This window comes from Pseudomonas phoenicis, assembly GCF_047302395.1.
Taxonomy (GTDB): domain Bacteria; phylum Pseudomonadota; class Gammaproteobacteria; order Pseudomonadales; family Pseudomonadaceae; genus Aquipseudomonas.
On record NZ_CP154852.1, the window covers coordinates 3490825 to 3548495 of the forward strand.

General features: G+C 58.8%; 46 protein-coding genes, 7 tRNA genes and 3 pseudogenes (2 of these 56 only partly in view). 39 read left to right on the forward strand and 17 right to left on the reverse strand.

Annotated features, from left to right (window positions below; translation table 11 throughout):
* The 3 genes and pseudogenes from AA0Z93_RS15690 to AA0Z93_RS15700 form a co-directional block, all read right to left on the reverse strand.
* Window positions 1–1285, reverse strand: the 5' portion of a protein-coding gene (locus AA0Z93_RS15690) for an aldehyde dehydrogenase (RefSeq protein WP_413048001.1). It extends 200 nt beyond the left edge of the window; the window shows 1285 of its 1485 coding nt (coding positions 1–1285); its start codon is at window positions 1283–1285; the stop codon falls past the left edge of the window.
* A gap of 131 nt (window positions 1286–1416) precedes the next feature.
* Window positions 1417–2172, reverse strand: a complete 756-nt coding sequence (locus AA0Z93_RS15695; RefSeq protein WP_413048420.1) for a methyl-accepting chemotaxis protein — start codon at window positions 2170–2172, stop codon at window positions 1417–1419.
* Between the two features lie 102 nt (window positions 2173–2274).
* Window positions 2275–3387, reverse strand: a pseudogene (locus AA0Z93_RS15700) (HAMP domain-containing protein); the annotation flags it as partial.
* Between the two features lie 711 nt (window positions 3388–4098).
* On the opposite strand from AA0Z93_RS15700, the gene AA0Z93_RS15705 reads away from it, so the two are divergent.
* The 5 genes from AA0Z93_RS15705 (at window position 4099) to AA0Z93_RS15725 (ending at window position 9933) form a co-directional block, all read left to right on the forward strand.
* On the forward strand, window positions 4099–5112 hold the full coding sequence (locus AA0Z93_RS15705; protein WP_413048000.1) for an AraC family transcriptional regulator: 1014 nt from the start codon (window positions 4099–4101) through the stop codon (window positions 5110–5112).
* A 116-nt stretch (window positions 5113–5228) separates the two neighbouring features.
* A complete protein-coding gene (locus tag AA0Z93_RS15710; RefSeq protein ID WP_413047999.1) occupies window positions 5229–6272 on the forward strand; it encodes a histone deacetylase family protein in 1044 nt (347 codons plus the stop codon).
* Window positions 6273–6418: 146 nt separating this feature from the next.
* Window positions 6419–7591 (forward strand): MFS transporter, encoded by a 1173-nt coding sequence (locus AA0Z93_RS15715; protein WP_413047998.1) that lies wholly within the window; start codon window positions 6419–6421, stop codon window positions 7589–7591.
* A gap of 81 nt (window positions 7592–7672) precedes the next feature.
* The gene (locus AA0Z93_RS15720) at window positions 7673–9103 is read left to right on the forward strand and encodes an aldehyde dehydrogenase family protein (protein WP_413047997.1); all 1431 of its coding nucleotides are present in this window, start codon (window positions 7673–7675) and stop codon (window positions 9101–9103) included.
* Between the two features lie 101 nt (window positions 9104–9204).
* Complete coding sequence (locus tag AA0Z93_RS15725) at window positions 9205–9933, forward strand: TorF family putative porin (RefSeq protein ID WP_413047996.1); 729 nt, start codon at window positions 9205–9207, stop codon at window positions 9931–9933.
* A 42-nt stretch (window positions 9934–9975) separates the two neighbouring features.
* Here AA0Z93_RS15725 and AA0Z93_RS15730 read toward each other — a convergent pair.
* Window positions 9976–10185, reverse strand: a pseudogene (locus tag AA0Z93_RS15730) (LysR substrate-binding domain-containing protein); the annotation flags it as partial.
* Between the two features lie 126 nt (window positions 10186–10311).
* Between AA0Z93_RS15730 and AA0Z93_RS15735 the strand changes: the two are divergent.
* On the forward strand, window positions 10312–11508 hold the full coding sequence (locus tag AA0Z93_RS15735) for an IS256 family transposase (RefSeq protein ID WP_413047995.1): 1197 nt from the start codon (window positions 10312–10314) through the stop codon (window positions 11506–11508).
* Here AA0Z93_RS15735 and AA0Z93_RS15740 read toward each other — a convergent pair.
* The 3 genes from AA0Z93_RS15740 to AA0Z93_RS15750 form a co-directional block, all read right to left on the reverse strand.
* Window positions 11501–11932, reverse strand: a complete 432-nt coding sequence (locus AA0Z93_RS15740; RefSeq protein WP_413047994.1) for a LysR substrate-binding domain-containing protein — start codon at window positions 11930–11932, stop codon at window positions 11501–11503. The two genes, AA0Z93_RS15735 and AA0Z93_RS15740, sit on opposite strands and share 8 nt — an antisense overlap.
* A 20-nt stretch (window positions 11933–11952) precedes the next feature.
* A complete protein-coding gene (locus AA0Z93_RS15745) occupies window positions 11953–12225 on the reverse strand; it encodes a LysR family transcriptional regulator (protein ID WP_413047993.1) in 273 nt (90 codons plus the stop codon).
* A 61-nt stretch (window positions 12226–12286) separates the two neighbouring features.
* A complete protein-coding gene (locus AA0Z93_RS15750; protein WP_413047992.1) occupies window positions 12287–12556 on the reverse strand; it encodes a chlorhexidine efflux transporter in 270 nt (89 codons plus the stop codon).
* 396 nt (window positions 12557–12952) lie between these two features.
* Between AA0Z93_RS15750 and AA0Z93_RS15755 the strand changes: the two genes are divergently transcribed.
* Window positions 12953–13267 carry a cupin domain-containing protein gene (locus AA0Z93_RS15755; protein ID WP_413398534.1) on the forward strand — a complete coding sequence of 105 codons (315 nt, stop codon included), beginning with the start codon at window positions 12953–12955 and terminating at the stop codon, window positions 13265–13267.
* A 210-nt stretch (window positions 13268–13477) separates the two neighbouring features.
* Here AA0Z93_RS15755 and AA0Z93_RS15760 read toward each other — a convergent pair whose 3' ends face one another.
* The 6 genes from AA0Z93_RS15760 to AA0Z93_RS15785 all read right to left on the reverse strand — a co-directional run bounded on the left by AA0Z93_RS15760 (window position 13478) and on the right by AA0Z93_RS15785 (window position 22942).
* A complete protein-coding gene (locus tag AA0Z93_RS15760) occupies window positions 13478–14728 on the reverse strand; it encodes a serine hydrolase domain-containing protein (RefSeq protein WP_413047990.1) in 1251 nt (416 codons plus the stop codon).
* 743 nt (window positions 14729–15471) lie between these two features.
* Window positions 15472–16797, reverse strand: a complete 1326-nt coding sequence (locus AA0Z93_RS15765; protein WP_413047989.1) for a site-specific integrase — start codon at window positions 16795–16797, stop codon at window positions 15472–15474.
* The gene (locus AA0Z93_RS15770; protein WP_413047988.1) at window positions 16797–17786 is read right to left on the reverse strand and encodes a hypothetical protein; all 990 of its coding nucleotides are present in this window, start codon (window positions 17784–17786) and stop codon (window positions 16797–16799) included. The genes AA0Z93_RS15765 and AA0Z93_RS15770 overlap by 1 nt, the downstream gene beginning before the upstream one ends.
* The gene (locus tag AA0Z93_RS15775; protein ID WP_413047987.1) at window positions 17783–19855 is read right to left on the reverse strand and encodes a tyrosine-type recombinase/integrase; all 2073 of its coding nucleotides are present in this window, start codon (window positions 19853–19855) and stop codon (window positions 17783–17785) included. The genes AA0Z93_RS15770 and AA0Z93_RS15775 overlap by 4 nt, the downstream gene beginning before the upstream one ends.
* Window positions 19848–22061, reverse strand: coding sequence for a hypothetical protein (locus tag AA0Z93_RS15780; protein WP_413047986.1), 2214 nt, complete (start codon window positions 22059–22061; stop codon window positions 19848–19850). Before AA0Z93_RS15780 ends, AA0Z93_RS15775 begins: the two co-directional genes overlap by 8 nt.
* A gap of 2 nt (window positions 22062–22063) precedes the next feature.
* Complete coding sequence (locus AA0Z93_RS15785) at window positions 22064–22942, reverse strand: deoxynucleotide monophosphate kinase (RefSeq protein WP_413047985.1); 879 nt, start codon at window positions 22940–22942, stop codon at window positions 22064–22066.
* A 114-nt stretch (window positions 22943–23056) separates the two neighbouring features.
* On the opposite strand from AA0Z93_RS15785, the pseudogene AA0Z93_RS15790 reads away from it, so the two are divergent.
* The 6 genes and pseudogenes from AA0Z93_RS15790 to AA0Z93_RS15815 all read left to right on the forward strand — a co-directional run.
* Window positions 23057–23395 (forward strand): annotated as a pseudogene (locus AA0Z93_RS15790) (dTMP kinase); the annotation flags it as partial.
* Complete coding sequence (locus tag AA0Z93_RS15795) at window positions 23388–24374, forward strand: DNA polymerase III subunit delta' (RefSeq protein ID WP_413047984.1); 987 nt, start codon at window positions 23388–23390, stop codon at window positions 24372–24374. The pseudogene AA0Z93_RS15790 and the gene AA0Z93_RS15795, both read left to right, overlap by 8 nt.
* A gap of 30 nt (window positions 24375–24404) precedes the next feature.
* Window positions 24405–25187, forward strand: coding sequence for a TatD family hydrolase (locus AA0Z93_RS15800; protein WP_413047983.1), 783 nt, complete (start codon window positions 24405–24407; stop codon window positions 25185–25187).
* A 352-nt stretch (window positions 25188–25539) separates the two neighbouring features.
* Entirely contained in the window at window positions 25540–26175 is a 636-nt protein-coding gene (locus AA0Z93_RS15805; RefSeq protein WP_313740034.1) for a TetR/AcrR family transcriptional regulator, read from the forward strand.
* Window positions 26176–26260: 85 nt separating this feature from the next.
* Window positions 26261–26866 carry a DUF4823 domain-containing protein gene (locus tag AA0Z93_RS15810; protein WP_413047982.1) on the forward strand — a complete coding sequence of 202 codons (606 nt, stop codon included), beginning with the start codon at window positions 26261–26263 and terminating at the stop codon, window positions 26864–26866.
* A 7-nt stretch (window positions 26867–26873) separates the two neighbouring features.
* A complete protein-coding gene (locus AA0Z93_RS15815) occupies window positions 26874–27434 on the forward strand; it encodes a DUF1285 domain-containing protein (protein ID WP_413047981.1) in 561 nt (186 codons plus the stop codon).
* 70 nt (window positions 27435–27504) lie between these two features.
* On the opposite strand, the gene AA0Z93_RS15820 is transcribed toward AA0Z93_RS15815, so the two are convergent.
* Both AA0Z93_RS15820 and AA0Z93_RS15825 read right to left on the reverse strand, forming a co-directional pair.
* Window positions 27505–27580 (reverse strand) — tRNA-Asn (locus tag AA0Z93_RS15820).
* 60 nt (window positions 27581–27640) lie between these two features.
* Entirely contained in the window at window positions 27641–28837 is a 1197-nt protein-coding gene (locus AA0Z93_RS15825) for an amino acid aminotransferase (protein ID WP_413047980.1), read from the reverse strand.
* A 278-nt stretch (window positions 28838–29115) separates the two neighbouring features.
* Here AA0Z93_RS15825 and uvrB point away from each other — a divergent pair, with 278 nt between their 5' ends.
* From uvrB to AA0Z93_RS15880, 11 genes are all read left to right on the forward strand, one after another.
* Window positions 29116–31131 (forward strand): excinuclease ABC subunit UvrB, encoded by a 2016-nt coding sequence (gene uvrB, locus AA0Z93_RS15830; RefSeq protein WP_413047979.1) that lies wholly within the window; start codon window positions 29116–29118, stop codon window positions 31129–31131.
* Between the two features lie 150 nt (window positions 31132–31281).
* Entirely contained in the window at window positions 31282–32763 is a 1482-nt protein-coding gene (gene gltX / locus AA0Z93_RS15835; protein WP_413047978.1) for a glutamate--tRNA ligase, read from the forward strand.
* 243 nt (window positions 32764–33006) lie between these two features.
* Window positions 33007–33082, forward strand: a tRNA-Ala gene (locus tag AA0Z93_RS15840).
* Window positions 33083–33153: 71 nt separating this feature from the next.
* A tRNA-Glu gene (locus tag AA0Z93_RS15845) sits at window positions 33154–33229 on the forward strand.
* A gap of 52 nt (window positions 33230–33281) precedes the next feature.
* Window positions 33282–33357 (forward strand) — tRNA-Ala (locus AA0Z93_RS15850).
* 44 nt (window positions 33358–33401) lie between these two features.
* A tRNA-Glu gene (locus AA0Z93_RS15855) sits at window positions 33402–33477 on the forward strand.
* 65 nt (window positions 33478–33542) lie between these two features.
* A tRNA-Ala gene (locus AA0Z93_RS15860) sits at window positions 33543–33618 on the forward strand.
* A 44-nt stretch (window positions 33619–33662) separates the two neighbouring features.
* Window positions 33663–33738 (forward strand) — tRNA-Glu (locus AA0Z93_RS15865).
* Window positions 33739–33900: 162 nt separating this feature from the next.
* Complete coding sequence (locus AA0Z93_RS15870; protein ID WP_413047977.1) at window positions 33901–34335, forward strand: acyl-CoA thioesterase; 435 nt, start codon at window positions 33901–33903, stop codon at window positions 34333–34335.
* 41 nt (window positions 34336–34376) lie between these two features.
* Window positions 34377–35357, forward strand: coding sequence for a tRNA dihydrouridine synthase (locus AA0Z93_RS15875; protein WP_413047976.1), 981 nt, complete (start codon window positions 34377–34379; stop codon window positions 35355–35357).
* Between the two features lie 127 nt (window positions 35358–35484).
* The gene (locus AA0Z93_RS15880) at window positions 35485–35928 is read left to right on the forward strand and encodes an Hsp20 family protein (RefSeq protein ID WP_413047975.1); all 444 of its coding nucleotides are present in this window, start codon (window positions 35485–35487) and stop codon (window positions 35926–35928) included.
* Window positions 35929–35996: 68 nt separating this feature from the next.
* Here AA0Z93_RS15880 and AA0Z93_RS15885 read toward each other — a convergent pair whose 3' ends face one another.
* Window positions 35997–39287: an EAL domain-containing protein gene (locus tag AA0Z93_RS15885; protein WP_413047974.1), complete on the reverse strand. Its 3291-nt coding sequence runs from the start codon at window positions 39285–39287 to the stop codon at window positions 35997–35999.
* 59 nt (window positions 39288–39346) lie between these two features.
* Window positions 39347–40225, reverse strand: a complete 879-nt coding sequence (locus AA0Z93_RS15890; RefSeq protein WP_413047973.1) for a LysR family transcriptional regulator — start codon at window positions 40223–40225, stop codon at window positions 39347–39349.
* 129 nt (window positions 40226–40354) lie between these two features.
* Between AA0Z93_RS15890 and leuC the strand changes: the two genes are divergently transcribed.
* The 15 genes from leuC to AA0Z93_RS15965 all read left to right on the forward strand — a co-directional run.
* Window positions 40355–41788, forward strand: a complete 1434-nt coding sequence (gene leuC, locus AA0Z93_RS15895) for a 3-isopropylmalate dehydratase large subunit (protein WP_413047972.1) — start codon at window positions 40355–40357, stop codon at window positions 41786–41788.
* Window positions 41785–42429, forward strand: coding sequence for a 3-isopropylmalate dehydratase small subunit (gene leuD / locus AA0Z93_RS15900; RefSeq protein ID WP_413047971.1), 645 nt, complete (start codon window positions 41785–41787; stop codon window positions 42427–42429). Before leuC ends, leuD begins: the two co-directional genes overlap by 4 nt.
* 222 nt (window positions 42430–42651) lie before the next feature.
* The gene (gene leuB, locus AA0Z93_RS15905; RefSeq protein WP_413047970.1) at window positions 42652–43734 is read left to right on the forward strand and encodes a 3-isopropylmalate dehydrogenase; all 1083 of its coding nucleotides are present in this window, start codon (window positions 42652–42654) and stop codon (window positions 43732–43734) included.
* A 64-nt stretch (window positions 43735–43798) separates the two neighbouring features.
* Window positions 43799–44911, forward strand: coding sequence for an aspartate-semialdehyde dehydrogenase (gene asd / locus AA0Z93_RS15910; RefSeq protein WP_413047969.1), 1113 nt, complete (start codon window positions 43799–43801; stop codon window positions 44909–44911).
* 167 nt (window positions 44912–45078) lie between these two features.
* Window positions 45079–46083, forward strand: a complete 1005-nt coding sequence (locus AA0Z93_RS15915; protein WP_413047968.1) for an aspartate-semialdehyde dehydrogenase — start codon at window positions 45079–45081, stop codon at window positions 46081–46083.
* Between the two features lie 69 nt (window positions 46084–46152).
* Window positions 46153–48759, forward strand: a complete 2607-nt coding sequence (locus AA0Z93_RS15920) for a FimV/HubP family polar landmark protein (RefSeq protein ID WP_413047967.1) — start codon at window positions 46153–46155, stop codon at window positions 48757–48759.
* A gap of 130 nt (window positions 48760–48889) precedes the next feature.
* The gene (truA, locus tag AA0Z93_RS15925) at window positions 48890–49744 is read left to right on the forward strand and encodes a tRNA pseudouridine(38-40) synthase TruA (RefSeq protein WP_413047965.1); all 855 of its coding nucleotides are present in this window, start codon (window positions 48890–48892) and stop codon (window positions 49742–49744) included.
* A gap of 57 nt (window positions 49745–49801) precedes the next feature.
* Window positions 49802–50422, forward strand: coding sequence for a phosphoribosylanthranilate isomerase (locus tag AA0Z93_RS15930; protein ID WP_413047963.1), 621 nt, complete (start codon window positions 49802–49804; stop codon window positions 50420–50422).
* Window positions 50423–50645: 223 nt separating this feature from the next.
* Window positions 50646–51539 carry an acetyl-CoA carboxylase, carboxyltransferase subunit beta gene (gene accD, locus AA0Z93_RS15935; protein ID WP_413047962.1) on the forward strand — a complete coding sequence of 298 codons (894 nt, stop codon included), beginning with the start codon at window positions 50646–50648 and terminating at the stop codon, window positions 51537–51539.
* Window positions 51539–52828 (forward strand): bifunctional tetrahydrofolate synthase/dihydrofolate synthase, encoded by a 1290-nt coding sequence (folC, locus tag AA0Z93_RS15940; protein WP_413047961.1) that lies wholly within the window; start codon window positions 51539–51541, stop codon window positions 52826–52828. The genes accD and folC overlap by 1 nt, the downstream gene beginning before the upstream one ends.
* Window positions 52829–53476, forward strand: coding sequence for an SPOR domain-containing protein (locus AA0Z93_RS15945; RefSeq protein WP_413047960.1), 648 nt, complete (start codon window positions 52829–52831; stop codon window positions 53474–53476).
* A gap of 136 nt (window positions 53477–53612) precedes the next feature.
* The gene (locus AA0Z93_RS15950; protein WP_413047959.1) at window positions 53613–54167 is read left to right on the forward strand and encodes a CvpA family protein; all 555 of its coding nucleotides are present in this window, start codon (window positions 53613–53615) and stop codon (window positions 54165–54167) included.
* A 42-nt stretch (window positions 54168–54209) separates the two neighbouring features.
* Window positions 54210–55715 carry an amidophosphoribosyltransferase gene (purF, locus tag AA0Z93_RS15955; protein WP_413047958.1) on the forward strand — a complete coding sequence of 502 codons (1506 nt, stop codon included), beginning with the start codon at window positions 54210–54212 and terminating at the stop codon, window positions 55713–55715.
* A gap of 15 nt (window positions 55716–55730) precedes the next feature.
* Window positions 55731–56942 carry an O-succinylhomoserine sulfhydrylase gene (locus tag AA0Z93_RS15960; RefSeq protein WP_413047957.1) on the forward strand — a complete coding sequence of 404 codons (1212 nt, stop codon included), beginning with the start codon at window positions 55731–55733 and terminating at the stop codon, window positions 56940–56942.
* Window positions 56942–57671, forward strand: partial view of an SDR family oxidoreductase gene (locus AA0Z93_RS15965; RefSeq protein ID WP_413047956.1) — the 5' portion only. The gene runs 41 nt beyond the window's last position; the window shows 730 of its 771 coding nt (coding positions 1–730); the start codon lies at window positions 56942–56944; its stop codon lies off the right edge, out of view. Before AA0Z93_RS15960 ends, AA0Z93_RS15965 begins: the two co-directional genes overlap by 1 nt.

Consider the following 57671-nt stretch of genomic DNA (forward strand, 5'->3'; position numbering starts at 1 on the left):
ATGCCATCAGCCCGTAGATCGAGTTGTTTGCGATCTCGATGGCTTCAGCCTCGGTTTTGAATTTGATGACGCTCAGGACAGGGCCGAAGATCTCTTCCTTGGCAATCCGCATCTCATTGGTCACGTCAGTGAAGATGGTCGGTCGGATGAAGTTCTTGCTGCCATTGATCTCAATGCGTTCGCCACCGTATGCAAGCGTGGCCTCTTGTTTGCCAAGCTCAATGTATTGGTGGACGCGCGCGGTGTGACCATCTTCCACCAGGGCGCCCATCAGGCTGCTCGGGTCTAGAGGGTCTTTTGGCTCGTACTGCTCTGCATGCTTGATGAGTTTGGCGACGAATTCATCGTGGATGCCTTCTTCCACCAGAAGACGCGAAGGGGAGGAGCAGACTTCGCCCTGATTGTAGAAAATCCGCGCGGCCATTTCAGCTGCGTAATCGAGATTCTCAGTATCTGCAAATACGATGTTGGGGCTCTTGCCACCGCATTCCAGCCAAACCAACTTCATGTTGGATTCTGCGGAATAGCGGAGGAAGTATTTACCCACCTCGGTAGAACCAGTGAACGCAAGACAAGCGACATCCATGTGAAGTCCGAGGCCGGCGCCCACGGTTTCGCCGAAACCGGTCACAACGTTGAACACACCGTCCGGTACTCCGGCAGCCTTGACGAGCTCGGCAAGCTTGATCGCTGTCAGCGACGATTGCTCGGCAGGTTTGAGTACGACGGAATTGCCCATGGCCAGGGCTGGGACACATTTCCAGATGGCCATGTCGAGCGGGAAGTTCCAGGGGACGACGCACGCAACCACACCGAGCGCCTCGCGGCGGATCAATGCCAGATCGCCAGGTGCTGTTGGTGCGACTTCGTCATAGAGCTTGTCGACAGCTTCAGCTACCCATTGAACGTAGCTTGCGACCTCGGGCATCTCGTAGGCATACGACACCTCAACCGGCTTACCCATGTCGATGGACTCAAGCAGAGCCAGCTCTTCCATGTTTTCATGGATCAGCTTTGCTAGCTGCAGCAGTACATTCTTGCGATCAGTAGGGGAGCGCTTCGACCACACTCCGCTCTCGAAACGTTGCTTAGCGATCGCAACTGCCAGGTTAACGTCCTCCCGATCGCACTCTGCAATTTGGGCAACAACCTGGTTGGTGGCAGGGTTCAGGCAGGTGAAGGTCTTGCCGGAGATAGAATCGACGTACTTGCCATCGATGAAGGCCCGACCTTCAGGCACCAGGCCATTACTCTTCGCTTGCCAGTATTGCAGTGAGCGACTCATCGATCCTTACCTCCACATGTTGTAAGCGTCCCCTGACCGTTTGCCATTGATGGCCAGCAGGGTCTGACATTTTTGATCTTTATAGCACGACAGTTGTGTTAAAAAAAGAATTCTCGACCAAGCGTGTACCCTCAGGCCTTGAACCCTTGCATGAGGGACTGCTGCTGGTCAGCCAGCGCGTTTAGCGCTTGGCTCACCTTCGCCGACTCAGCCGACTGGGCTGTCAGCGCCTCGGTTACTACCTTCACGTTTGAGACGTTACGGCTCACCTCTTCGGCTACCGCGCTTTGTTCTTCAGCTGCGGTCGCGATCTGCAGATTCATATCGTTGATCACCCGCACTGCGGAATTGATCTGCTCCAGGGCTGATAGGGCGCTGGCAGCATGCTCAGCCATGCCGTGGGCTCGTTCGTGGCTCTGGCTCATTGAGCCGACCACATCACGGGTACCGGTCTGCAGCTTCTCGATAACCCCTCTGATCTGCGCCACAGATTCTTGAGTCTTGCGCGCCAGGTGGCGCACTTCGTCGGCTACCACGGCAAAGCCTCGGCCTGCTTCACCAGCCCTGGCGGCCTCAATAGCGGCATTCAACGCCAGGAGGTTTGTTTGGTCAGCGATGGCCCTGATGACCTCAAGGACTGAGCCTATTTGCTCACTGCTGTCGGCCAGCGCCTGGACGTCAGTCATGGCCTCGGTCATTTCGCTTGCGAGATCGGTAATGCGGGTTGCTGTGGTGTTGATCACCTGGAGACCATGAGTGGCCGCCGCTTCTGCATCCCCAGCGGCATGCGCCGCTTGAGCCGCGTTGCGAGCGACGTCCTGAGCGGTTGCACTCATCTCCTGGGAGGCAGCGGCAACTTGGTCGATCTCACGGTACTGCTCATCCATGCCGGCGCTGGTGCGAGAAGCTATCTGAGAAGAGCGGTGGGCGGTGTCTCGGGCTTCTGCAGTCGTCGCTTTGACCTGAGCGATGACAGGCTGGAGCTTGTCCAGGAAGAAGTTGAACCAAGACGTCAGCTGGCCAAGCTCGTCTTCGGAGCGATGCTTCAAACGCTGGGTCAAATCACCTTCACCCGTCGCAATATTGCGAAGCATTTCAGAGACCACGGAAAGTGGAGCGACGGCACGGCGAGCGGTCAGCCATATCAATACGAGACCCACCAGGCCTGCCCCAAGACCCAGATACAGGTTTCCCAGGCGTGCTGCTTCAGCTTGATGATCCAGTTCGCCCTCCAGTGCTTTGGAGGGCTCAAAAAGCAGGGAAGTGGGAACCCTCATCATGACGAGCCAGGGTTTGGATCCGGGGATGGGCGAGAAGCGTTTGATGAGGTGCAGTTGCTCACCTGACTGGAAGATGACGGGCTCTTCCGATTCAAAAGCTGTAGTGATGGAGGGAGATATCCCGCCAAAGATTTGATTCACGGGTTGCGTCAGTTTGTCCTGGCAGTTACTGCAGGCGGCAATCAACCCTCCAGAGCTGATGATGGTGATGTCAGCCTTGCCGCCGAAGAGCGACTTCGCACCTGTATCGGCAAGTTGCTGAAGCTCTGCCAGATCGATATCCATCCCGAAAACCGCCTCGGTTTTACCGTTTTCGATGACGGGGAAGGTGATGGAAGTAATGAAATTTCTGGATGCCCCGGGCTCTTCAAGATAAGGATTGAGAATGCAGGGCTTGAGAGTCTGCGACGGGCAGGTGTACCAGGAGTTGAAGGGGGTGCCGTCCTGCATTGGGCTTGCATTGGCCAGCATTTCTTCAGTCACGGCCAGGGTTGAGACTTCGCCGTTCTTGTTTGACCAATAGCTAGCGAAACGCCCTTTATCTGTGCTGCCAATGTCAGCTCGACCTGTGAAGCTATTGTCACTCGCGTCCAGCGCATCGCGCTCATATACCGCATAAAGCGCAAGTAACCATGGGTGAGAAGAAATCGATTTTCTCACTTGCTCATGGAGATTGGCTCTGAGTCGTTCGTTATCATTGGAAAGCTGTGAATGTGTTTTCTTCTGCTCGGCAATGTTAGAGGCCACACCCTGGCCGTACAGGAAGGTGCGAAGGAAGTATGACTGTATCTTAAGGGTTTGACCTTCAACTTGAGCTTGCATTGTCTCGGTGGTAGTACTTTCGATCAGTTTAATGGTCTTTTCTTTAATAAAACTTATAGTGGACTTGGACTGGAAAAACGAGTTTCCGAGAAGTGTAAGTACAACTGAGAGTAAGCAGAAGCCTGCGAGTACGACGATCTTATTTTTAATGGAGAGTTGCACGGTAGCACCTATTGTTCTGATGTGGCAGTGTGCTGGTCAGGCTGAAAGCGTTGCCATGATTCTCCCTCAACCGCAGCGCGACCAATATGTCCCAAAAGGTCAAAGGCGTGCCTGAGTGGCCAATCGAGTGGCCATCCCTTGAGGGGGTGCTGCACGTAATGAGAAGCTTCACATAGCCTAGGTGGAGCTCAAACATGATAAAAACAATAAGTGTTATCAACTCATTCTGGAATTCTGTCACTCGCCAATATAATGAATTAAGCAATACTCCCGATCATCGTAAATATGTGTTGCCTTATTTAATTGCTCGCTGAAAGGTCGCTATTCGACATTCTCCTTGTGATGCTCTCTTGGCGGGGGGGGGGGGGCGGCATACCGCTGCTCAAAATCCTACGTGTGCGCACGCCCAAGAACGCGAGGCGCTGTCGAATATGGTGTCCGTGGAGGGCTCGGGCCGCCAGAGCGACGGGGGGAGGTTTGACGTGGGTGCTGATCTGGGGGGAGGATAGGGGAAGCTTGCAAAGGCGGCAAATCTGATGAGTAACTATAATGACAATCAATAGCAAGAAATACGCCTCGCTTACTCCATTGCACTTGAGCGACTGTATTGCTAAGCATTTGGTGCACAAGGGCCTACCGATTGATGATGTGTTGGCGGGTAGTGGCCTTCGGGCTGATGATTTCAAAATCGCGTCCAGAATGTTGGATATCCAGCAAGAACAGCAGATTATTAGAAATGCTTTAAAGCTAGGAGGTGATCCCTATCTCGGATTAGATCTTGGTCGGTCGGCTCGAATTTCCGCTTATGGCCTTCTTGGATATGCCATGCTCACAGCATCTACGTTGCGTGAGGGACTGGAAATACCCATCAGATTGCCGGCGTTGCTGGGAACATATTTCCAGTTGAAAATCACTGCTAATAGTGGTGTCGTTCAAATTCTGGCAGAAAACTGCCGTGCTCCAGTTGATCTTGAACCTATATTGACCGAATTGTGCTTGTCATCGTTTAAAACTCTTATTGAAGACATGCTTCTTAAGCCTGTTGCCCTTGAGGAGGTGTCGCTGAGATATATGGCGACTGATGATCCGGCTATTTATGAAGAGATGTTTGGTTGCCCAGTTGCATTCAGTGCCAGTGTGTCCTCTATTGCCGTAGACGCCTCGCTTTTGGATAAAGTACTGCCGCTTTCAAATATTCTTTGTCATCAAAAAGTTGTTGAGCTCTGCCAAATACAAAATCGTGAACTGGTATCGAATCGAGAATGGTTGGAGAAATTGCGCAACATCTTGTCCGAGAATCTGCTTGATCCTCCAGACCTGGAGTCATTGGCTGAAAAGATGCACTGCTCCCCTAGGACGCTCAGGCGGCAATTGCAGGATCAGAACACCAGCTATCGACATTTACTCGATGAGTTGAGGTTCGCGCGAGCGAAAAGTCTGTTGGCATCTCACTCAGGCACTGTAGACCAAATTGCAGAAGAGCTTGGATTCAGTGATGGTGCAGGCTTGCGTCGCGCGTTTCGGCGCTGGTGCGGCATGTCCCCCAACGCATTCCGAACCTGACGGGCCAAAAGATTGGCCATTTAAGCCCTGTCTTGTCCTTCGGCGCCCTACAGCCTGGCGCCGTTGAGGCGCAGAATCGCTTCAAGATACGCGTTACCCTGCAGCAGAGGCTTTTCATGATAACAATATACAGCGAAGCTCATGGTGAGCACTTCGGTAAGTCTGAGCTCATCGATGGAGTATTCCATCCAAGCTTCGAGTGCCCTGAGCGTGCGAACCAAATCGTCACCAGCCTGCGTGACCGTGCTTTCGGCCCCATCATCGCTCCCGATGACTTCGGCCTAGCACCATTGGCTAGCTTGCATGACCCCAAATACGTCGAATTCTTCCAGGGCGCTTGGGAGCGCTGGGTTGCTGAGGGCAACACTTTCGACATGCTGTCGATGGTTACCTCCATCGAAGTCGGACGCTCTCACCCGCCCCGGTCTGACAATATCTTCGCGCAGATGGGTTACTACAGCATCGACATGGTAACGCCGATCACCGCTGGCACCTGGAATGCCGCGTACGGCGCCGCTCAAGCTGCACTCACCGCGCAAAATCGCATGACTGCCGGGGCGCGTTCGTCGTACGCCCTCTGTCGTCCGCCAGGGCATCACGCCGGCGCAAGCTACATGGCGGGCTTCTGTTACTTCAATAATGCCGGTCTGGCTGCTCAAGCGTTCCTGCGCGACGGCGCTGCACGGGTGAGTATCTTGGATGTCGATTACCACCACGGTAACGGTACTCAGGGCATCTTCTACGATCGCTCCGATGTTCAGTTCCTATCCGTGCACGCTGACCCGGCGTTCGACTACCCCTTTTACGTCGGCTTCGCTGACGAGCGGGGCGCCGGGAGCGGCGAGGGGCTCAACTTCAATTATCCGCTGCCTGAAAACACTGCTTGGTCACCCTGGAGTGAAGCGCTCCAAGCAGCCCTCCAGGAGATCAAGAACTACTCGCCGGATGTCCTCATTGTCTCCTTAGGCGTGGATACGTTCAAAGGCGATCCGATGACCAAGTTCTTGCTCGAAAATGATGACTTCAGCCGCATGGGTGAACTCATCGGTTCTCTGTCCGTACCTACCTTGTTCGTTCAAGAGGGTGGCTATGACACTCAAAACATCGGTATCAACGTGTCGAATGTTTTGGCTGGCTATTTGAGTACTTCGAAGCTGTAGTTCTCAATATTGAAGCTCATGGAAGATTAGTTTTCCTGAGCCTCTAGATTAATTTTAAAAATAATAGCACTCCTGAAATGACAGGGGGCGTGTGCGCGTGCGTTTTGTTGCTGCCGTTCCTACAAAAATATATATAGGCTGATGCAATGAAAGAAAATAATGATGGTCTCGTTGAGGCGAACTTTATGCAGAAGACTTCTGCATTAATTCTCCCTTGTTTGGCAAGTCTACCAATCATGGTCATGCCATTCATTTTTGGCGCAGTTATCGACGCACTGAGCGTCGACCCAGCGAGCGCAACGTTTGCCACCAGTGCTGAAATCTCAATGATTGCACTTGCGTCGCTCCTCGTTTCCCTAGTGCTGAAGTACCTTCCTCCCCGATTGACCTCCCTTGTCGGCTTGCTCATCGCTTCTGCCGGTCACCTGATTTCGATCAGCAGCGTCAGCCTGGATGCCATGTTCTTTGCGCGAGGCCTGGCGGGGTTTGGTGAAGGCCTCTGTATGGGGATCGGGTTTGCGACCCTTGCTCAAATCAGAGGCGGGACAAAGCTCCTTGCTTACACCTCAGGCGTCGTAGCCGCTTTGTCGCTTTGCTCGTTCCAGCTCGTTCCGGTTTTGCAGCCCTCGTTGGGGGCGGTTGCGGTGTTCTGGTTCATGCTCGCAGTTACCGTGCTGTGCATCCCGCTTGTCATCTGGATGCCACGAAACAAGCTTCGGCAGACTCAAGCGTCCACTGGGCTGGGATCGTTGCTGAACGTCCGCAGTCTTGCGTTGTTCACCATCGCATTTCTAGTGAGTGCAGGCTCCAACACGCTCTGGTTGTACTTTGAGCAGGCAGGCAGCTCCGTCGGGTATTCGCTGAAAGAAATTGGTCAGCTCGGATCGGTCATTCTTGTGCCGACATTACTCGTGCCCTTCGTTGTGAACTTCATTTTCAACCGCACCAAGACCATCGCTCCCATTCTAATCGCCTGCTTGCTATCGGGTGTGTCGGCGTTCTACTACGCGAAGTTCGGCTCCCAAGCGCTGTTTGCTGCGGTGGTCATCAGCATGGCGTTCCTCTACGTCTTTCTCCTGACTTACATCAGGGTCTTCTCGGTCCATGTAGACCACACGGGGCGCACGACGGCGGCGGTGGGCGGTGCAGACTCTCTGGGTATGGTAATTGGCCCATTGGTTGCGGCCTTCACCTTGAATCTCAACGACGGCTTCACTCCACTGAGTAGTTTGGGCCTGTTGTTGAACTTGATGTGTATTGTCCCTTGCGCTGTGTTTGTGTTGTCGCGCACCGCGAGGATTCAACGCGGGCTTAGTTGATCCTCCATTTGCATAGGAGCGCTGAAGCATCACGAGGCGCTCCCACTTTAGGTTTGTTATGTGATTGCTGGTGGTGATTTTATGATGAGCAAACTGTATATAAATGGCCATTGGGTCGAAGGTACTGGGGATACTTGGGATGTAGTGTGCCCTGTGACTGAGGAAGTCATTCAGCGCTTAGTGTTGGGTAGTGCAGCGGACATGGATGATGCTATTGAGGCTGCATCCGGTGCATTTATGAAGTGGTCACGAACGTCCCCTGCTCACCGGGCTGAGTACCTTCAGCGTATCGCATTGGGCGTACAGGAGAACAAAGGACTTCTGATCGATCTCCAGATGCGCAACAGCGGCAAACCCTTCGCCGAAGCTGAGATCGATGTCGATGCTGTCATTGACACGTTCAGCTATTACGCGGAGTTGATTGCCAAAGAGCCTCAATCGCACGAAGAGTCCATCAACGTCCCAGGCTTCCGGGGCGAAGTGACCCGTGAGCCTATTGGGGTGGCTGGCTTGATCTCACCTTGGAACTTCCCAATGGTGACCACGTCCTGGAAGCTGGCTCCAGCGCTCGCTGCGGGGTGCACGGTTGTGGTTAAACCTTCGGAGTACACTCCTCTTGCCGAGATGGCACTGGCGTCGATAATCGACAAGGTCGGCCTACCGCCTGGTGTAGTGAATTTTGTGCCTGGGCTTGGCCACATCGTTGGCAGCAAGCTGGTCGAAGACAGCCGCGTGAGCAAAGTGTCCTTCACCGGCAGTGGGGCGGTCGGCAAAAACATCATGAAGCAGGCAGCTGAGACTGTTAAAAACGTGAGCTTGGAACTAGGAGGGAAGTCTCCCATCCTAGTCTTCGCCGACGCTGATATTGACGAAGCGATCGAACTCGTCGTAGCAGGGATTTTTTACAATGCGGGCCAGATATGCTCCGCAACATCCCGCCTGTTAGTGGACGAGAATATAGCTGCCGATTTCATTGAGCGGCTTTCTGACCGTGTGACAGTGATCAGCGTGGGTGCGCCATCGGAGGGCGCCCAGATGGGGCCTCTAGTGTCCAAAACCCACTTCCAGCGTGTCGTCGCTTCTGTCGAGCGCGGCTTGGCTCTTCCTGGCGCGGTTGCTCGTATTGGGGGGGGGGCTGTTGCCGGATCCAGGCGCGGATTCTTCTTTGCCCCCACCGTCATCGAAATCCTGGATTCCACCCATGAGCTTTGGCAGGAAGAGATTTTTGGCCCCGTGCTCTGCTACATGACCTTCGCTTCTGAAGCCGAGGCAATTGCGCTGGCCAATGATAGCAAGTATGGACTTGCAGCTGCCGTTGTCACTGGCTGTGCTGATCGGGCACGTCGAGTGTCTAGAAATCTTGAGGCGGGCTTTGTCACCATCAACGCTCCACAAATTGTGAGTCCGAGGCTTTCTTGGGGGGGGTATAAAGAAAGCAGTCTAGGTCGTGAGTTGGGGAGATTTGGACTTTCTTCGTTCCAAGAAGTGAAAAGCATCCTTTCGCCTATTTAAGGGCAAAAGTCAGATATAAAAAATTAGCCTGCAGTATATCTACTTTCAGAATCTGCCTTAAGTGCTAGAGCACGTCACAACATATAAGAATGAGGCTTTATATGAAGTTTCCAACGGTCGGTGCCTTCGTGGCTGCGTGTCTCCCTATCGTCAATGCAAACGCTGTAGAACTTTCAGAGAATTTCAGTCTGATTGGTAACGTTGGTCTGTTTTCTGAATACGGTAGTCGGGGACTTTCGCAGACTCAGCGTGATCCTTCTCTGCAGGTCTATGCAATGTTACTGCACTCAAGCGGGTTCTACGTTGCCTCCTGGAGTTCAAACATTGACTTGGGGGGAGGATCCAAAGCGCGCTATGAGACCGATTACATCGGCGGTTATCTGTGGCAGCCCGCTGAGCGGGTTGCCGTCGACGTAGGCTATTTGAAATATACCTACCCTAAGCAAAGCAACCTCAACGTGAGCGAAAAATACGTGACGTTGGATGCTTATGGTTTCCTACTGGGGGCGTATTATTCCGATGATAACTTCGGAGACCAAACCGCGCTCTACACCTATGTAGGGTACAAAACAACCCTCCCATATGATGTCGGTCTTCAAGTCAAGTACGGACGAAGCGACTTCAAAGATCCGATGTTTTTTGACAAGAGCGGGAGCTCTCGCGAGGCCTACCGCTCCTGGGAGGTTCAGGTCTCCAAACCTTATCTAGGGCTCAACTGGTCAGCCAGTCTTATTGGTTCGGATCTATCCAGAAGCGAATGTGCCAGCTACCTTGTATACGAAGATGTATGCTCCAATCGAATGGTATTCGGAGTCAGCAAAGACTTCTAAGGCCTAATCCAAAACGCCATGAAAATGGCGTTTTCTTGCATTTTATGGTTTGAACTTCTGTAGTTCATGGACGAACCACTGACCGGCGGGCCCTAGAGCTTGCCGGCGACTCCACACCAAGTCTACATCCATGCGCTCTGGAAAACCTGGTACTGCAAGTTCCACTAGGCCGCCGTTACCTAATCGCTCCACTAACAGACGAGGTAGCTCGGCCCAGCCGAAGCCCTGGAGTGCAAACTCCATCAGCACAAGGGATCGTGTCCCGAGAAGTGGTGTAACTGAACCAACCGAAGGCGCCCTGTGGGCGAAAGAGGATGGTCATCGTGGTTCTTGGCTAACGTTGAGTTTGCAGACTTAACCTTCACCAGAGAAACCACGATGACCAAGCCCACTATCGCACTGACCGAGTTGGTTGAGAAAGGGGCAGACGCTGATCTGCTCAAGCAAATGATCCAGTTCGTTGCCCAGCGCATGATGGAATTCGATGTCGAAAGCCTGTGCGGCGCCGGCTTCGACGTTAAAAGCGCTGACCGGGTAAACAGCCGCAACGGCTACCGCGATCGCCTTTGGCAAACGCGCGCTGGCGATGTCGATCTCAAAATCCCGAAACTGCGTCAGGGCAGCTATTTCCCCGGCTTTCTTGAGCCCCGCCGTACTGCCGAGAAGGCCATGGCCGCGGTAATCCAGGAAGCCTATATCCAAGGCGTTTCAACGCGTTCGGTGGACGAACTGGTCAAGGCCATGGGCATGACCGGCATTTCCAAGAGCCAGGTGTCACGGCTGGCCGGCGAGATCGATGAGCGCGTTCACGCCTTCCTTGATCGCCCACTTGAGGGCGACTGGCCCTACCTCTGGATCGATGCCACCTACGTAAAGGTGCGGGAGGCTGGGCGTATCGTCTCGGTTGCCGTAATAATTGCCGTGGCCGTGAACACCAACGGTGGACGCGAAGTGCTGGGCATGCGGGTTGGCCCTTCAGAGGCCGAGCCGTTCTGGACGGACTTCTTGCGAAGCCTGATGCGGCGGGGCCTACGTGGCGTGAAGCTTGTCATTTCCGACGCTCACGAAGGCTTGAAGGCGGCTGTTTCCAAGGTCTTCCACGCGACCTGGCAGCGCTGCCGCGTTCACTTCATGCGCAATGCCATGGCCCATGTCGGCAAAGGCCAGCGCACCATGGTGGCAGCGTTGCTGCGGACAGTGTTTGCCCAGGACAGCCGCCAGGAATGCCACCAGCAGTGGCGCCTGGTGGCCGATCAGTTACGCGAAAAGTACCCCAAGATCGCAACACTCATGGACGGCTGCGAGGACGAGGTGCTGGCGCACATGGCGTTTCCCAAAGCGCATCGACAGCAACTGCACAGCACCAATCCACTGGAGCGGCTCAACGCAGAGATCAAGCGCCGCACCGACGTCGTGGGCATCTTCCCCAACGATCCTGCGATCACAAGGCTGGTAGGGGCGATGCTGCTGGAGCAAAACGACGAATGGTGCCTGCAACGGCGATATATGCAGTTGGAGGCCTTTGAATCCGTCAGCGATAATCCACAGGCCAAGCTGTCGGCCGTGATCAACTAAACAGCAAACTCAGTGGCCAGCGCCATGATGAGTTACACCACTTCCTGGGACACGATCGCACAAGGTGATCGGGTGCCGACCAATTCTGCTGTTTCGAGGGATCGGCTCCAGAGGCGTATGTTTTCAGCATCAACTGTCTATAACCCCCGAGTGCTACCGTCGATACGAATCGAGCGTTGGCAAGGGCATGATCACAGCTAACGTATACACCAAATTCGGTTAAATTTCCGAGGCTTGAGATGCCGATATCTGCTGGGTACGTTTTATGGGCAATTAAAATTCCGATATGAGCATGGCCTTGTTGTATAAGACGGATTACATCGGCTCCTTCAGCAGGGCCGCACTGAAATGCCGTGTGCGGGAACTCTCTTTCAAAGCGCAGCAGAATATCGGTTTGGAAGATCGGGCCATAAACGTCGGACATTACTATCGATAGGAAGGGTTCTATATTTTTGATAATCGTGATGCCAAGGCGTCCAAGCTATCACTCGCGTCCAGTATCGCCTGCACCCTATCAAGTACCTGTTCTCCTGCTGAGTTCAATATCGGCTTACTGCTACCCCGATCAAATAACTGCGAACCTATGTCTGCTTCCAGATTTGCGATGGATATGCTTATTGTGGATTGGCTTTTGTTGAGTTTTCGGGCTGCAGCGGAGAATGATCCTAACGCCGCAGCCTCCGTGAATGCTACTAAAGATTCGGGTGAATATCGCATGCGCGCCTCTCCTTCTGAACCTGGGCTATAGCAATAATATCAAGCAGGGTGTGACGATAATTTAGTTTGATCTTGGGGCGTGTTTGATTCTCGGAGCTGTATCTAGGGTGCGCGAAAAAAGACGTTTAATTTTCTCAAATGACCAGTTGTAAAAATTGGTGTAAGGAAGTGCGAATGCAAATAAACCGACCTCCAGGAGAGATGCTTCGGATAAGGTAATTTCCAGCGTCCACATTCCAATTGGCAAACATAGTGCAACTATGCTTATTTCTAAGCCTATGCCATGCAGAATACGGTTCCTATAGTCCGCTCGAAGCGGGGAGTGGTACACAGTTCGTCAGAAATCGCGTTATGGATAATGTTTCAAATCATGACAAACAGGGAAAGAATCAAAGCCATATCGCTTGTGCTGATTGAGACTTATCAGGAAGTCCAAGTTAATATTGGTCCGCAGATTCCTGCTGCGATCACCTTGTAGACTACTGCTTGTAGTGCTCGCCTCTTTGAGGCTAACCTTTGGTTGGTTCATGGAGGCCCTCAAATTAAGTTGAGGTTACATTGTCTCGTAGAAATACACGTTGGCAAAAATAGATATCATCGGTTTGCTCAAAATTTCATCGTTGCGCGTCATTAGGGCCAGATAGTACTCTACTTGACCGTTTGAGACCTCGCCATTTTGCGCGGTGTTAAATATTTTTCGTGTGTTTATTTTGCATGCTTGAGGGAGGTGAAATGGCTTCCAAGCCCAGCATTAAACTTGATTATTGTTTTCGGTTTAAAGTATCCGCATTTTTCCTGGGCGGAGGATCTAAAAAATTTAGAGGGTGATATTCAAGAGCGTTCAGCCTTCTTCACAACCTCCGAAAATGGCTGTTTGGGTTCCGGTGTTTGGCAGGCTCTACCTTATACCGAGGTGATTGAAGATTCGCCACCGGAAGAAACCTATTACATCCTTCGTGGTGAGGTCGTTATTAAACCTATGGGTGATCGAGAAATTTTCTTAAAGGCAGGAGATTCGTATCGTATTCCTAAGGGTGATTGAAATGTTGGGGATGGCACGCCAAGAGTTGCTGTGGGCAGAAGAGTAAATTGCTTTTATCAAAGGGATAGATTCATAATTTGATTGGTCTTGTTCAAAGAGTCAGTCAGGTGTCAAAATTGCTCTGATAATCTTTTGTGGTTTTAAGCGGTGCCAATGCTTTACAGGCATTGGCACACTTACTTGCAGTGCTCTATTGATGGTCTTGATTTTTCAGGAATCAATAAAAGCTACGAGAGACTTTAACATCTCTAAGGTGTCCAAGTCTAATATCGGGCCTGCTTCCATGTGAGATGCTTGTTTTACAATTACAGTGCGTGATGGGCCGTGTATGTATATGATCTGACCGTGAATGCCTGCGGCCATAATTGACTCGTCTTCGTAAACGTACCACTGTGAACGATACGAAGCGCCAGGGAGGAGCATAGAAAACTCTTCGTTCAATGCAAAGTGACTGCGATCTGCCCCTTTGTAAATCCGGTCAACGGTTTCTCTCGAAATTATTTGCTGTCCGTTCCATTGCCCACGGTTGGCAACCATCAGCGCGAAACGTGATATGTCTCTAAGTGTGCTGTTGAGCCCGCCGCCACAGCAGATTCGACCAGTAGCATCATTGACGAAATATGCGTCACGTTCACATCCAAGCTTTTGCCAAATCTCAGTGATGATGTCTGTAATAGACCTGCTGCTTGCTCGTTCTATAAGCCAAGCCACGGTCTCTGTACATGCTGTCACATATCTGAATTGCACTCCATGTGGTGCAGTCTTTGTTTGAGACTTAAGATAATCATAAATGTTGTCTGAAAAATTTGAGCCTTTAGGTGGCATCCAGAGCCCACTTGCGTACCCGAACTGAGCAGTATTGCTCAAGGGGTCGTCATATTTTTCATAGTAATCGTAGCCAATGGTCATATCCAAAACTTGCCTTACCGTGGCGTCTCCAAATACACTCTCGGTGAGTTCTGGTATGTAATAAGTAACCGGCTTGCTAGCATCCAGCGCGCCTTTGGTAATGCATTCTTCAGCAATTAGGCCAGTCAGAGATTTTGTTGTCGAGAACTGGATGTGCCGGTCTCTTTCATTATGGCCATCGTAGTATTTTTCAAAAACACATTCATTGTCTTTGAATACTATGAAGCCATCGGTGAGTGCGGCAGAGAGGTGTTCCTCTAGAGACATTGACTGGCCGGTGGCACTCTGGAATTTAAAATCGGAAAGATCCCGCAGTGTGTAAGAAAACTTGGAGGTGGGCTGTGTGCCGCGATCAATCGAAGTTGTGCGTGTGAGTTTTTCTAGATGTCTAAACCCCCATCGATTGAACGGAGCGGACATGTAGTTTTCGATTGTGACTAGATGTTCCTTCGCTGGTGGGCTACCCTTCATCCATTGTGCTGAGTAGTCATGGGCGGCCCGCTGAGCTTGCGAATCTTTATAAGCTTGGCCCATCAGTTCTGCTAGGTTCATCCTGTTGCTCTCATATTTGTGGTTATAATATTAGGTATGAAATGGTTATAAAAGGTAGTGGTGGCCGAACACCAACGCGCTCAGCACCCCACCCACGGTAAAACACACCGGCCGACGATCCCGCGCCTAGAAGCATTTTTCTTGCCAGTGATCTATGATAGCGGTCAGGTTTAGGCTTGGTTGCCTTCGAAGTGCGGCTATCGACATCACTAGCGATCCCTGGCTGGAATAGGTTGGTAATAAATCAGCACGGTTATGCCGTTACCCTCGAGATCTTTTCATATATATGCAAAAAAAAAGGCGTCTCAATCGGCCAATGTCGGTCATTTTTGGCCAATTTTCAGTTCGGTCGACCTCATAAACGAATCCCATGCCCAGGCTTTTCCGCCCTAGAAGTTGATTTTATGCTTGATGGGGTGATGCGGATGCCCAATTTAGTACTTCATCTGGCGATCAGATAAAGTTAGCAAACTAGCTAGACACCGACACAGTAGTCCTCTGCAGCTGTCTCCAGTAGAGTGTGGGAAGCGCTATTTCGTGAGCTTGGAGTGTCTAAGAACAGGTGCAATTCACTCTAAACCCCAAGGGCTCGAATACCACCTTGAGTACAGGGAAGGGCATGGGCAACCGATCTTCAAAGCGAGCATGCAAGGCACGGTGCTTGAGCAGAGGATGCATGGTACTGACTCAGTGATAGTGGCAGCGCTGAGTCGTCATCCTCCGGGACAGCAGCAGCGGTGGCCTCAGGCCTCGTCATCCGGCGCGTTGATGATGCCTTCAAGCTTTGTGTCGTCAAACAAATGCAAGAACTCAATGACGCTGTTGGACGGAGCACTGATGAGTTCCTGCACTCGCCCGGCGTGAGCATCCATCACAACCCTGGCCATATTCACATAGTATTTATACGTGGTCTCAACAGATGAATGACCCATCTGATCGGCAAGCGCTTGGGCCGCTGCCTGGAAATAGCCGTCTGCATATTCAGTGAGCAGTTTGTCTCCAAAAAATTCAATGAGATATTTGGTCGGCCACCAATGCCTAGATTCATAGAAGGAGAGATGGGGCCTGAACTCTGGATCGGTTTGCATAGCCCGCTGCTTAGCAACATAGGTGCGGGTTGCAACCATATGTGGCGTAACCGGAATGCCCCGTGAACTTAAGAACAAAACGTCTAACGGGCATTCGTGACCAAACCGCTTCTTGTAGAGGCCCCGGCGAACATGGTAATGCTCACTGATATATAGGTTCTCCAGTGCTTCAAGGTCAGACATGTTTAACGTGATTGTTCGGGTTTTATTACCCTTGCTGGCCTCGACCTTGTATTTCACGGTTTTGCCAGACTTGGCCATGTCCGAGAATGGCATAATGTGCTTGTTCTTTCCGTTGCCTATGTACGGAAAATTGCACAAGTCCATCGGTCTCATGGCTGTGCCCATCGCCAACAGAAACATCGCAGCGTACACGGGGTCGTTGTATGACTTCAGGAGAGTCTCGATTTCGCGATTGCTGATCAAATCGCGAGAGACCTTTTGCCTGCTCGCTCGGTCAAGCGTGTCGATGTTTCTGCTGTCGATGCTCACTCGGGCCCTAAGTTGGATGTAATTGAGCATTTTTGGGCTTTTGAACTTGGCTTGCCAGGTTCTGAGCGCTACATCAACGTTGGTCACAAACCGATTGTCTTTGAGCCAGCGGAAGTAAAAAAGCAAAACCGTAGCATCAAGCGACGTTGTCTCAGTGGTGGGGCGCAACGAACCCCTCGCCACGCGATCAATTTGCCTCTGAACCTTCCAGCGTCGGATATCCCTATTATCTGCAATGACGTGATACTGGGCTGGATCAATGTTTTCAAAGTGCGGCTGAGTTGAAAGAAATCGATAGAACATCAAGATGATGCTGGCATATCGTCTCGAAGTCGCAATTGACTTTCTTGAGGCGTAATATAGATACAGGTTGGCATGGCTGAGCAAGACCTGTTTCTTCTTATGGTTCGCAACCAGGATGCAATGGGAGACTGAGGTGTTCAACTCACTGCTGTGGTAAGTCATGTCTTGCCGTTTGATGGTAATCATCACTCACCCTGCTTGATACTGTACTGGATCACGCGATGGAAACCTTGCTCCAGTTTTAATGGGTCAGCCGAATCTGCTTCACTCAGTTCAAAGTCTGGAACGATTCTGGCGAAAAAGCTTCTCTGGGCCTGCTTGTCTGCCGGGGAGAGGCACGCAGGCACGTAAGCTGTTATCTCGGTTGGGGTGTCCAATGTCTTCAGGAAACGCAGGTACTCGGATCGTCTGAATAGAGGAGCTCGAACCAGCAAGACATTCTGTGGGGAGTGGTGTTGGTAGTTATCTGAGAAGACACTGAATCGCGATATGTAGCGCTCGAAGAATAGTACTACTGCTGTGTTCTCAGCCTTAGCTAGTTTTCCAACTCGATCCGTAGTGGCTTTGATTAGACGAAGCTTCTCGGTACTGTATTTTTCCAGATCTTTGTGTTTCATGTATTCTTTGAAGATCGACTCGATGTCCATGTCGACCACCGTCACCTTGCCCCTGCTACCTGTGGCTTCATTTGGACTGTCTGGGATGGTACTTTCCATCTTGGCCAGTGCGAGCTCCGCTTCTAGTTCAAGAATCTTATTGCCAAGGTTGTCGACTTGCAGGGACTGGGATTCGAAGTTGGCGCGAATCTTATTGGCACTGAAAAAAGCAATGTCATTATTCATCAGCGTGGAGATATGATTGCTCAAGGTCTTTTCCATGAGCCGCGCATGTTCTTCCTGTTGTTCGGCAAGTGAGGCCTCCAGCTCCTCAATTCGGGCTTGGCTCTTGATAAGAAGATCCGAAAGTGAACTGTTATCTGAACCAGTCAGGAGTTCCCCGATTTTCTTATCGCCGGTGATATAAGGCTTTAGGTCATCATAATACCGATTGAAAGATTGACGGCTAATACCAGCCAGAATGGCTAGATCGCCAATTTTTAGCTTGGAACCATCCCCGGCCAGCTGATGTTCCGCGATGATCTTGATCAGGCGCTCTCGCGTTGAATTGACATTCATGCGAACTCTCCTGACCGTACGATGATGTGGGTTTTGTGTGTTTGAGCGCCCACCATCTTGTGACCAGAATCGGTGTAGAGGGGAAGTGGCAGGCGGTTCATCTGGAGGTTGCTAAGGTGGTGCTGACTAGCAGCCACACGCCTTGCCAATTCCTGCTCGGTTTTTGCATTGAGCTTGGAGTCAGGATTGTCGAGGATCGCTGAATAGAAGGCGATATTCTCCTCCAGCGCAGTCTTGGCCTTCTCCACTAAAACCAGCTTGTTGCATTCCACTTGGCAGTTACTTGGGTTTGGGATAAGCGCCTGGCCTGGTTCCCACGATTGCTCAATGCAGGGCGGGAGATTGCTTGGGGTATAATCCTCACCGGTCACGCAGTACGTGCCGATCGCAGCCCGACGAATAAAGATCGGCTCACCGGCTTTCAAAAGGTGAGAAACATAGAGCAAGACCGAAGTTCTCATCTGGCTGCCGGTAAACTCCTCAGGCTTGGCAAGTACTTGTTCCGCAATTCGCGATCCCGCAGTGCCTGAGAAGCGACCGTATTTGATCTCGGCAATAAGTTCGTGGAAATCCTTGGTATAACTTTGCTCAATGGCAATTGCTACCGCTCTAACCATGAGCGGGTTGCGAGCGATATACCTCAGCGTCATAGCATAGCTTTTATGGCCGAACAGTGCGCGAATGAGTTCGATATTTCGCTCATCCCGATTGATAAGAATTTCGGCAATTGTCTTCCTGAAGCGATGGGGGTGCAGGCGCTCTACAGGGATTTCATCTTTGAGTTGCGTAAGAAGGATGTTAATCAAACCCGGCGTGGCTCTCTCAACCTTTCGGTAGCTTTCATTGGCCTGGAAAAGATAAGGGCGAATGATTTCCGGGTTTGCAGTTTGAGCTTCCGCATAGCGCTCAATGACCTCCCCGATGAACCTTGGGAGAGGAAGCGCTTCCGTATCGCCACGGTAATTCGGGTCTTTGGATGTTTTCCATCGGGTAATATTGACCCAATAGTCACCGACTTTATCCTTGAAGATATCAGAGTCGCGAAGGGTAGCGAGCTCGGACTTCCTGGCACCTGTCATTAGTGCAAGAAGGATAAAAATGGAATTCCGTACCCTGTCCATTGCTGTGTTGTAACTTCGACGCCAAGAAGTCACATAGAACGTTCTCCCCTCATATAGCCGAGTTTTGATCGACGGTTTCATCACCTTGCGGCCATCAACAGTAATACTGAGTGCCGCCTCTGCTTCATGAGGATAGCTGTATTTGTAAATAGTGCCTTTGTTCTGGGTGTAATCATTCTGCAGAACAAAGTCCTTGGCTTTTAAAAGCTCTGGCAGCGCCTTTTCAGTCCAGAACAGCGCATAGTCCATGAGCTGTTCCAGATCTTCTTCCGAGTACGCGACCCAGCTTTCCATGCTGCCAGTATACACATTCACAACATCTTGCTTGCGCTCAATGGTATCAAGTTCGCCTAAAGTAACCTTGATTTTCAGCTCTTCCGGAATCATGTCGTGGCTGGACAAAGATGTCCACAGCATCACAAACTTGAACAAGACAAAGTAGTGAGATTTCTTGTCTTGTTCTCGCGCTTTGTCCAATGCCTTATTTATCAAAGTGGCAGAGATGGCGAGTAGGCTTGCGGGTGTAGCATCGAGGTAGTTATCCGTGAAAATATACTTTTCTAGGATGGAATATTGATTTGCGGCAGTGTTGGAAGTTTTATAGGATCGAATGTTTCCCATGAAGGCGTTTTCAGGAAGCATGTGAAAGATCAAAGCGCGCTTTAGGTCGTTAGAGCCAAGAACTGATCGATCAAACTTCACATTGTTAGGGTGGCGATGCTTGCCACTGGGCAGCGACCACGTCGGGCTCATATAGTTTGACTTGTCATTGATCGCAAAGTCGCCCTCGCCATGCAAAAGCTTATACTTCAGCGTCCCGCGAACCAAGAGGACTGAGAGATCAATCTCCTTAAACATTTCCTCAATATCATCCTTGTTTTCGCTTCTGGCGTCTTCGATGTCCAAGTCAAGTTCGCGTTCAAGTTCTTCCAAGGTCAATTCAGACATCGAGCGACTCGCTTTCAAAGAGAAGTTTAAGGCTGTTGAGATTGCGGGGTAGCAGAGGCTTATTGAGCCGCTGGAATTTCTCGGCTTTGGTCATGGCATCTTCGTCCTCGTCTTCATCTTCGACGACTGGCCAGTTATCAAGAATGAATTCCAGTGCCTTGATCTCGCTAGCTACCCGCGACGAGAAGATGATGTCGTCTTCTTCCTCCATCTCCTGCATAAGTTGGCTCATCCGCTCGATCAGGTAGGGCAACGAGTCTTCGAAAATCCAGATCTGACTGCAGAAGATGCACTGATCCAGCTCGAAGCACTTCTTTCCCTGCTCGCGCAGGGTTTGTGCGCCCGCCCAATCTGGCTTCATCTGGTCACGGCACCCCCACATGGCGCGGCGATGGCCAGGAATATGGAAGAACTTGATATCGCCGCTGGCCTGTTCCTGCGCATGGGCAGTGAGCAACATGCCCTTGAACTGTCGGGAGCGCAGCAGATCCATGATTTCTTCAAACGCAACACGCAGCCGTTTGAAACGTTCCGTTTGGGCCTGGGCGTGGTTGTCGTAGAAGATGTCCGTCGTCGCCTGATCCTTATGACCCAGACTAATTCGGGACAACATCGAAAGAGGGTGCGTTTTCTTTTTATAGGCCGTCCAGGTAGGGCGAAGGCGACGCGTGAGATCTTTTGCCCCTGTGAGGCGTTCCCCGTTCTCGATGATTTCGTACTTTTCAAGCAGGTACTTTACGCCAATGCGAAACGCTTTGGGGTTGGCAATGGAAGTGTGTCGTCCGCCTTTATTGAGCCAGTCAGCGTGATCCCGGATGCAGAAGAAGAGAGGGTTTAAACTGTCTTTGGTTTCGCCCTGCGGGATATAATCCAACTCATACTTCATGAGAGGCTTTGCCAACTGGTTGGCAAGACGGATCATGTTATAGATGGAATATGGGTCTTTGGTCGAAGTCGGTGCGTTCTGCCTTTGGGGTTTGAGGTATTCGGTATTGTTGCTTTGCGACCTTTGCTTCTCGGAAAACACCACGCGAAGTGAATCTTCAATGGTAGCGGTCAGCGCGTGCTCAAAGTTGTGCCGGTCTACCGCCAGCACTACCTCTTTGTTCCAGTTGCTCTGCAGCATGATGAATAATACCAGGGCGGTCATGTCCAATTCAGTCGGAAAATAAAGACCCAGCAGATCGTCCAACAAAGGCAGCGGGGCGGCAGTCTCGCTCCAGTTCAATCGTTTTAGTCGATACATGATCATCGAGATCATATCGTCACGGTAGTGTTCTTGGACGTCCTTAGGTTTCGAATAGCGTGTGGCAATGATTTCCAAAGGCATCTCGAAAGGATAACCTTGGGTTGACAGGGTTTTCAGGAGGCGAGGGAGTTCCGGGCTCCATGCCGCAGGCCCTGGCTGTTTCCCCACAGGGATGCTATCCAGTGGAGCAAGGTCTGGTTCTGTGCGTGCCATGTTGATGAGGACATGGAGAACGTCCCCACCTGATTGGGCGATAGTCTGAATAACAGGATCCGCGCAACGCTTAGCAGCTGCTAAGAGCTGTGCTTTAGCTCTTTCGCTACAGCTGTGGCCTCCATTAAATTTGCAGAACCCCAATACCTGTTCTCTGGAGACTTCTGGATAAGCATGCTTATTGATTTCGGCCCAAGTGTAAGGCTCGCTAGCATTAACCAGCTTTCGAAACTCAAGCTTTGCGTAGAGGCCGTCGATATGGCTCCGCAGTGCAGACTCAAGTGCATCAAATGCCTCGGGTTCGAGTGGTTCCGTTTCTTTTCTTGGCTTCTGCGGAACAATGGGCAGAATAAGAAGTGGGATTTTTCCTGTTTCTTTTGCTGCGCCAATCAATGCCGATTTCATGCGCTCGGCATAGGAAATGGGAATTCCGCTCGCTTGAATATAATGAATATATCGAGTGAATAAGTCCGAAGTAATGTGCTCAAAGCGGGTTGCGGCTAATCCCACGGGGTTAACGGAGTTGTGCTGTTGAACAACAGTCATGAATGTTTCAATGGCAGTCAGTAGGAGATAGCCATTAGACTGTGTACGAGTGCTTGCGTAGTTTTTGAACACAAAGTCCAAAGCAATGCAAAGTGGAAGCTCGCGATCCCAAGCGAGATGCTGACGGTAGCGGCAGGGTACGGGCTGGCCCTTCTTGCTAATGATCTTTTCTTCCAGATACTCGGTGTGGGCCAACATGATCACTGATCTCCCTTGTTAGGGAGTTCGATGCTTTGCGGGTTCTGGCCATCGCCGGTTTGCAGGCCGGGCGTCAAGGCGCTTGAAATCAGCTGTTCCCACGCCAGCCTTACTCGCTGTTCAAGCTGGTCAAGCGAACCGTCATTCATGATCAGCGCGTCTTCAGGTCGGCGCTCGATACCCGCTTCGGAGGAGTGAGCGTTTACCAACTGCACACCCGGGCGGACGATATGCCAGATGACGCCGTTGTGGCTGCGCAGGAACGCGGCCTCGTTCTCAAACCGGATGTCAGTGATGATGATCACCGCTGCGGTCTGAGGAATGCCAAGGAGCGCCTTAGGTGGCTGTGTCGGCAGCGCAGAGCGTTTCCGGTAGTAGTCGGGGGTGAGTACCAGAGCTTTTTGCTCCAGGTACCCCACAGCCTGTCGAGGGCTTAGGCCCCAGTACGAATCGACTTGGTCGAATTGGGGCGTTTCCCAAACCTGGGCATCGGTGAAATTGAAGAAGGCTTGGGCTGCCAGGCGGAGGGGGGCATCTGGGAGTAGGAGATTTGGGGTCGCACCGGAATGGACATCCACAGCAGCTGGATTGATCTCTCGCTCTGCGCGCTTCAGCCAGTGGTTGGCGTCCAGGCCTCGCATCCACTCAGTGCCGACCTGTTGGAAGAATTCCCGGGGCGACTTCCCCCAAAGAGGAATCTGAATCTCCTTGTGCGAGTCACCCCAGGCTTCGGCCTCGGACAGACCAAATAACGCCTGGCAACCTGCTTTCAGTGGATTCGCAAGGGCAAATGCCGCTACCCTTGCATCCTTAAGCAGGAGCTGGGCTGTTGTGTCCTTCCCTGAGCGAGCCTTGGCTGCCAGTCCCAAAATTGTTCTCAAGCCTTGTACTCCCTGGGCTGTGGGGTTTTGCAGACCCTTCCAACAGCGTGTTTACATTTTGTCGTATGGGTAGATAATACCACTGTGTTTACATTTTCAGCAAAAGCGAAACAAGACGCTACCTACGCCTACCAGGGCGGCGGACGCGGGTTGCCCGTCTCGCGTATCGCCGTGTTGGAAGACTTCGTGCAGGGCGCCTTGCGTCCCGACCTGACCCTGATCTTCGACCTGCCGGTGCAGGTAGGCCTTGCGCGCGCCGCAGCCCGCGGCAGGCTGGACCGCTTCGAGCAGGAAGGCGGCGACTTCTTCGAAGCGGTGCGCCGTACCTATCTTGAACGCTCGGGCACTGCCCCCGAACGCTACCGTCTGATCGACGCTGCGCAGCCCTTGGAAAGCGTGCAGCGCCAGCTCGATGGGCTGTTGCCCGACATTCTGGACCGGTGCCGTGGCTGAATCCTTCCCTTGGCAGGCCTCGTTGTGGCAGCAAATGGCTGGCCGTGACCAGCATGCCCATGCCTATCTGCTGCATGGCCCACAGGGCATCGGCAAGCGCGCGCTGGCCGAACGGTTGATGGCACTGCTGTTATGCCAGCAGCCGCAGGCGGGAGACGCCTGTGGCCAGTGCAAGTCATGCCTGCTGTTGCAGGCCGGCACGCATCCCGACCACTTCGTCTTGCAGCCTGAAGAAGCCGACAAGCCGATCAAGGTCGACCAGGTCCGGGAGCTGGTTGCGTTCGTCGTGCAGACCGCGCAACTGGGCGGACGCAAGGTGGTGATCATCGAGCCGGCCGAGGCGATGAACGTCAATGCCGCGAACGCTCTGCTCAAAAGCCTGGAAGAGCCCTCGGGCGATACCGTGCTGGTGCTGGTCAGCCACCAGCCGAGCCGTTTGCTGCCGACCGTCAAGAGCCGCTGCCAGCAGATCGCCTGTCCGCTGCCCGACCAGGCCCAGAGCCAGACGTACCTGGCTGCGGCATTGCCCGAAGCGGATGCCCAGGAGCGTGAAGAACTGCTGGCCCTCGCCTGTGGCTCGGCGCTGTTGGCGGTCACTTTGCAGGAGCAGGGCGTGCGCGAGCAGCGTGCGTTGGTGGTCGACGGGGTGAAGAAGTTGCTCAAACAGCAGAAGTCGCCCAGCCAACTGGCCGAAGCCTGGAATGGCGTGCCACTGCTGCGCCTGTTCGATTGGTTCTGCGACTGGTCGCATCTGCTGCTGCGTTATCAACTGACCCAGGACGAACAAGGCTTGGGCATGCCCGACATGCGCAAGGTCGTCCAGTATCTGGCGCAGAAAAGCCGCCAATCCAGCGTGCTCGACCTGCAAGTGTGGGTATTGGAGCAGCGGCAAAAAGTGCTCGGCAAAGCCAACCTCAACCGCGCCTTGTTGCTCGAGGCCTTGCTGGCCCGCTGGGCGCAGCTGCCCGGTTCGCGCTGAAACCCATTTTCCGACGGATACCTGTTTTCCATGCTCGTAGACTCGCATTGCCACCTCGATCGACTCGACCTCAGCAGCCACCAAGGCTCGCTCGACGCCGCATTGCAAGCGGCGCGCGACCGGGGGGTGGGGCACTTCCTGTGCATCGGCGTCAGTGCCGACAACGCCGGTGCGGTCAAGGCGCTCAGCGAGCGATACGCCGACGTCGATTGCGCCGTGGGCATCCATCCCCTCGACGTCACACCGGGACAGGCTCCGGCCCTCGATTGGTTGCTGGGCGAGCTGGCCCATCCGCATGTCGTCGCCATCGGCGAAACCGGCCTGGACTATCACTACGAGCCCGAGGCGGCCGAGGTGCAGCAAGCCTCGTTCCGCTTGCATCTGCAAGCCTCGCAGCAGACGGGCAAGCCGGTCGTGGTGCATACCCGTGCCGCCCGCGCCGATACCTTGGACTTGCTGCGCGAATTCAGCTTGCCGCAGGCCGGCGTGCTGCACTGCTTCACCGAAGACTGGGCGATGGCCAAGGCGGCGCTGGATCTGGGCTACTACATTTCGCTCTCGGGTATCGTCACTTTCCGCAATGCCGACGCGTTGCGCGACGTCGCACGGCAGGTGCCTGCCGATCGTCTGTTGGTGGAGACCGACTCGCCTTACTTGGCCCCCATCCCCCACCGTGGCAAACCCAATCTGCCGCAATACGTGCGTGAGGTGGCGGAGTTCGTCGCCTCAGTGCGCAGCGAAAGCTACGAGGGCTTGGCCGAACAGACCACCGCAAACTTCAAGCGGCTGTTCCCGCTGGCGCGAGTCGCTTGACGCTCCTGTCGACCAGGTAAAAAAAACCCGGGTCCGGGGGGGCGGATTCCGGGTCAAGACCATTAGGAGTAGAACAAGGGCGCTCGGTCCATGGCGCCTGCGCCGACGCTTCGCCAGGGGGTGCTAGACGTCGGCCTTTTCAGTATTGGCCAGGATCGGCGCAGTGCCAGTTCCGTTGATCATTTTTTAAGCAGATGTACGATGTGCCGCCGAACGGTCTGCGCAGGCGGTGGCGAGCAGGAGCCTGGCTGGTTGCCCCAAGTCATCGTTCGCCGGTGTCGATTTCGATGTTCCGTGCAATTTGCTGACGGTTAGGCATAATAATCCGCTTCGTTTTCAGCCAGTCCTTCCCATGCAGAAAGAATCTCGTAAGGTCCGTGAGTTCCGCCGCCGCGAGCAGGAAATCCTCGATACCTCTCTCAAGCTGTTTCTTGAGCAAGGCGAAGACAGCGTCACCGTCGAGCTGATCGCCGACACCGTCGGCATTGGCAAAGGCACGATCTACAAGCACTTCAAGTCCAAGGCCGAGATCTACCTGCGGCTGATGCTCGACTACGAAGGTGACCTCAACCGCTTGTTGCATTCCGACGACGTGGACCGCGACCAGGAAGCCCTGTCGCGTGCCTATTTCGAATTCCGTATGCGCGACCCCCAGCGTTACCGCTTGTTCGACCGGCTCGAAGAGAAGGTCGTCAAAGGCAATCAGGTGCCGGAGATGGTCGAGGAACTGCACCGTATCCGCGCGTCGAACTTCGAACGCCTGACCCTGCTCATCAAAGGTCGCATCAGCGAAGGCAAGCTCGAAGACGTTCCGCCGTACTTCCACTATTGTGCCGCCTGGGCGTTGGTTCACGGCGCGGTGGCGCTGTACCACTCGCCGTTCTGGAGCAATGTGCTGGAAGACCAAGAGGGGTTCTTCCAGTTCTTGATGGACATCGGCGTGCGCATGGGCAACAAGCGCAAACGCGATCCCGAGCCGCTCGCCTGAACCTGCACACCATTCGCACACCTGGCGCAAAAGCTGCATTGCACCCCTGAACGCCGGGTTTTCGACGCCGGTAGGGAGAGGAAGGATGCGGAGTCTGGTCTTGCTGCTGGCGCTGTGTGCGTTGGGCGGCTGCATGAACGTGAGCGATATGGGCGAGGGCGTGCGCTATCACATGAGCGACGCCGGCTTGCTCGATCACAGTGACACCCGGCGTACCCTGTCGATCCGCCTCCAGCCAGATTCCTACATCCTGATCGGGCAGGGCGCTTTCGTGCCGCCCGGCAAAGGGCCGCAACCCCGACAGAACGTGGTGGCTGAAGAGGCCTTCAAAGCTTTCGTCGAGTATTTCCCTCTGGTGCGCCGCGCCGACGGACCGCTGGGGCTGGAGGAAGCATTGGCCCAGGCGCGTTCGCTAGGCGCGCACTATGTGCTCTACACCCGCTACGCGCGCACCGACGACCGTATCGGCAATGGCGACCAGTGGTACGACGAACAGGCAGTCGACCGGTTGGGCTGGGATTCGGGAGTGGTGCAGATGATGCTCATCGAAACCAGCACCCGTTATCTGATCGATACCGTGCGGATCAAGAGCCGTGGCGGTTTGTTGACGCTGCACGACAACAAACCCGAAGATTTGCTCGGCGCCCCCATGCGCGAGTACGCTCGAAGCCTTCTAGGCATGAGTCGCTGAGGGTGTGATGACCGAGTCGGACAAGGCGGGTGAATTGCTGGCACAGATTCCCAAAGGGCAGGCACGGGCGCCCGTGCACCTGTGGAATCCGGATTTCTGCGGCGACATCGACATGCGCATCGCCCGCGATGGCACTTGGTACTACCTGGGTACACCCATAGGACGCAAACCCATGGTGCGCCTGTTCTCGTCGATCCTGCGCCGGGAGGGCGACGATTACTTCTTGGTCACGCCGGTCGAAAAGGTCGGCATCCGTGTCGACGATGCGCCCTTCGTGGCGGTCCTGCTGGAGGTGACAGGGCAGGGCGAGCAGCAGGTGCTGCGTTTCACTACCCAGGTCGACGAGCAGATCGAAGCGGGGCCGGAGCATCCGATAGAGGTGCAGGTCGATGCGCATTCCGCCGAACCATCGCCCTACCTGCGCGTGCACGACAACCTGCATGCACTGATCCACCGCAGCGTGTTCTATCAGATGGTGGAGCTGGCCGTACCCAAGATCATCGATGGCCGGCAGTGGTTGGGCGTATGGAGTTCGGGAACGTTCTATCCGATTGGCGAGACCGAGTGAAGCCTCACGCGCGCTTCATGTGGCGACCATAAAAAAACCTCCAGTGCGTAGGCATCTGGAGGTTTTCGTTTGGCTCCGCGACCTGGACTCGAACCAGGGACCCAATGATTAACAGTCATTTGCTCTACCGACTGAGCTATCGCGGAATGTGTGCGTATGTTACTGATTGCAAAGGGGAAGTCAACCTTCCCCAGCGCATTCGAGCGTTACAGCACTTCCACGATGGCTTTGGTCACGACGTGGATGTTCGACTGATTGAGCGCCGCGACGCAAATGCGTCCGGTGTCCAGGGCATAAATGCCGAACTGCTCCTTCAGACGCGCCACCTGCTCGGCGCTCAGGCCTGAATAGGAGAACATCCCACGCTGGCGACCCACGAAGCTGAAATCGCGCTGCGCGCCATAGTGTGCCAGCAACTCGACCATCTGCTTGCGCATGCCATGGATGCGCTGGCGCATCTCGCCCAGCTCGGTTTCCCACATCTGCCGCAGCTCAGGGCTGTTGAGCACCGCCGCGACCACGCTGGCGCCATGGGTGGGCGGGTTGGAGTAGGTGGTGCGAATGACCCGCTTGACCTGCGACAGCACGCGTGTGGCCTCATCCTTCGAACCCGTGACGATCGACAGCGCGCCGACACGCTCGCCATACAGCGAGAAGGATTTGGAGAACGAGCTGGACACGAAGAAGTCCAGGCCGGATTCGGCGAACAGGCGCACGGCGAAAGCGTCTTCGTCGATGCCGTCGCCAAAGCCTTGGTAGGCCATGTCGAGGAAGGGCACATGACCCTTGGCCTTGACCACGTCCAGCACGTTTTTCCAGTCGTCCAGGCTCAGGTCTACACCGGTAGGGTTATGGCAGCAGGCGTGCAGCACGATGATCGAGCCCGACGGCAGTTGCTGCAGGTCTTCGAGCATCCCGGCGCGGTTGACGTCGTGGCTGGCGGCGTCGTAGTAGCGGTAGTTCTGCACTGGGAAACCGGCGGTTTCGAACAGCGCACGATGGTTTTCCCAGCTCGGGTCGCTGATCGCCACTGCGGCGTCGGGGCTCAGGCGCTTGAGGAAGTCGGCACCGATCTTCAAAGCGCCCGTGCCGCCCACGGCCTGTACGGTGACGACTCGGCCGGCGGCCAGCAACGGCGACTCGGCGCCGAACAACAGCTTCTGCACCGCCTGGTCGTAGCTGGCAATGCCGTCGATGGGCAGATAGCCACGCGAGAGCTGCTGCTCGGTGCGCTGACGCTCGGCTTCGATCACGGCACGCAGCAGCGGAATTCGACCGGTTTCGTCGGAATAAACGCCCACGCCCAGATTGACCTTGTCGGTACGAGGATCGGCGTTGAATGCTTCGTTGAGGCCCAGAATGGGATCGCGGGGTGCCAGCTCGACAGCGGAAAACAGGCTCATTTTACCTTGGCTCTGATTGAAGGATGGGAGCACGCGCACCCTTCAGCCGACATGCACTGAAGCGGTGCACAAACGGGGAGTCAGTATAGTGATGACACGGCTGTACTGCGAAAGTCTGGCGCAGGATTTCCAGCGATTGACGCAATTTTTTTCCAACCATCGATCAGTTTGCCCGGTCCACTGCATAGCGACCGGTCGAGTGGCAGGGGAAAGGGTTCTCCAGGCTACCCGAATGGGTATAAACTACTGGTTAAATTTACAGGTGGCAGAGGTCTCTCATGTCCGAGTTCCAGCTCGTTACCCGCTTCGAGCCCGCTGGCGACCAGCCCGAAGCCATCCGCCAGATGGTCGAAGGCATCCACGCCGGGCTTGCGCATCAGACCTTGCTCGGCGTCACCGGCTCCGGCAAGACCTTCAGCATCGCCAACGTCATCGCCCAGGTGAAGCGCCCCACACTCATCCTGGCGCCCAACAAGACCCTCGCGGCGCAGCTGTACGGGGAGTTCAAGGCGTTCTTCCCCAACAACGCGGTCGAATATTTCGTCTCCTATTACGACTACTACCAGCCCGAAGCCTACGTGCCGTCGTCCGACACCTTCATCGAGAAGGATGCCTCGATCAACGACCACATCGAGCAGATGCGCCTGTCGGCCACCAAAGCCCTGCTCGAACGACGCGACGCCATCATCGTCACCACGGTGTCGTGCATCTACGGCCTGGGTAGCCCCGACACCTACCTGAAGATGGTGCTGCACATCGACCGCGGCGACAAATTCGACCAGCGCGCGCTGCTGCGCCGTCTTGCCGACCTGCAGTACACGCGCAACGAGATGGACTTCGCCCGTGCCACGTTCAGGGTACGCGGCGATGTGATCGACGTCTTCCCGGCCGAGTCGGACCTCGAAGCCATCCGCATCGAGCTGTTCGACGACGAGGTGGAGAACATCGCCGCCTTCGATCCGCTGACCGGTGAGGTGATCCGCAAGCTGCCACGCTTCACCTTCTACCCCAAGACCCACTACGTCACGCCGCGCGGCACCTTGCTGGAAGCCATAGAGGGCATCAAGGTCGAGCTCAAGGACCGGCTCGAATACCTGCACAAGCACAACAAGCTGGTCGAAGCCCAGCGCCTCGAGCAACGGACCCGTTTCGACCTGGAGATGATGCTGGAGTTGGGCTATTGCAACGGCATCGAGAACTACTCCCGCTACCTGTCAGGACGGCCTTCGGGCGCCGCGCCGCCTACGCTGTACGATTACCTGCCCGCAGACGCGTTGCTGGTGATCGACGAGTCGCACGTCAGCGTGCCCCAGGTCGGCGCGATGTACAAAGGCGACCGCTCGCGCAAGGAAACCCTGGTGGAATATGGCTTCCGCCTGCCGTCGGCGTTGGACAACCGGCCCATGCGTTTCGACGAATGGGAGGCCATCACGCCGCAGACCATCTTCGTCTCGGCCACGCCAGGGCCCTATGAAACCGAGCACGCCGGGCGCGTCGTGGAGCAGGTGGTGCGTCCTACCGGGCTGGTCGATCCACCCGTGGAGGTGCGCTCGGCGCTGACCCAGGTCGACGACTTGCTGTCGGAAATCCGCAAGCGCGTGGAGATTGGCGAACGAGTACTGGCGACCACGTTGACCAAGCGCATGTCCGAAGACCTGACCGACTACCTGGCCGACCATGGCGTCAAGGTGCGTTACCTGCACTCGGACATCGACACCGTGGAACGGGTAGAGATCATCCGCGACCTGCGTCTGGGCACCTTCGACGTGCTGGTGGGGATCAACCTGCTGCGCGAGGGCCTGGACATGCCGGAGGTGTCGTTGGTGGCGATCCTCGATGCCGACAAAGAGGGCTTCCTGCGCTCGGACCGCTCGCTGATCCAGACCATCGGCCGCGCCGCGCGCAACCTCAATGGGCGTGCCATTCTTTACGGCGACCAGATCACCGGTTCCATGCGCCGGGCGATCGATGAAACCGAGCGGCGGCGCGAGAAGCAGATGGCGTTCAACGAAGCGCACGGCATCGTGCCCAAAGGCGTGGTCAAGGACATCACCGATATCCTCGAAGGCGCGACCGTACCGGGGGCGCGTAGCAAGAAACGCAAAGGCGCGGCGAAGGCGGCGGAGGAGAGCGCACGGGCCGAGGCCGAACTGAAGACGCCGGCCGACATCACCAAGCGCATCAAGCAGCTTGAGGAGCGCATGTTCCAGGCCGCACGGGACCTTGAGTTCGAGACCGCAGCGCAGTTGCGTGATGAAGTGGGCAAGCTGCGCGATCGGTTGATCACCACGTAAGGGTATGCAGGGCGGGGCGGTCCGCGCCAGATCGACCCGTCCTGCGTCATGCAGGCCCAGTCTCACGACTGCGGTCTGCCATGGCTGGAGCAGCATGCCTGCTCCCTGCTACCATTCGCGCCTTTGTTTCATTGCCTTCCGAGACCTTCCATGACCACCGTTCGCACGCGCATCGCGCCATCGCCCACTGGCGATCCCCACGTCGGCACCGCCTATATCGCCTTGTTCAACTACTGCTTCGCCAAGCAGCACGGCGGTGAGTTCATCCTGCGCATCGAGGACACCGATCAACTGCGCTCGACGCGCGAGTCGGAACAGCAGATTTTCGACGCATTGCGCTGGCTCGGTATCGAGTGGAACGAAGGCCCCGACGTGGGTGGCCCGCATGGCCCCTATCGGCAGAGCGAGCGCGGCGAAATCTATGCCCGCTACGCCAAGCAGCTAGTCGATGCCGGGCATGCCTTCTATTGCTTCTGCACGGCCGAAGAGCTCGATCAGATGCGCGCCGAACAGATGGCCCGTGGCGAAACCCCGCGCTATGACGGCCGCGCCTTGCAACTGAGCGAAGAAGACGTACAGCGCCGCCTGGCCGCAGGCGAGCCGCACGTGATCCGCATGAAAGTGCCCACTGAAGGTGTCTGCGTGGTGCCGGACATGCTGCGTGGCGATGTGGAGATTCCATGGGACCGCATGGACATGCAGGTGCTGATGAAGAACGACGGCCTGCCGACCTACTTCCTGGCCAACGTGGTCGACGACCACCTCATGGGCATCACCCATGTGCTGCGCGGCGAGGAATGGCTGCCTTCGGCGCCCAAGCTGATCAAGCTCTACGAGTATTTCGGTTGGGAGCAACCCAAACTCTGCTACATGCCGCTGCTGCGCAATCCGGACAAAAGCAAACTGTCCAAGCGCAAGAACCCTACCTCGGTGACTTTCTACGAGCGGATGGGCTTCATGCCCGAAGCCATGCTGAACTACCTGGGCCGCATGGGCTGGTCGATGCCCGACGAGCGCGAGAAGTTCTCGCTGGCCGAGATGGTCGAACATTTCGACCTGTCCCGCGTTTCCTTGGGCGGGCCGATTTTCGACATCGAGAAGCTGTCGTGGCTCAACGGTCAGTGGCTGCGTGAATTGCCGGTCGAGCAGTTCGCCGCACGCTTGCAGCAATGGGCATTCAACAGCGATTACATGATGCGCATCGCCCCCCATGTGCAGGGCCGTGTCGAAACCTTCAGCCAGGTCGTGCCTTTGGCTGGTTTCTTCTTCGAAGGCGGCGTGAAGCCAGATGCCAGCCTGTTCGAGAGCAAGAAGCTCAGTGCCGATCAGGTTCGCCAAGTCGTGCAATTGATCCTGTGGAAGCTCGAAGGCTTGCGGCAGTGGGAGAAGGAACGCATCACCGCCTGCATTCAGGCCGTGGTCGAGGCGTTGTCGCTGAAGCTGCGCGATGCGATGCCATTGATGTTCGCCGCCATCACCGGCCAGGCCAGTTCGGTCTCCGTGCTCGATGCCATGGAAATTCTCGGGCCGGACCTTACCCGCTATCGCTTGCGCCAGGCGCTCGACCTGTTGGGTGGCGTTTCCAAGAAGGAAAACAAGGAGTGGGAAAAGCTGCTGACCACGATTGCCTGAAGCATGAGGGTGAAAGAGCTGGGTGAGTGACAGGGCTTAGCGGAGGCTGCGGCCTGTACGTTCAAATGCGTTGGCAGTAGGGCGGGGCGGTAAGTGACTGTTATCTGAGAATTTTTTTTTGATATTTTTCGAAAATAAGTTTGACAGGTCGACGCTCGGAACTTAATATGCGCCCCGTCCACAGCGATGAACCACATGAAGCGCCAGGCACCCAGCCAGCGATTCGGTTGATCGAGACATTGTGGGGCTATAGCTCAGCTGGGAGAGCGCCTGCATGGCATGCAGGAGGTCAGCGGTTCGATCCCGCTTAGCTCCACCACATTCCGCTTCATGATTGAAACCATGAAGCAAGACCAGGTCCAGCGCCTGGCCTTGAAGGTAAGAAGGTTCGTCCCCTTCGTCTAGTGGCCTAGGACACCGCCCTTTCACGGCGGTAACAGGGGTTCGAGTCCCCTAGGGGACGCCAGTTTTGCACAAGCGACGATTGTTTCGTCGCTGGGCCGAGAGGCTAAAAATCCGGGGCTATAGCTCAGCTGGGAGAGCGCCTGCATGGCATGCAGGAGGTCAGCGGTTCGATCCCGCTTAGCTCCACCAATTTTGCCAGGATGTGTGAAAGCGCATCTGCACGAAGGTTACAAGTCCCCTTCGTCTAGTGGCCTAGGACACCGCCCTTTCACGGCGGTAACAGGGGTTCGAGTCCCCTAGGGGACGCCACTTTTACCCGCGTTTTGCGGGACTTAAAGAGGCTCATTCGCAGATTGAATGAGCCTTTTGTTTTCGGGGCTATAGCTCAGCTGGGAGAGCGCCTGCATGGCATGCAGGAGGTCAGCGGTTCGATCCCGCTTAGCTCCACCATTTCTGCCAGGATGCGCCAAGACGCATCTGCACGAAGGTTACATGTCCCCTTCGTCTAGTGGCCTAGGACACCGCCCTTTCACGGCGGTAACAGGGGTTCGAGTCCCCTAGGGGACGCCATTTTTCACTCGCGTTTTGCGAGACTTCAAAGGCTCATTCGCATATTGAATGGGCCTTTTGTTTTTTCCGGTATTCGTTCATGCCTCCAGCCCTGGCTGTGCAGTCGGCAACGCAAGGGCACATCCGTTAAACTCGGTCGCTCACCTGATCGTCGGAGCCGCTATGAGCTGGGACTTGGCAACGCCATTCATCATCGACCTGCGTGTCGGCGCCGAAGACATCGACGGTCTCGGTCACGCCAACAATGCCGCCTATGTCACCTGGCTGGAGCGTTGCGCCTGGCGCCATTCCCAGCGTCTGGGTCTGGATCTGGTCGAGTACCGTCGGCTGGATCGGGCCATGGCAGTGGTTCGCCATGAAATCGATTACCTGGCGGCCGGTTACGAAGACGACGAACTGCAACTGGCGACCTGGATCGTCGAATGGGACCAGCGCCTGCGCATGCAGAGACGCTTTCAGCTCAAGCGGCCGCGCGATGGCGTTACATTGCTGCGTGCGCAAACCACGTTCGCTTGTATCGAGCTGTCCACCGGCAAGCCCAAGCGCATGCCGAAAGAATTCATCGAAGGCTACGGGCCGGCCTTGGCCAGTGCTTGAACGACCGTCCTGCGCGGTCGTCTTTTCCCCGAGAATCGTTTATGCAAATTGCCTTGGCCCCCATGGAGGGGCTGGTCGACAACATCCTGCGCGACGTGCTGACGCGTGTCGGGGGTGTCGACTGGTGCGTCACCGAATTCATCCGCATCAGTGATCGCCTGCTGCCGGCGTCCTCGTTCCACAAGCTGGCGCCTGAGCTACGCAATGGGGCGCGGACGGCGGCAGGTGTGCCCATGCGCGTGCAATTGCTCGGCTCCGATCCTCACTGCCTGGCCGACAACGCTGCGTTGGCCTGCGAGTTGGGTGCGCCGGTGATCGACCTGAACTTCGGTTGCCCGGCCAAGACGGTGAACAAGTCGCGCGGTGGCGCCGTGCTGCTCAAAGAGCCCGAACTGTTGCACGCCATCGTCCGCGAAGTGCGCCGCGCCGTCCCTTCGCACATACCCGTCACGGCCAAGATGCGCCTGGGCTTCGAGACACCGGACGGCGCCTTGGAATGCGCTACGGCATTGGCCGAAGGCGGGGCGGAACACTTGGTGGTGCATGCCCGTACCAAGGTGCAGGGTTACAAGCCGCCTGCGCATTGGGAATGGGTAGCGCGGGTGCAGGACGTGGTCCGGGTGCCGGTGTTCGCCAATGGCGAAATCTGGACCGTCGATGATTGGCAACGCTGCCGCGAGGTCAGTGGCGCAGAGCACATCATGCTGGGTCGTGGCCTGGTGTCGCGGCCAGATCTTGCCTTGCAGATCGCTGCCGTACGCAACGGCCTGCCTCCAGAGCCGCTGCAATGGACGGCCTTGTTGCCGCTGCTGCAGTGCTTCTGGAGGCAGGCCCAGGACAAGTTGTCGCCACGCTATGCGCCAGGCCGGTTGAAGCAATGGTTGGCCATGCTGACGCGCAGCTATCCGGAAGCGGTGTCCCTGTTCGCGCAGGTGCGGCGCAGCGAGGACTGCCAGGCCATCACCCAGCTTTTGGATCTGCCGATCGCACCCAGGCAACACGACCATGTGAGTGTGGCCTGAGGGCCACCGAAAAAATTTTCAGCACATGCCTTGAAAGCGATTTGTCGGCCCCTATCTATTTGAGTACGCGATGCCGAAGTCGGGTCGCGCAGTGACTTTACTTGCTGAATCTCAGGAGTTTATGACCATGACTACCGCTTTCTCTCTCGCTCCCCTGTTCCGCCATTCCGTTGGCTTCGACCGTTTCAACGACCTGTTCGAATCGGCCGCCCGCAATGAGTCGGGCAGCAGCTACCCGCCCTACAACGTTGAGCGCCACGGCGACGATCAGTACCGCATCGTCATCGCTGCGGCAGGTTTTCTCGAACAAGACCTGGACCTGCAAGTGGAAAAGGGTGTGCTGACGGTGACCGGCAGCAAGCGCGACGCGGGCGCCAGTGAGGTGACCTACCTGCATCAAGGCATCGCACAGCGTGCCTTCAAACTGTCGTTCCGCCTGGCCGACCACATCGAGGTCAAGGCCGCAGGTTTGGCCAACGGTCTGCTCAACATCGAGCTGCTGCGCCTGGTGCCGGAAGAGGCCAAGGCCAAGCGTATCCCGATCAACGGCGAAGCCAACGTGCTGAATTGATCTGGTAGAGCGCCATCCGGTAGCACGCTGCAAGAAAGGGCACCTTCGGGTGCCCTTTTTCGTTGCCGCTACGAGGCAGCCTGTTCGAGCAAGGTGCGGAATCGCTCGAGCGGCAGCGGTCGGCTGTGCAGGTAGCCCTGATAGCAATGGCAGCCCAGACCCTCGAGGAAGGCCAGCTGCTCGGGCTGTTCCACGCCTTCGGCAATGACGGTCAAGCCCAGGCTGTGCGCCATGGCCACGATGGCGCGGACGATCTCGGCGTCGTTGGGGTCGGTGGTTGCGTCGCGCACGAAAGTCTGGTCGATCTTCAGAGCATCGACAGGCAAGCGCTTGAGGTAGGTGAGCGAGGAATAGCCAGTGCCGAAGTCGTCCATCGCGAAGCCCACGCCCTGACGTTTGAGCTCATGCATCTTGCCGATGGTCTCTTCCAGGTTGCGGATGACGATGCCTTCGGTGATCTCCAGCTTCAGCACACGGGGCGGTAACCGATACGTCTCGAGGCTGTGCAGCACGCGCTCGACGAAGTCGCTTTGGCGAAATTGCCGCGGGCTGATGTTGACGCACAGGCTGAAAGTCTGCGCATCGACCAGGCCGTCAGCGACCAGAGCAGCGCAAGCGGCGCATGCCTGATCGAGAATCCAGTGGCCCACCTCGACGATCAGCCCGCTCTCTTCGAGCACCTGGATGAACTGCCCCGGCGATTGCTGGCCCAGTTGCGGGTGATGCCAGCGCAGCAGCGCTTCGGCGCCGACGATGCGTCGTTCGCGCGCATCGACCTGGGGCTGGAAGTGCAGCGTCAGCTCATCCCTGGCCAGCGCCGCGCGCAGCTCGTTTTCCATGCGCAAACGCTCGCTGGCGGCCTTTTGCATGGTGTCGTGGAAGAGCTGCGTGGTGTTGCGTCCGAAATCCTTGGCGCGGTAGAGGGCGATGTCCGCGCGTTTGAGCAGGTCGGCAGGCGTCGTGCCATGGTCGGGTATCAGCGCTATGCCGATGCTGGGCGTCACCTGCAAGCACTGACCTTCGAGCGACATCGGCGCGGCGAGCAAGCCGCGCAGGGTATCGGCCAACTCCCGGACAGTGCGTTCGACCGTCTCACGATCGCCCTGCAGCCCGCTGATCAGTACCACGAACTCGTCGCCACCCAGGCGTGCGACCGTATCTTGCTGGCGCACGCTGGCTTCCAGGCGAGCGGTGACGATCTTGAGCACCGTATCGCCTACCGGGTGGCCCAGCGAGTCGTTGATGTGCTTGAAATGGTCGAGGTCGAGAAACAGCAGGGCGCCTCTCAGGTCACGCTGCCGCAGCCAGGCGATCTGCTGGCTGAGGCGGTCCATCAGCAGGGCGCGGTTGGGTAGGTTGGTCAAAGGGTCGTGGTAGGCGAGATGGCGGATCTGCGCCTGGGCCTCGCGCAGCAGGCTGACGTCGCGTGCGGTCAGCAGCAGGCACTCCACGCCATCGAGCGTGATCGGTTCAACCGACACTTCCACGTTGAGGATGTCGCCCCGCTTGCTACGCGCCAACATTTCCCGATTGAGGGCCCGGCCCTTGCCTCTGATCTCGGCAATCAATCCGGCGCGCTGCTCGTCGTCGGCCCAGATGGCAAGGTCGCGCACCGTGCGGCCCAGCACTTCATTGGGGCTGTAGCCGGTCAGGCGACAGAATCCATCGTTGATCTCGATGTAACGGCCCGTGGCGAATTCGGTGATGGTGATGGCGTCGGGGCTGGAGTGGAACGCCTTGGCGAACTTCTCTTCGCTGGCCTTGAGCGCCGCCTCGGCGCGCTGCTGTTGAGTGATGTCGCGCAGGGTGGTGACGCGGCAGGGTTGGTCGTCGACGCTGATCGAGCGGCTGGAAATCACGCAGGTCAACGCGGTGCCGTCGCGGTGGTGCGCCTGCACGGCGACGTTGTCCAGCTCCTCGCCCCGTAACGCCCGCTCGCGGTGCTCGAGGCGCTGCGCCGTACCCGCCCACAGGCCGAGTTGTTCGCAGGTGCGGCCGATCGCTTGGTCGGCGGGCCAGCCGAACGTCTGGGTGAAGGCCGGGTTGATTTCGACGAACTGGCCCGTGTCCTGGCGAGTGACGCAGATCGGATCGGGGCTGACCAGGAACAGGCTGGCGAATTTTTCTTCCGAAGCGCCCAGGCGCTGCTCGCGCTCGACCTGTTCGGTGATGTCGAGCAGGGTGCCGGCCATGCGCAGCGGTTGGCCCTGTTCGTCGCGATACAGCCGCGCGCGGCTTTCGATGTAGCGCGACGCGCCCTGCGCGAGTTGCACGCGGTAAGTGATCTGGTAATTGCCGGCCGGCCCCTCGCGCAGGCTGCGGTAGGCCTTGCGCATGTCCGTGCGCTCAGGCTCGGACACGCCTTCGAAAAAAGCCTCGAACGACTCGTGGAACGGCACCGGCTCGAGCCCGTGCAGCTGCGCCGCGCGGGCCGAGCCATAGAGCAGGCCGCTGGGAATGTGCCAGTCCCAGGTGCCCAGTTGCGCCGAGTCCAGTGCCAGGTCGAGCCGTTCCTGGCTGTCCAGTAGGGCCTGTTCGTCGCGTTTGCGATCGGTGGTGTCGACGAAGGTGCTGATCAGGTGCGTGACGCCTTCGAGCTCGATGCTCTGGGTCGAGAGAATGCCATCGTGGACCTTGCCGTCCATGGCCCGGAACTGCACCTCGAGGGTCACCGGGCCACTGTTGTCGCGCGTAGCCTCCAACACGTGCAGGCGCTGTCGCAGGTCCACCCACAGACCCACCTCCAACGTAGTCCGGCCGACGACGTGGGCGCCCGGCCAACCCAGGGTGTGTTCGAAGTGCTGGTTGACCTCGAAGATCATGCCGTCATGGCGACGACTGAGCAGGATGACGTCCGGACTGAGCTGAAACAGCGTGGCGAAGCGTTTTTCCGAGTTCATCAGCGCGGTTTCGCGTTCGCGCTGGCGGGTGACTTCACGCACCACGCCAATCATCTGCCGCCGCCCATTGCCGTCCAGCGTCAGGCTGCCGCTGATTTCCAACCAGTGCAGGCTGCCGTCGGGCCAACGGATGCGATGGCGCATGGCCTGGCGTACCGGCTGACCGTCGAGCACGGCCTGGAAGGCCTGGCGGGTGCGCTCGCGGTCTTCTTCGGGCAGCAGGTCAAGGTAGTCGATGTCGTTGGGCAGCGCGCAGTGCGGGTCGAAGCCGAACAGCGCATGGGTGCCGCGCGACCAGCTCACGCGGCCGCTGTCGATGTCCCACAGCCAGGCACCCAGGTGCGCGCCATTGAGCGCGGCGAGCAATTGCGGGGCGTTCTGCCAGGCCTGTTCGCAAGCTTGGGGGTCGACGGCGGGGATGCGCGGCAGGCGCGTGGAGCGATCAGCGGAGTTGGGCATCGATAGCGGACCTTGGGGACAAACGGCGCCCCTGGCGATGGAGGGCGTCTGACAGGCGCTCAATGCGCGTCGGCAGAACTGTCGAGCAGCGCCATGAAGGCTTTGGCCGCATTCGATAGCGTTCGTTCGGTGTGCTGGATGTAGCCCAGGCGACGCGACAACTGGATGCCGTCCAGGACGATGGAAGCGACTTGCTCGTCGAGCATGGTGCGCGGCAACACGCTCCAGGCGAGGCCGATCGAAACCATCATCTTGATGGTTTCCAGGTAGTTGGTGCTCATGGCGATGTTCGGCGCCAAACCCTGACTTTCGAACAGGCGCTGCACGATGTGGTGGGTGAACGTGTTGCCGCCGGGGAATACGGCCGAGTGCGCCGCGACCTCGGCCAGCGTGACCCCTTTGCCACGCGCCAGCGGATGCTCGGGCGCGGCGACGAAATCCAGCGCGTCGGTCCAGACCGGTACGGCACGCACCAGTGGGTGGGGCTCGGGAGCCAGGGTGATGACGGCGACCTCGGCGCGACCATGGAGAATTTCATCGTAGGCCGCTTCCGAATCCATGAACTGAATGTCCAGTGCCACTTCCGGGTACTGGCGGGTGAAGGTGCGCAGCAGCGGAGGTAGGCGATGCAGGCCGATGTGATGGCTGGTGGCGAGGGTCAGGCGACCTCCGACCTCGCCGGTCAGATTGGTCAGTGCGCGTCGCGTATCGTCGAGCACATTGAGGATCTGGTAGGCCCGCGGCAGCAGCGCGCGGCCGGCCTCGGTCAGGGTCACCTCGCGGCCCAGGCGGTCGAACAGGCGCACGTCGAGCTGCTGCTCCAGGCCGGCGATGCGCTTGCTGATCGCCGGCTGGGTCAGGTGCAGGCGCTCGCCGGCAGCGGAAAAGCTGCTGCACTCGGCGACGGCGATGAAGGCGCTGAGGTTGGCCAAGTCCACAAGGGATTCCCAATGGTTATGCAAAGTATGAAAAATATGAATTTGAGTTATCCAATGTAACCCCATAGCATTCGCCCATACAAGCCAAGTGGTCTTTGGCATAGAAAGACGCTGATGAGGAACAGTCCGATGGCTGGCAAAACGCTCTACGACAAGCTCTGGGAAGCACACGAGGTCAAGCGCCGTGACGATGGTTCGTCGCTGATCTACATCGATCGCCACATCATCCATGAAGTGACTTCGCCCCAGGCTTTCGAGGGCCTGCGCATGGCCAAGCGCCAACCCTGGCGCATCGATGCCAACATCGCCACCCCCGACCACAACGTGCCGACCACGCCGGAGCGCAAGGGCGGTATCGCGGCCATCGCCGATCAGGTCTCGCGTCTGCAGGTGCAGACCCTCGACGAGAACTGCGACGAGTATGGCATCGTCGAATTCAAGATGAACGACGAGCGCCAGGGCATCGTCCACGTCATCAGCCCCGAGCAGGGCGCCACCTTGCCGGGCATGACCGTGGTCTGTGGCGATTCGCACACTTCCACCCATGGTGCCTTCGGCGCACTGGCCCACGGTATCGGCACCTCCGAAGTCGAGCACGTGCTGGCCACCCAGTGCCTGGTGGCCAAGAAAATGAAGAACATGCTGGTGCGCGTCGAAGGCACGTTGCCGGTCGGTGTCACCGCCAAGGACATCGTGCTCGCCGTGATCGGCGAAATCGGCACGGCGGGCGGCAACGGTCATGCCATGGAGTTCGCCGGGAGCGCCATCCGCGATCTGTCGATGGAAGGGCGCATGACCATCTGCAACATGTCGATCGAGGCGGGTGCCCGGGTCGGCCTGGTCGCCGTCGACGACACCACCGTCGACTACGTCGAAGGCCGCCCCTATGCACCCAAGGGCGAGCAGTGGCCGTTGGCCGTCGCCGCCTGGAAAGGTCTGGTGTCCGACGCCGATGCCGTGTTCGACACCGTGGTCGAATTGGATGCCGCGCAGATCAAGCCGCAGGTCAGCTGGGGCACCTCGCCGGAGATGGTCCTGGCCGTCGATCAGTGCGTGCCGGACCCTGCCGCCGAGCCCGACCTGGTCAAGCGTGGCTCCATCGAACGCGCACTGCGCTACATGGGCCTGAGCGCCAACCAGGCGATCACCGACATCAAGCTCGATCGCGTATTCATCGGCTCGTGCACCAACTCGCGCATCGAAGACCTGCGCGCCGCTGCCGCCATCGCCAAAGGGCGCAAGGTGGCCGCCAACGTCAAGCAGGCGCTGGTGGTGCCGGGCTCGGGCCTGGTCAAGGCCCAGGCCGAGCGCGAAGGGCTGGACAAGATCTTCGTCGAAGCGGGCTTCGAATGGCGCGAGCCAGGCTGCTCGATGTGCCTGGCGATGAACCCGGACCGCCTGGAAAGTGGCGAGCATTGCGCGTCCACCTCCAACCGCAACTTCGAAGGCCGGCAGGGCGCCGGTGGCCGTACCCACCTGGTCAGCCCGGCGATGGCCGCCGCTGCGGCCGTTACCGGCCACTTCATCGATGTCCGCGAGTTGATCCAAGGGAGCGCAGCATGAAAGCCTTCACCCAGCACACCGGTTTGGTCGCGCCATTGGATCGCGCCAATGTCGACACCGACCAGATCATCCCCAAGCAGTTTCTCAAGTCGATCAAACGCACCGGCTTTGGCCCGAACCTGTTCGACGAGTGGCGCTACCTCGACGTGGGCCAACCTTACCAGGACAACAGCAAGCGCCCGCTGAACACCGAGTTCGTCCTCAATCACGCACGCTACCAGGGTGCCAGCGTCTTGCTCGCGCGCGAGAACTTCGGTTGCGGCTCGAGCCGCGAGCATGCGCCTTGGGCGCTGGACGAATACGGCTTCCGCAGCGTGATCGCGCCGAGTTTCGCCGACATCTTCTACAACAACAGCTTCAAGAATGGCCTGTTGCCGATCATCCTCAGCGACGAGGAGGTCGATGAGCTGTTCGAGCAGGTCGAGGCGACCCCTGGCTATCAACTGGTGGTCGACTTGCAGGCCCAGGCCGTAACCCGTCCCGATGGCAAAGTGCTGCATTTCGAGATCGACGCCTTTCGCAAGCACTGCTTGCTCAATGGACTGGACGACATCGGCCTGACCTTGCAGGACGGCGAGTCGATCAAGACCTTCGAGGACAAACACCGCGCCAGCCAACCCTGGTTGTTCCGCGACGCATGAGGGCCGCAAGGCTGCGCGAGCGTACCTACGCGTAGCGCAGCCCAGGCGTCGAGCCATGCACTTGCCCAAGCATCGCGTGCGTTGGGCCCGGCGCTACGGCAGTATCAGCAGATCAACGGCGATGGTTTGCCCCACACTTGAAGTGCTCGGCGGCAGCCACGCAGCATCAGTTTTTTCGGCGCGGCCGCCTGCGCCGCATCGATCCAAGGCATAGAGGAACGCATGAGCAAGCAGATTCTGATTCTCCCAGGTGATGGCATCGGCCCGGAAATCATGGCCGAGGCCGTCAAGGTGCTCGACGTTGCCAACGACAAGTTCCAGCTGGGCTTCACCCTCGAGCACGACGTCATCGGTGGCGCGGCCATCGACAAGCACGGCGTGCCGCTGGCCGACGAGACCCTGGAGCGGGCGCGTCAAGCCGATGCGGTGTTGTTGGGCGCGGTCGGCGGGCCGAAATGGGACAAGATCGAGCGTGACATCCGCCCCGAGCGCGGCCTGCTGAAGATCCGCGCGCAACTGGGCCTGTTCGCCAACCTGCGCCCGGCGATCCTCTATCCGCAACTGGCCGACGCTTCGTCGCTCAAACCCGAGATCGTTGCGGGGCTCGACATCCTCATCGTGCGCGAGCTCACCGGCGGCATCTACTTCGGCGCGCCGCGCGGCCAGCGCGAGCTCGAAGGCGAGGAGCGCCAGGCCTACGACACCCTGCCGTACAGCGAAAGCGAGATCCGCCGCATCGCCCGTGTCGGCTTCGACATGGCCCGTGTGCGCGGCAAGAAGCTGTGCTCGGTCGACAAGGCCAACGTCCTGGCTTCCAGCCAGCTGTGGCGCGAAGTGGTGGAGGAGGTGGCCAAGGACTACCCGGACGTCGAGCTCAGCCACATGTACGTGGACAATGCCGCCATGCAACTGGTGCGCGCGCCCAAGCAGTTCGACGTGATGGTCACCGACAACATGTTCGGCGACATCCTTTCGGACGAAGCTTCGATGCTCACCGGCTCCATCGGCATGCTGCCCTCGGCCTCGCTCGACGCCAACAACAAAGGCATGTACGAGCCCTGCCACGGTTCGGCGCCGGACATCGCCGGCCAGGGCATCGCCAACCCGCTGGCGACCATCCTGTCGGTGTCGATGATGCTGCGCTACAGCTTCGACCAGGCCCAAGCCGCCGACGCCATCGAGCAGGCCGTCAGCCAGGTGCTGGACCAGGGTTTGCGCACCGGCGACATCTTCTCCGAAGGCAGCCGCAAGGTCGGTACCCGAGAAATGGGCGATGCAGTAGTCGCGGCCCTGCGGAATCTGTAATCTCTCTGGCCCGCCACCTCTTCCCTGTCGGTGGCGGCCCACTTTTAGCAAAGGTGTAGTTGCGATGAAACGTGTTGGTCTGATCGGTTGGCGTGGAATGGTCGGTTCCGTGCTTATGCAGCGGATGCTCGAAGAACAGGATTTCGATCTGATCGAACCGGTCTTCTTCACCACTTCCAACGTGGGCGGCCAAAGCCCGAACGTGGGCAAGGAAACCGCCCCGCTCAAGGATGCCTACAGCATCGACGAGCTCAAGACCCTCGACGTCATTCTGACCTGCCAGGGCGGCGACTACACCAACGAAGTGTTCCCCAAGCTGCGCGAAGCCGGCTGGCAGGGTTACTGGATCGATGCCGCCTCGTCGCTGCGCATGCAGGATGACGCGGTGATCGTGCTCGACCCGGTCAACCGCAAGGTCATCGACCACCAGCTCGACATCGGCACCAAGAACTACATCGGTGGCAACTGCACCGTCAGTCTAATGCTGATGGGCCTGGGTGGCCTGTTCGAAGCAGGGCTGGTCGAATGGATGACCGCCATGACCTACCAGGCGGCCTCCGGTGCCGGCGCGCAGAACATGCGCGAGCTGATCCGGCAGATGGGCTCGACCCACGCCGCGGTCGCCGACGACCTGGCCAACCCGGCCAGCGCCATCCTCGACATCGATCGCAAGGTCGCCGAAGCGATGCGCAGCGATGCCTACCCAACGGAAAACTTCGGGGTGCCGCTCGCCGGCAGCCTGATCCCCTGGATCGACAAGGAACTGCCCAACGGCCAGAGCCGTGAGGAATGGAAAGCCCAGGCCGAAACCAACAAGATCCTGGGTCGTTTCAAGAACCCGATTCCGGTGGACGGGATCTGTGTGCGCATCGGTGCCATGCGTTGCCACAGCCAGGCCTTGACCATCAAGCTGAACAAGGACGTGCCGCTGGCCGACATCGAAGGCTTGATCAGTCAGCACAACCCTTGGGTGAAGCTGGTGCCCAACCACCGCGACATCAGCATGCAGGAGCTGTCGCCGACCCAGGTCACCGGCACGCTGAACGTCCCGGTAGGGCGCTTGCGCAAGCTGAACATGGGGTCGCACTACCTGGGCGCCTTCACCGTGGGCGACCAACTGTTGTGGGGTGCGGCCGAGCCGCTGCGGCGCATGCTGCGCATCCTGCTGGAGCGTTGATCGAGGCGCTTCGCGTCGCAGGGAAAGCCCGTTCTGGCCAGCGCCAGAACGGGCTTTTTCGTTATGGCCGCTGCCGGATTTGCGTCACAGGGGAGGGGCCTTGCCTTGGCTAGGTTCGGCCAATGCGGGTACAGTGCCGCTCCCGTTTCGCCAGAGGCCATGCCTGCATGAACCCCGCTTTCAACATCGCCGTCGTCGGCGCCACCGGCAGCGTCGGTGAAACCCTCGTACAGATTCTCGAAGAGCTGGCCTTTCCGGTCGCGACCCTGCACCTGCTGGCCAGCCTGGAGTCGGCCGGTAGCAGCGTGATGTTCGCCGGCAAGAAGCTGCGTGTGCGCGAGGTCGACAGTTTCGATTTCAGCCAGGTGCGCCTGGTCTTCTTCGCCGCTGGCGCGGCCGTGAGCCGCAGCTTCGCCGACAAGGCCCGCCAGGCGGGTTGCGCGGTCATCGACCTGTCCGGCGCATTGGCCGGTGCCGTGCCGGTGGTGCCCGAAGCCAATGCCCAGGTGCTGGAAGGGTTGCCGCAGCCGGCCTGGATCACCAGCCCGAGCGCCGCCGCCGTGGCCCTGGCAGTGGCTTTGGCGCCGCTCAAGCAGCAGTTGGACATCGAGCGCGTGCAGGTCACGGCGTGCGTGGCGGTGTCGGCCCAAGGCCGTGAAGCGGTCAACGAGCTGGCACGGCAAACGGCCGAACTGCTCAACGCCCGCCCACTGGAGCCGCAGTTCTTCGATCGGCAAGTGGCTTTCAACCTGTTACCGCGCGTCGGTGTCGAAGACGGACAGGGCCATACCGTGCTCGAACGGCGCCTGGTCAGTGAGCTGCGCGTGCTGCTCGGCCTGCCGTCGTTGAAGATATCGGTCACCTGCATTCAAGTCCCGGTGTTCTTCGGCGATAGCTACAGTGTCAGCGTGCAAAGCCGCCGACCGGTCGATTTGCCTGCCGTGCTCGCCGAGCTCGACGGTGCGGCCAGCATCGAACGGGTCGAGGCCGATGACTATCCCACGCCGGTCGGCGACGCGGTGGGCCAGGATGTGGTCTATGTTGGACGGGTCCGTCAGGGTATCGACGAGCCGGAGCAGCTCAACCTGTGGCTGACCACGGACAATGTGCGCAAGGGTGCGGCACTGAACGCTGTGCAGGTTGCCCAATTGTTGCTTAAACACATGCTGTAAAAGATACTGGATCGCTATTTTGCTTCGAGACCGCGCGGGTTTCGGGACGATTCTTACAAGGACAGGGTCATGCTTCGATTTCGCAAACGGTTACTCGCCATCGCGGCAGCTTCGGCATTGTCGTCCGGTGCGGCCAACGCCCTGGTACTGGGTGAGTTGACCCTGAACTCGGCGCAGAACCAACCCCTGGACGCCGAGATCGAGTTGCTCGACGTGCGCGATACCACGGCCGCCGAAATCGTTCCGACCCTGGCGCCGCCCGAAGACTTCAGCAAAGCGGGCGTGGCATACCCCGACTATCTGCAGAATCTGGTATTCACTCCGGTCATCACGCCCAATGGCCGCAGCGTCGTGCGCGTGACGTCGACCCAGCCGCTGCCAGCACCGGTGGTGCGCTTCCTGGTTCAGGTCATGTGGCCTCAAGGCCGCTTGCTGCGCGACTACAACCTGCCGCTGAACCGCCCGGCCACCGAACGTCCCAAGGCTGACGCCGCCATTGCGCCAGCGCAGAGCCAGGCCGCCAACTACACCACCAAGCGCCGTGACACGTTGTGGCAGATCGCCGCGCGCAACAGCAACGGCGGCTCGATCCAACAGGCCATGGTGGCCATCCAGGCGCTGAACCCCGACGCCTTCATCGGCAACAACATCAACCAACTCAAGACCGGCCAGGTGTTGCGCCTGCCCGATCGGCAGCAGATCCAGAGCATCCCGCAAAACGAGGCGGTGGCCGAAGTGGCCGAGCAGTACGCCGCGTGGCGCGAAGGTCGCCGCCTTGGCCCGCGTGCCCGGCAGTTGGACGCGACCCGTCGCGGCGAGGCCCAGGCAGCGCCGGAGCGCATCGCCCAGGGCGACAATCTGCGCCTGGTTTCACCGGGCACCCAGGCCGACGGTGCCAAGACCGATGCGCTGAACGATCAATTGGCCGTGGCGCAGGAAAGCCTCGACACCAGCCGCCGGGACAACGAAGAACTGAAAAGCCGCATGGGCGATCTGCAGAGCCAGCTGGACAAGCTGGAAAAACTGATCGCGCTGAAGAATGACCAGTTGGCGCGGCTCCAAGCGCAGGGCGCAGCCCCGGCTGCCGACCCTGCCCAGGCTACGGTGCAAGGGCAAGCTGCGGCACCCGGCCAGGTCGCGCCGGTGGTGGCCGACCCGGCGCCGATCGCGCCGGTGGTCGAGCCTGCCCCGGCCGCGGTCGATACCACGCCTGCTGCCGAACAAGACACCACCGTGGGCGAGGAGCCTGCCCGTGGCGACACACTCGGCGAATTGCTCGGCAACCCATTGTTGCTGGGGCTGATCGCAGGTTCGCTGTTCCTGGTGCTGCTCTTGCTGGTGCTGTTGCTGCTGCGCAAGCGCAAGGCCGATCAGGAGGCCGAGAAACACGTGCGCATGGCGCGTGCGCTGGAGGAGGAGGGGCCGCGCGATCCCGATTTCGACATGCCGCTGGATGACGATGCGCTGCATGCCCCCACGGTCACGCTGTCGCCGGCCGTGGTGGCGGCTTCGGCCGCAGCCGCTTCGGCCGATGCCGCGCCTGCCGCCGAGCCGGACCCGGTGGGCCAGACCATCGCCCAGGCGCGTCAGCACCTCAGGGCCGGTCAGCTCAACCAGGCTGCGCAGTTGCTCGAGCCTCTGGTGCAGTATTACCCGCGGCGCAGCGAAGCGCGCCTGGTGTTGATGGAGGTGTATGCCCGGCAAGGCGATCAGGACGCTTTCTCGGGTCAGGAGCAGCTGCTGCCCAGGGACGGACGCCATCGTGCCGAAGTCGACGACCTGAAAGCGCGGTACCCGGCCATGTTGGCGCTGGCCACGGGCTTGAGCGCGGCGGCCTTGGCGGCCGAAATGGACCAGCAGTACGTCCAGCAACTGCTGCGTGAGCAAGCCGAGGCGGCGGCTCAAGCGCCCGTCACGGCGGCCCAGGCGTCCAGCGAATCGAGCCGGGACGCACTGCGGGACGCGGATGCCACAGACGCCGTAGCACTGGACGATGATTTCGACCTGAGCCTGGACAAGCCTGCGACCGCAGCGGGTAGCGCCACGGCGGTAGACACCCGCCTGGACGAGGTCGAGCCGATCGCCGACTTCGGGCCGGCGCTGGGTTCGCCGGCCGAGCCCGCTGCCAAAGCCGACGCGCAAGCCGACGACGACTTCGAAACCCTGTTGGCCCAGGCGCAACTCGAAGCCCTGGAGCCTGTCGCCAGCCAGGCGTCACGCGCCGACGACCCGCGGGCCTTGGACGACTTCGCCGATTTCGACTTGAGCGACACCGATCCGACCGAGCCGGCCAGTGCTCCGCCCGTGGCACAAACCCCGGCTGCCGACCTTTCAGACGATTTCGACCTGTCGCTGTCGCTGGACGACGACTCGCCAGCGGCGCGCAACTTCGCTTCGGAAGTCGACGACGTCAACGCCGAGCTGGACAAGCTCTCTCAGGACCTCGAGTCGCCGCCGCTGGACACCGGCGCCGTACAGGCTGGCGAGCCGGTCGACGACCTGGATTTCGACTTCTTTTCCGGTACCGACGAGGTGACCACCAAGCTCGACCTGGCCCGTGCCTACGTCGACATGGGCGACCATCAAGGCGCGCGCGACATTCTCGACGAAGTGGTCAAGGACGGTGACGAAGGGCAGCGCAAAGAGGCCGAGGAGCTGCTCGGCCGTTTGGTCTGATCCGTCCGGGGCAGTGCCGGTGAGCCCGCACGAAGGCACCGGCGCTGTCTCCAATCTGGCCAGCAAGCGTTTCCCTTGAGCGTGTCACTGATATAATCCGGCCCTCGTTCGATCCACAGGTCTGGTTTTCTTGAACAACTTCGACAATGACGCGGCCGAATCGGCAGCCGAAGGTTTGACCCGCATCGCCTTGGGCGTGGAATACAAAGGCTCGCGCTACCGCGGCTGGCAACGCCAGGCCAGCGGCGTCGCCAGCGTCCAGCAAGCGTTGGAAAAGGCCTTGTCAAAGGTGGCCGACGAGCCGATCGGCGTCTTGTGCGCCGGGCGTACCGACGCCGGCGTGCACGGCTGCGGACAGGTCGTGCATTTCGATACCCGGGCCGTTCGCGACGAGCGCGCCTGGACCATGGGTACCAATTTCAACCTGCCCCACGACATCAGCGTCAGTTGGGCGCGAGCGATGCCTGCCGATTTCCATGCCCGCTTCAAGGCGACCGCGCGGCGCTATCGGTACGTCATCTACAACGACCCCATCCGCCCGGCACACCTGGCTGAAGAGGTCACCTGGAACCACCGTCCGCTGGATGTGCAGCGCATGGCCGAAGCGGCCGAGCATCTGCTGGGCACCCACGATTTCAGTGCCTTCCGCGCCAGCCAGTGCCAGGCCAAATCCCCGATCAAGCACATCCACCACCTGCGCGTCAGCCGGCATGGGCGCATGATCGTGCTCGACGTGCGCGCCACGGCGTTCCTGCACCACATGGTGCGCAACATCGCCGGCGTGCTGATGACCATCGGTGCCGGCGAGCGGCCCGTGGCATGGGCGCGCGAGGTGCTGGAGGGGCGCGATCGGCGTCATGGCGGCGTGACTGCCCACCCTTATGGGTTGTATCTGGTGCAGGTGGAGTACCCCCAACAGTACGCATTGCCGCAGCGTTACATCGGTCCACACTTTTTGACCGGCTACGAAGCCCTGGTCGACTGACGGGCCGGTCTCGCTTTGTTAATATCCGCCCCCTCATTTGCCAAGGGATCGCAGCATATGAACAACGTTCGCAGCAAGATCTGTGGAATCACCCGAGTGGAAGATGCGCTGGCCGCAGCGCGCGCCGGTGCCGATGCCATCGGTCTGGTGTTCTACGCCAAGAGCCCACGGGCGGTGAACGTTCAGCAGGCACGGGCCATCGTTCAGGCTTTGCCGCCCTTCGTGACCACGGTCGGCCTGTTCGTCGATGCCTCTCGTTGTGAAGTGGGCGAGATCCTCGATGCGCTGCCGCTCGATCTGTTGCAGTTCCATGGCGACGAGACGCCCGCACAATGCGAAGGCCATGGTCGGCCGTGGATCAAGGCACTGCGGGTGCGCCCGGGCGACGATCTCGAAGCGGCGTGCCAGGAGTACGTCGGCGCCCGCGCTTTGCTGCTCGATGCCTACGTGGCCGGCGTGCCGGGCGGTACCGGGCAGTCCTTCGACTGGTCGTTGATTCCGGCCCGGCTGAGCAAGCCGGTGGTCCTGGCGGGTGGCCTGTCGCCTGACAACGTCGCCGAGGCCATCGCCCAGGTCAAACCCTGGGCGGTCGACGTCAGCGGCGGGGTGGAGCAGGCCAAGGGCATCAAGGATGCGCAGAAGATCGACGCGTTCCTGCGTGCAGTGCGCGGGGCGTAAGCGCGAATGTGACGGGGCGCGTGGCGTCATCGTCCATAGCATTCGCGGCCGTGGGCGGCCTGGCGATGTTCGGGGGCCCCGGCACGGCACGCACGCGTGTCGGTCAGTCTATTGAAGTGCAGTGGCCCTGGGCGGCTGCACGTTTGTCACGATGATTTTTGAGTTCAAGGGCGGCGCGGCCAGCCACAATGGTCGCTGCCATCCACTACTGGAGAGACAAAGCATGAGCAACTGGTTGGTAGACAAACTGATCCCATCGATCATGCGTTCGGAGGTCAAGAAGAGTTCGGTGCCCGAGGGCCTGTGGCACAAGTGCCCGTCCTGCGAAGCCGTGCTGTATCGTCCGGAGCTGGAAAAGACCCTCGACGTCTGCCCCAAGTGCAATCATCACATGCGCATTGGCGCGCGCGCGCGCATCGACATCTTCCTCGACGCCGAGGGCCGTGCCGAGCTGGGTGCGGAGCTGGAGCCGGTCGACCGTCTGAAATTCCGTGACGGCAAGAAATACAAGGATCGCCTGGTCGCTGCACAGAAGCAGACCGGCGAGCACGACGCACTGATCTCCATGAGCGGCACGCTCATGGGTCTGCCAATCGTGGTCAGCGCCTTCGAGTTTTCCTTCATGGGCGGTTCCATGGGCGCAGTGGTCGGTGAGCGCTTCGTACGCGCGGCCAACCACGCCCTCGAACACTGCTGCCCGATGGTCTGCTTCTCGGCCTCCGGCGGCGCGCGCATGCAGGAAGCGCTCATTTCCCTGATGCAGATGGCCAAGACCTCGGCGGCCCTGGCGCGTCTGCGCGAGGAGGGCATCCCGTTCATTTCCGTGCTGACCGACCCGGTCTACGGCGGCGTCTCGGCCTCTCTGGCCATGCTGGGCGACGTCATCGTCGGCGAACCCAAGGCGCTGATCGGCTTCGCCGGCCCGCGCGTGATCGAGCAGACCGTGCGTGAAAAGCTGCCCGAAGGCTTCCAGCGTTCCGAGTTCCTCCTGGAGCACGGCGCCATCGACCTGATCATCTCGCGTGAGGAGCTGCGTCCGCGCCTGGCTCGCCTGCTGGCACAGATGACCGGCCAGGAAACGCCCGAGCAAGCACGGGAAGTGGCTGCGGTCGCGTGATGAACCCTAGCACCCTGGGCGAATGGCTCGCCTATCTCGAACAGTTGCACCCTTCGGCTATCGACATGGGGCTGGAGCGCTCGCGCCAGGTGCTGGAGCGTTTGCAGCTGGGTCCGTTGGCGCCGCGCGTGGTCACGGTCACCGGCACCAACGGCAAGGGTTCGACCTGCGCCTTCATTGCCTCCTTGCTCAAGGCCCAGGGGTTGCGGGTCGGCGTCTACAGCTCGCCGCACTTGCTGCGTTACAACGAGCGGGTGCGGATCGATGAGGCGGATGTCGACGATGCGCAGCTGTGTCAGGCCTTCGCCGCGGTCGAAGCGGCGCGTGGCGACATCACGCTGACCTATTTCGAGATGGGCACGCTCGCAGCGTTCTGGCTGTTCAGCCGTTCGTCTCTGGACGCAGTGGTCTTGGAGGTCGGCCTGGGTGGTCGGCTGGATGCGGTCAACCTAGTCGATGCCGATCTGGCGGTGATCACCAGCATCGGTGTCGACCACATCGAGTACCTGGGCGACACTCGCGAATCGGTGGCGTTCGAGAAGGCTGGGATCATGCGTCGCGGCAAACCTGCGCTGTGCGGCGACCTCGATCCGCCCCAGCCGCTGCTGGACAAGGCCGGTGAATTGGCGTGCCCGCTGTCGTTACGCGGTCGCGACTTCGATCTGCGTATCGAGGCCCGCCAGTGGCACTGGCGCGGGCTGCGTGCAGACGGCCAGCCTCTGCAGCTGCACGCGTTGCCGCTGCTCGATCTGCCGATAGACAACGCCGCATTGGCGCTGCAAGCCTACGCGCTGATGAACCTGCCGTGGCAGCCCGAGCGCATTGCCCAGGCGCTGCGTCAGACCCGAGTGGTCGGTCGTCTCGACCGGCGCGTGGTGCACTATCAGGGCAAGTCCGTCGAACTGCTGCTCGATGTGGGCCACAACCCGCATGCGGCGCATTACCTGGCCGCACGTCTGGCGCAACGACCGGTGCACGGCAAGCGCCGCGCGGTGTTCGGCCTGCTGGCCGACAAAGACCTGGCCGGGGTCGTCCAGCCGCTGTTGGCACAGGTCGACGAATGGGCCGTGACACCTTTGCTCACGCCGCGCAGCCGTCCGGCTGCCGAGCTTGCCCAGACCCTGACGAACCTTGGCGCAGCGGTAGGGTCTTACCCCAGCGTCGACGCTGCTCTGGATGAGCAGTGTGCGCTGGCAACCGCGGACGACCAGATTCTGCTGTTCGGATCGTTCTTCTGTGTTGCCCAAGCGCTCGAATGGCTCGAGCGGCTGGTTCCGGAGAAGGGGTAGATGACAGTGCTGGATAAAGGGGTCAAGCAGCGCATCGTCGGTGCGCTGGTGCTGGTGGCGCTGGCGGTGGTGTTCCTGCCAATGTTGTTCACCCGTCAGGACGAGGTGCGTCAGGTACACGTCGAAGCGCCCCAGGCGCCAGCCGCGCCGAAGATGGCCGATGTGCAGGTGGAGCCGGTGGCGGTGCCCGAGCCGCAGGTATCGCCCGAGAAGACCCTGCAAGCGCCGGTGGTGGTCAACGAATCGAACGCGCCGGTGACCACGCCACGTCAGCCGATCACGCCGTCGCCACAGGTCCAGTCACAGGCGCCTGTCGCCAAGGCTGCGCCGACGCCTGAGCCCGCCCGTCAGGCGAGCGCCCAGCCTGCCGCGAAAGCACAGGCGACGGCCAAGGTCGATCCCAATGGCCTGCCGGCGAGTTGGTCGATTCAGCTGGCGAGCCTGTCCAGTCGTCCGGGCGCCGACAAGTTGCAGGCCACTTTGCGCAGCCAGGGTTACAACGCCTACATCCGCAGCACCGACGGTCTGAATCGGGTGTTCGTGGGACCAGTGATCGAGCGTGCCGAGGCCGAGCGGTTGCGCGATGTGATCAATCGTCAGCACAGCCTCAAGGGTCTGATCGTACGCTTCCAGCCCGAACGCGGCTGATTCGCGACGGCACATCGCCGGTCGTCCAGCCTGCCTGGCCGACCGACGATCCCGCCTGCCGTCCACTGACTTTCCGCTTACTCCCGGCTTGCTGCTCTGGTAAAATGCGCCGCCTCAAACCTCTGCAGGCAGCAATGTGGCATTTTCCTGGGTCGACTGGGCGATCATCGCAGTCATCGCCGTTTCCTCACTGATCAGTCTCAAGCGTGGCTTCGTCAAAGAAGCGCTGTCGCTGCTCATCTGGATCGTGGCCGGGGCGGTAGCCTGGATGTTCGGCGGGTCGCTGTCGCATTACCTCGAAGGCTACATTCAAACGCCTTCGGCGCGTGTCATTGCAGGGTGTACCCTTTTGTTCGTCGCCACCCTGTTGGTGGGGGCGATGCTCAATTTCCTCATCGGTGAGCTGATTCGCGTCACCGGTCTGTCGGGTACCGACAGATTTCTCGGCATGGTATTCGGCGCCGCGCGTGGCGCGCTGCTGGTAGTGGTCACGGTGGGCCTGCTCAGTCTGGGTCCCGTGCAGCAGGATCCGTGGTGGCAGGAGTCTCGCCTGATACCGCAGTTTCTGCTGATCGCCGACTGGTCGAAGAACCTGATTCTGGGCTTCACCGGTCAGTGGATGTCCAATGGAGTCAGCGCTCCGGCTGATCTTCCGTTCAAGGAACAATTGCTCGGGCCGCTCAAGCCCTGAACAGGTTCCACTCAAGTTTTATCAAAGTAGGGGTCGCGTCGCATGTGTGGCATCACCGGTATCGTCGGTAAGTCGAACGTCAATCAGGCGCTGTATGACGCGCTTACGGTCCTCCAGCACCGCGGCCAGGATGCTGCCGGTATCGTGACCAGCCATGACGGCCGGTTATTCCTGCGCAAGGACAATGGCCTGGTGCGCGATGTGTTCCAGCAGCGCCACATGCAGCGCCTGGTGGGTCACATGGGCATCGGCCACGTGCGTTATCCCACGGCCGGCAGCTCGACCTCGGCCGAGGCGCAGCCGTTCTACGTCAACTCGCCGTACGGCATTACCCTGGCGCACAACGGCAACCTGACCAACGTCGAGCAATTGGCCAAGGAGATCTACGAATCCGATCTTCGCCACGTCAACACCAGTTCGGACTCCGAGGTGCTGCTGAACGTGTTCGCCCACGAACTGGCGGTGCGCGGCAAGCTGCAGCCTACCGAAGAAGACGTGTTCGCAGCGGTCTCGCATGTGCACAGCCGTTGCGTGGGTGGCTATGCCGTGGTGGCCATGATCACCGGCTACGGCATCGTCGGCTTCCGTGACCCCAATGGCATTCGTCCGGTGGTGTTCGGTCAGCGCCACACCGACGAAGGCGTGGAGTACATGATCGCCTCCGAAAGCGTAGCCCTCGACGTGCTCGGTTTCACCTTGATCCGCGATCTGGCGCCGGGCGAAGCGGTGTACATCACCGAAGAAGGCCAGCTCTACACGCACCAGTGCGCGACCAGCGCCCAGCTCAAGCCATGCATCTTCGAACACGTCTACCTGGCTCGTCCCGACTCGATCATGGATGGCGTCTCGGTGTACAAGGCGCGCCTGCGCATGGGCGAGAAGCTGGCCGACAAGATCCGCCGCGAGCGCCCCGAGCACGACATCGACGTGGTCATCCCGATTCCCGACACCAGCCGCACCGCTGCCCTGGAGCTGGCCAACCACCTGGGCGTGAAATTCCGCGAAGGATTCGTCAAGAACCGCTACATCGGCCGTACCTTCATCATGCCCGGCCAGGCCGCACGCAAGAAATCGGTGCGCCAGAAGCTCAACGCCATCGAGCTGGAATTCCGCGGCAAGAACGTGATGCTGGTGGACGATTCCATCGTGCGCGGCACCACTTGCAAACAGATCATCCAGATGGCCCGCGAAGCCGGCGCCAAGAACGTGTACTTCTGTTCGGCAGCCCCTGCCGTGCGTTACCCCAACGTCTATGGCATCGACATGCCGAGTGTCCATGAGCTGATCGCGCACAACCGTACCACCGAACAGGTGGCCCAGCTGATCGGCGCCGACTGGCTGGTCTACCAGGACCTGCCGGACCTGATCGAAGCCGTCGGTGGCGGCAAGATCAAGATCGAGCACTTCGATTGTGCAGTGTTCGACGGCAAGTACGTGACCGGTGACGTCGACGAGGCGTACCTGGATCGCATCGAGCAGGCGCGCAACGACATGGCCAAGGTGCAGAACCAGGCTGTCAGCGCCATCATCGACCTTTACAACAACTGATTTGGGAGCGACGGCATGACGGATCAATGGGATGCCGGGCGATTGGACAGCGACCTGGAGGGTGTCGGTTTCGACACCCTCGCGGTTCGCGCCGGGCAACAGCGCACACCCGAGGGCGAGCACAGCGAAGCGCTGTTCCTGACCTCGAGCTACGTGTTCCGCACCGCGGCCGATGCGGCGGCGCGCTTTGCCGGCGAAACGCCGGGCAATGTCTATTCGCGTTACACCAACCCTACCGTGCGGGCGTTCGAAGAGCGTCTGGCGGCCATGGAAGGGGCTGAGCAGGCTGTCGGCACCTCCACGGGGATGGCGGCGATCCTGGCGATCGTCATGTCGCAGTGCAGTTCCGGCGACCATGTGCTGGTCTCGCAAAGCGTGTTCGGCTCGACCATCAGCCTGTTCGACAAGTACTTCAAGCGCTTCGGCGTGCAGGTGGATTACGTGCCGTTGGCAGACCTCGCCGGCTGGAAGGCCGCGCTCAAGGCCAACACGCGCCTGCTGCTGGTCGAATCGCCTTCGAACCCGTTGGCCGAAGTGGTGGACATTCCGGCGCTGGCCGACATCGCCCACGCGGGCGGCGCGTTGCTGGTGGTGGACAACTGCTTCAGCACGCCGGCGTTGCAACAACCGCTCAAGCTGGGTGCCGACATCGTGTTCCATTCGGCGACCAAGTTCATCGACGGCCAAGGGCGCTGCATGGGCGGTGCTGTGGCGGGGCGTCACGAGCAGATGAAGGAAGTCGTGGGCTTCCTGCGTACTGCCGGGCCGACCCTCAGCCCGTTCAACGCCTGGATCTTCACCAAGGGCCTGGAAACCTTGCGGCTGCGCATGCGTGCGCACTGTGAGAGCGCCCAGGCGCTGGCGCAGTGGCTGGAACAGCAGGATGGCATCGAGCGCGTGCACTACGCAGGTCTTCCCAGCCATCCGCAGCATGAGCTGGCCAAGCGGCAGATGAGCGGCTTCGGCGCGGTGGTCAGTTTCGAAGTCAGGGGCGGCAAAGAGGCAGCCTGGCGCTTCATCGACGCTACCCGGGTGATCTCGATCACCACCAACCTCGGCGACAGCAAGACCACCATCGCCCATCCCGCCACTACCTCCCATGGTCGCCTGTCGCCCCAGGAGCGTGAGGCCGCAGGCATTCGCGACAACCTGATCCGTGTCGCAGTCGGCCTGGAAGACCTCGCCGACCTGCAAGCGGATCTGGCGCGGGGGCTGGCCGCACTGTGATGGATTGGCAAAAAGCGCAGCCCGGCCTCAATGGTCGGGTCGCTCTGGTCACCGGTGCCGCACGCGGTATTGGCCTGGGCATCGCTGCGTGGCTGATCTGCGAAGGTTGGCAGGTGGTGCTCGGCGACCTGGACCGCAAGCGCGGCTCCAAGGTCGCCAAAGCCTTGGGTGACAACGCCTGGTTCATCACGCTGGACGTGGCGGAGGAAGCGCAGGTGAGGGCGGCGGTCTCGGAGGTGCTCGGCCAGTTCGGTCGCCTCGACGCCCTGATCTGCAATGCGGCGGTCGCCAACCCGGACAACGGGCCGCTGGAAACCCTGTCGCTGGCCAAATGGAATCGCACACTGGCGATCAACCTCACCGGCCCCCTGTTACTGGCCAAACACTGCGCCCCTTACCTGCGGGCCCATGGCGGTGCGATCGTCAACATCGCCTCCACCCGCGCGCAACAATCCGAACCCGACACCGAGGCCTACGCGGCCAGCAAGGGCGGGCTCGTGGCGCTGACCCATGCCCTGGCCGTGAGTTTGGGGCCGGACATTCGCGTCAACGCCGTCAGCCCCGGCTGGATCGATGCGCGCGATCCTTCGGAGCGCCGCGCCGAACCGCTTGCCGACGAGGACCACGCGCAGCATCCGAGCGGTAGGGTAGGGACGGTGGAAGACGTGGCAGCGTTGGTTGCATGGCTGCTGTCGCGCCAGTCGGGTTTCGTGACGGGGCAGGAGTTCG

Coding starts and splice junctions, on each gene's coding strand:
- AA0Z93_RS15695 (WP_413048420.1), bottom strand. CDS start 2,172: ATGGATGAGCAGTACCGTGAGATCGACCAAGTTGCCGCTGCCTCCCAG.
- AA0Z93_RS15705 (WP_413048000.1), top strand. CDS start 4,099: ATGACAATCAATAGCAAGAAATACGCCTCGCTTACTCCATTGCACTTG.
- AA0Z93_RS15710 (WP_413047999.1), top strand. CDS start 5,229: ATGATAACAATATACAGCGAAGCTCATGGTGAGCACTTCGGTAAGTCT.
- AA0Z93_RS15715 (WP_413047998.1), top strand. CDS start 6,419: ATGAAAGAAAATAATGATGGTCTCGTTGAGGCGAACTTTATGCAGAAG.
- AA0Z93_RS15720 (WP_413047997.1), top strand. CDS start 7,673: ATGATGAGCAAACTGTATATAAATGGCCATTGGGTCGAAGGTACTGGG.
- AA0Z93_RS15725 (WP_413047996.1), top strand. CDS start 9,205: ATGAAGTTTCCAACGGTCGGTGCCTTCGTGGCTGCGTGTCTCCCTATC.
- AA0Z93_RS15735 (WP_413047995.1), top strand. CDS start 10,312: ATGACCAAGCCCACTATCGCACTGACCGAGTTGGTTGAGAAAGGGGCA.
- AA0Z93_RS15740 (WP_413047994.1), bottom strand. CDS start 11,932: ATGTCCGACGTTTATGGCCCGATCTTCCAAACCGATATTCTGCTGCGC.
- AA0Z93_RS15745 (WP_413047993.1), bottom strand. CDS start 12,225: ATGCGATATTCACCCGAATCTTTAGTAGCATTCACGGAGGCTGCGGCG.
- AA0Z93_RS15760 (WP_413047990.1), bottom strand. CDS start 14,728: ATGAACCTAGCAGAACTGATGGGCCAAGCTTATAAAGATTCGCAAGCT.
- AA0Z93_RS15765 (WP_413047989.1), bottom strand. CDS start 16,797: ATGATTACCATCAAACGGCAAGACATGACTTACCACAGCAGTGAGTTG.
- AA0Z93_RS15770 (WP_413047988.1), bottom strand. CDS start 17,786: ATGAATGTCAATTCAACGCGAGAGCGCCTGATCAAGATCATCGCGGAA.
- AA0Z93_RS15775 (WP_413047987.1), bottom strand. CDS start 19,855: ATGTCTGAATTGACCTTGGAAGAACTTGAACGCGAACTTGACTTGGAC.
- AA0Z93_RS15780 (WP_413047986.1), bottom strand. CDS start 22,061: ATGTTGGCCCACACCGAGTATCTGGAAGAAAAGATCATTAGCAAGAAG.
- AA0Z93_RS15800 (WP_413047983.1), top strand. CDS start 24,405: ATGCTCGTAGACTCGCATTGCCACCTCGATCGACTCGACCTCAGCAGC.
- AA0Z93_RS15805 (WP_313740034.1), top strand. CDS start 25,540: ATGCAGAAAGAATCTCGTAAGGTCCGTGAGTTCCGCCGCCGCGAGCAG.
- AA0Z93_RS15810 (WP_413047982.1), top strand. CDS start 26,261: ATGCGGAGTCTGGTCTTGCTGCTGGCGCTGTGTGCGTTGGGCGGCTGC.
- AA0Z93_RS15815 (WP_413047981.1), top strand. CDS start 26,874: ATGACCGAGTCGGACAAGGCGGGTGAATTGCTGGCACAGATTCCCAAA.
- AA0Z93_RS15825 (WP_413047980.1), bottom strand. CDS start 28,837: ATGAGCCTGTTTTCCGCTGTCGAGCTGGCACCCCGCGATCCCATTCTG.
- uvrB (WP_413047979.1), top strand. CDS start 29,116: ATGTCCGAGTTCCAGCTCGTTACCCGCTTCGAGCCCGCTGGCGACCAG.
- gltX (WP_413047978.1), top strand. CDS start 31,282: ATGACCACCGTTCGCACGCGCATCGCGCCATCGCCCACTGGCGATCCC.
- AA0Z93_RS15870 (WP_413047977.1), top strand. CDS start 33,901: ATGAGCTGGGACTTGGCAACGCCATTCATCATCGACCTGCGTGTCGGC.
- AA0Z93_RS15875 (WP_413047976.1), top strand. CDS start 34,377: ATGCAAATTGCCTTGGCCCCCATGGAGGGGCTGGTCGACAACATCCTG.
- AA0Z93_RS15880 (WP_413047975.1), top strand. CDS start 35,485: ATGACTACCGCTTTCTCTCTCGCTCCCCTGTTCCGCCATTCCGTTGGC.
- AA0Z93_RS15885 (WP_413047974.1), bottom strand. CDS start 39,287: ATGCCCAACTCCGCTGATCGCTCCACGCGCCTGCCGCGCATCCCCGCC.
- leuC (WP_413047972.1), top strand. CDS start 40,355: ATGGCTGGCAAAACGCTCTACGACAAGCTCTGGGAAGCACACGAGGTC.
- leuD (WP_413047971.1), top strand. CDS start 41,785: ATGAAAGCCTTCACCCAGCACACCGGTTTGGTCGCGCCATTGGATCGC.
- leuB (WP_413047970.1), top strand. CDS start 42,652: ATGAGCAAGCAGATTCTGATTCTCCCAGGTGATGGCATCGGCCCGGAA.
- asd (WP_413047969.1), top strand. CDS start 43,799: ATGAAACGTGTTGGTCTGATCGGTTGGCGTGGAATGGTCGGTTCCGTG.
- AA0Z93_RS15915 (WP_413047968.1), top strand. CDS start 45,079: ATGAACCCCGCTTTCAACATCGCCGTCGTCGGCGCCACCGGCAGCGTC.
- AA0Z93_RS15920 (WP_413047967.1), top strand. CDS start 46,153: ATGCTTCGATTTCGCAAACGGTTACTCGCCATCGCGGCAGCTTCGGCA.
- AA0Z93_RS15930 (WP_413047963.1), top strand. CDS start 49,802: ATGAACAACGTTCGCAGCAAGATCTGTGGAATCACCCGAGTGGAAGAT.
- accD (WP_413047962.1), top strand. CDS start 50,646: ATGAGCAACTGGTTGGTAGACAAACTGATCCCATCGATCATGCGTTCG.
- folC (WP_413047961.1), top strand. CDS start 51,539: ATGAACCCTAGCACCCTGGGCGAATGGCTCGCCTATCTCGAACAGTTG.
- AA0Z93_RS15945 (WP_413047960.1), top strand. CDS start 52,829: ATGACAGTGCTGGATAAAGGGGTCAAGCAGCGCATCGTCGGTGCGCTG.
- purF (WP_413047958.1), top strand. CDS start 54,210: ATGTGTGGCATCACCGGTATCGTCGGTAAGTCGAACGTCAATCAGGCG.
- AA0Z93_RS15960 (WP_413047957.1), top strand. CDS start 55,731: ATGACGGATCAATGGGATGCCGGGCGATTGGACAGCGACCTGGAGGGT.